At 67.9% G+C, this 51,331-nt stretch carries 44 protein-coding genes and 2 pseudogenes; 17 read left to right on the top strand and 29 right to left on the bottom strand.

The features are described 5' to 3' along the window. The 4 genes from J7E88_RS31760 to pabB all read right to left on the bottom strand — a co-directional run. On the bottom strand, positions 1–4,193 hold a 4,193-nt coding region (locus J7E88_RS31760), incomplete at its 3' end, for a beta-ketoacyl synthase N-terminal-like domain-containing protein (RefSeq protein WP_215186909.1). Positions 4,194–4,260: 67 nt separating this feature from the next. Next, entirely contained in the window at positions 4,261–5,439 is a 1,179-nt protein-coding gene (locus J7E88_RS31755; RefSeq protein ID WP_215186908.1) for an FAD-dependent monooxygenase, read from the bottom strand. Then, positions 5,440–6,669: a 4-hydroxybenzoate 3-monooxygenase gene (locus J7E88_RS31750; protein ID WP_215186907.1), complete on the bottom strand. Its 1,230-nt coding sequence runs from the start codon at positions 6,667–6,669 to the stop codon at positions 5,440–5,442. Beyond that, entirely contained in the window at positions 6,669–8,768 is a 2,100-nt protein-coding gene (gene pabB / locus J7E88_RS31745; RefSeq protein ID WP_215186906.1) for an aminodeoxychorismate synthase component I, read from the bottom strand. Before pabB ends, J7E88_RS31750 begins: the two co-directional genes overlap by 1 nt. Positions 8,769–8,990: 222 nt before the next feature. On the opposite strand from pabB, the gene J7E88_RS31740 reads away from it, so the two are divergent. Further along, entirely contained in the window at positions 8,991–10,382 is a 1,392-nt protein-coding gene (locus J7E88_RS31740) for a carboxylesterase family protein (RefSeq protein ID WP_215186905.1), read from the top strand. A gap of 536 nt (positions 10,383–10,918) precedes the next feature. Here J7E88_RS31740 and J7E88_RS31735 read toward each other — a convergent pair. The 8 genes and pseudogenes from J7E88_RS31735 to J7E88_RS31700 form a co-directional block, all read right to left on the bottom strand. Continuing rightward, complete coding sequence (locus J7E88_RS31735) at positions 10,919–12,355, bottom strand: FAD-binding oxidoreductase (protein WP_251023505.1); 1,437 nt, start codon at positions 12,353–12,355, stop codon at positions 10,919–10,921. A gap of 180 nt (positions 12,356–12,535) precedes the next feature. After that, positions 12,536–13,642 (bottom strand): phenazine antibiotic biosynthesis protein, encoded by a 1,107-nt coding sequence (locus J7E88_RS31730; RefSeq protein WP_215186904.1) that lies wholly within the window; start codon positions 13,640–13,642, stop codon positions 12,536–12,538. Beyond that, positions 13,639–15,096, bottom strand: a complete 1,458-nt coding sequence (locus J7E88_RS31725; protein ID WP_215186903.1) for an MmgE/PrpD family protein — start codon at positions 15,094–15,096, stop codon at positions 13,639–13,641. Before J7E88_RS31725 ends, J7E88_RS31730 begins: the two co-directional genes overlap by 4 nt. Beyond that, complete coding sequence (locus J7E88_RS31720) at positions 15,089–15,931, bottom strand: cyclase family protein (RefSeq protein WP_215186902.1); 843 nt, start codon at positions 15,929–15,931, stop codon at positions 15,089–15,091. Before J7E88_RS31720 ends, J7E88_RS31725 begins: the two co-directional genes overlap by 8 nt. Then, positions 15,928–16,806, bottom strand: a complete 879-nt coding sequence (locus tag J7E88_RS31715; RefSeq protein WP_215186901.1) for a CoA ester lyase — start codon at positions 16,804–16,806, stop codon at positions 15,928–15,930. Before J7E88_RS31715 ends, J7E88_RS31720 begins: the two co-directional genes overlap by 4 nt. Then, positions 16,803–17,990: a CaiB/BaiF CoA-transferase family protein gene (locus J7E88_RS31710; protein ID WP_215186900.1), complete on the bottom strand. Its 1,188-nt coding sequence runs from the start codon at positions 17,988–17,990 to the stop codon at positions 16,803–16,805. Before J7E88_RS31710 ends, J7E88_RS31715 begins: the two co-directional genes overlap by 4 nt. A 215-nt stretch (positions 17,991–18,205) precedes the next feature. Further along, entirely contained in the window at positions 18,206–20,926 is a 2,721-nt protein-coding gene (locus tag J7E88_RS31705) for a LuxR family transcriptional regulator (RefSeq protein ID WP_215186899.1), read from the bottom strand. Between the two features lie 168 nt (positions 20,927–21,094). Next, positions 21,095–21,768 (bottom strand): annotated as a pseudogene (locus J7E88_RS31700) (transposase); the annotation flags it as partial. Between the two features lie 120 nt (positions 21,769–21,888). Between J7E88_RS31700 and J7E88_RS31695 the strand changes: the two are divergent. Next, positions 21,889–22,674, top strand: a complete 786-nt coding sequence (locus J7E88_RS31695) for a thioesterase II family protein (RefSeq protein ID WP_215186911.1) — start codon at positions 21,889–21,891, stop codon at positions 22,672–22,674. 177 nt (positions 22,675–22,851) lie between these two features. Here the strand turns inward: J7E88_RS31695 and J7E88_RS31690 are convergent. The 3 genes and pseudogenes from J7E88_RS31690 to J7E88_RS31680 form a co-directional block, all read right to left on the bottom strand. Then, positions 22,852–23,301, bottom strand: a pseudogene (locus J7E88_RS31690) (transposase); the annotation flags it as partial. A 53-nt stretch (positions 23,302–23,354) separates the two neighbouring features. Then, positions 23,355–24,038, bottom strand: coding sequence for a 4'-phosphopantetheinyl transferase superfamily protein (locus J7E88_RS31685; RefSeq protein ID WP_215186898.1), 684 nt, complete (start codon positions 24,036–24,038; stop codon positions 23,355–23,357). Beyond that, entirely contained in the window at positions 24,035–24,928 is an 894-nt protein-coding gene (locus J7E88_RS31680) for a metallophosphoesterase (protein WP_215186897.1), read from the bottom strand. The genes J7E88_RS31685 and J7E88_RS31680 overlap by 4 nt, the downstream gene beginning before the upstream one ends. Before the next feature lie 74 nt (positions 24,929–25,002). Between J7E88_RS31680 and J7E88_RS31675 the strand changes: the two genes are divergently transcribed. After that, complete coding sequence (locus tag J7E88_RS31675; protein ID WP_215186896.1) at positions 25,003–25,170, top strand: hypothetical protein; 168 nt, start codon at positions 25,003–25,005, stop codon at positions 25,168–25,170. On the opposite strand, the gene J7E88_RS31670 is transcribed toward J7E88_RS31675, so the two are convergent. Further along, complete coding sequence (locus tag J7E88_RS31670; RefSeq protein WP_215186895.1) at positions 25,171–25,380, bottom strand: hypothetical protein; 210 nt, start codon at positions 25,378–25,380, stop codon at positions 25,171–25,173. 5 nt (positions 25,381–25,385) lie between these two features. Then, the gene (locus J7E88_RS31665; RefSeq protein ID WP_215186894.1) at positions 25,386–26,210 is read right to left on the bottom strand and encodes an IS5 family transposase; all 825 of its coding nucleotides are present in this window, start codon (positions 26,208–26,210) and stop codon (positions 25,386–25,388) included. A 309-nt stretch (positions 26,211–26,519) separates the two neighbouring features. On the opposite strand from J7E88_RS31665, the gene J7E88_RS31660 reads away from it, so the two are divergent. Then, entirely contained in the window at positions 26,520–27,269 is a 750-nt protein-coding gene (locus J7E88_RS31660; protein ID WP_215186893.1) for a transposase family protein, read from the top strand. A 119-nt stretch (positions 27,270–27,388) separates the two neighbouring features. Next, a protein-coding gene (locus J7E88_RS31655; RefSeq protein WP_215186892.1) for an IS5 family transposase occupies positions 27,389–28,200 on the top strand; the annotation gives its coding sequence in 2 pieces (ribosomal slippage) (positions 27,389–27,736 and positions 27,739–28,200; 810 coding nt in all). A 729-nt stretch (positions 28,201–28,929) separates the two neighbouring features. Here the strand turns inward: J7E88_RS31655 and J7E88_RS31650 are convergent. After that, on the bottom strand, positions 28,930–29,205 hold the full coding sequence (locus tag J7E88_RS31650; RefSeq protein WP_215186891.1) for a hypothetical protein: 276 nt from the start codon (positions 29,203–29,205) through the stop codon (positions 28,930–28,932). Positions 29,206–29,501: 296 nt separating this feature from the next. On the opposite strand from J7E88_RS31650, the gene J7E88_RS31645 reads away from it, so the two are divergent. The 3 genes from J7E88_RS31645 (at position 29,502) to J7E88_RS31635 (ending at position 32,186) form a co-directional block, all read left to right on the top strand. Next, positions 29,502–29,900 (top strand): hypothetical protein, encoded by a 399-nt coding sequence (locus J7E88_RS31645; RefSeq protein ID WP_215186890.1) that lies wholly within the window; start codon positions 29,502–29,504, stop codon positions 29,898–29,900. 1,171 nt (positions 29,901–31,071) lie between these two features. Continuing rightward, positions 31,072–31,533: a hypothetical protein gene (locus J7E88_RS37555; RefSeq protein WP_374196348.1), complete on the top strand. Its 462-nt coding sequence runs from the start codon at positions 31,072–31,074 to the stop codon at positions 31,531–31,533. Positions 31,534–31,790: 257 nt separating this feature from the next. Next, complete coding sequence (locus J7E88_RS31635) at positions 31,791–32,186, top strand: hypothetical protein (RefSeq protein ID WP_215186889.1); 396 nt, start codon at positions 31,791–31,793, stop codon at positions 32,184–32,186. A gap of 101 nt (positions 32,187–32,287) precedes the next feature. Here J7E88_RS31635 and J7E88_RS31630 read toward each other — a convergent pair whose 3' ends face one another. Continuing rightward, complete coding sequence (locus tag J7E88_RS31630; protein WP_215186888.1) at positions 32,288–32,773, bottom strand: TrmO family methyltransferase; 486 nt, start codon at positions 32,771–32,773, stop codon at positions 32,288–32,290. Positions 32,774–32,848: 75 nt separating this feature from the next. Next, entirely contained in the window at positions 32,849–33,904 is a 1,056-nt protein-coding gene (locus J7E88_RS31625; RefSeq protein WP_308307684.1) for a Tat pathway signal protein, read from the bottom strand. Positions 33,905–34,375: 471 nt separating this feature from the next. On the opposite strand from J7E88_RS31625, the gene J7E88_RS31620 reads away from it, so the two are divergent. Both J7E88_RS31620 and J7E88_RS31615 read left to right on the top strand, forming a co-directional pair. Beyond that, entirely contained in the window at positions 34,376–34,567 is a 192-nt protein-coding gene (locus J7E88_RS31620) for a hypothetical protein (protein ID WP_215186886.1), read from the top strand. A gap of 10 nt (positions 34,568–34,577) precedes the next feature. Continuing rightward, positions 34,578–35,066, top strand: a complete 489-nt coding sequence (locus tag J7E88_RS31615) for an ATP-binding protein (RefSeq protein ID WP_215186885.1) — start codon at positions 34,578–34,580, stop codon at positions 35,064–35,066. 36 nt (positions 35,067–35,102) lie between these two features. Here the strand turns inward: J7E88_RS31615 and J7E88_RS31610 are convergent, their stop codons facing one another. The 8 genes from J7E88_RS31610 to J7E88_RS36870 form a co-directional block, all read right to left on the bottom strand. After that, positions 35,103–36,341 carry an IS110 family transposase gene (locus J7E88_RS31610; protein WP_215186884.1) on the bottom strand — a complete coding sequence of 413 codons (1,239 nt, stop codon included), beginning with the start codon at positions 36,339–36,341 and terminating at the stop codon, positions 35,103–35,105. 296 nt (positions 36,342–36,637) lie between these two features. Continuing rightward, positions 36,638–37,267: a hypothetical protein gene (locus J7E88_RS31605; RefSeq protein ID WP_215186883.1), complete on the bottom strand. Its 630-nt coding sequence runs from the start codon at positions 37,265–37,267 to the stop codon at positions 36,638–36,640. Then, positions 37,264–37,620, bottom strand: coding sequence for a PadR family transcriptional regulator (locus J7E88_RS31600; protein ID WP_215186882.1), 357 nt, complete (start codon positions 37,618–37,620; stop codon positions 37,264–37,266). Before J7E88_RS31600 ends, J7E88_RS31605 begins: the two co-directional genes overlap by 4 nt. A 104-nt stretch (positions 37,621–37,724) precedes the next feature. Then, a complete protein-coding gene (locus J7E88_RS31595) occupies positions 37,725–40,199 on the bottom strand; it encodes a site-specific integrase (RefSeq protein WP_308307683.1) in 2,475 nt (824 codons plus the stop codon). Further along, entirely contained in the window at positions 40,196–41,425 is a 1,230-nt protein-coding gene (locus tag J7E88_RS31590; RefSeq protein WP_308307682.1) for a tyrosine-type recombinase/integrase, read from the bottom strand. Before J7E88_RS31590 ends, J7E88_RS31595 begins: the two co-directional genes overlap by 4 nt. Positions 41,426–41,519: 94 nt before the next feature. Continuing rightward, positions 41,520–41,678, bottom strand: coding sequence for a Ku protein (locus J7E88_RS31585; protein ID WP_215186880.1), 159 nt, complete (start codon positions 41,676–41,678; stop codon positions 41,520–41,522). Positions 41,679–41,686: 8 nt separating this feature from the next. Then, on the bottom strand, positions 41,687–41,962 hold the full coding sequence (locus J7E88_RS31580; RefSeq protein WP_215186879.1) for a Ku protein: 276 nt from the start codon (positions 41,960–41,962) through the stop codon (positions 41,687–41,689). Further along, positions 41,959–42,093 carry a hypothetical protein gene (locus J7E88_RS36870; RefSeq protein WP_285427631.1) on the bottom strand — a complete coding sequence of 45 codons (135 nt, stop codon included), beginning with the start codon at positions 42,091–42,093 and terminating at the stop codon, positions 41,959–41,961. Before J7E88_RS36870 ends, J7E88_RS31580 begins: the two co-directional genes overlap by 4 nt. A 345-nt stretch (positions 42,094–42,438) precedes the next feature. Here J7E88_RS36870 and J7E88_RS31575 point away from each other — a divergent pair, with 345 nt between their 5' ends. The 3 genes from J7E88_RS31575 to J7E88_RS31565 all read left to right on the top strand — a co-directional run bounded on the left by J7E88_RS31575 (position 42,439) and on the right by J7E88_RS31565 (position 45,242). Further along, positions 42,439–42,960, top strand: a complete 522-nt coding sequence (locus J7E88_RS31575; protein WP_308307681.1) for a hypothetical protein — start codon at positions 42,439–42,441, stop codon at positions 42,958–42,960. Between the two features lie 146 nt (positions 42,961–43,106). Further along, positions 43,107–44,348, top strand: coding sequence for an MAB_1171c family putative transporter (locus J7E88_RS31570; protein WP_215186877.1), 1,242 nt, complete (start codon positions 43,107–43,109; stop codon positions 44,346–44,348). A gap of 264 nt (positions 44,349–44,612) precedes the next feature. After that, positions 44,613–45,242 carry an HAD-IA family hydrolase gene (locus J7E88_RS31565; protein WP_215186876.1) on the top strand — a complete coding sequence of 210 codons (630 nt, stop codon included), beginning with the start codon at positions 44,613–44,615 and terminating at the stop codon, positions 45,240–45,242. Positions 45,243–45,497: 255 nt separating this feature from the next. Here the strand turns inward: J7E88_RS31565 and J7E88_RS31560 are convergent, their stop codons facing one another. Continuing rightward, positions 45,498–46,376, bottom strand: coding sequence for a helix-turn-helix transcriptional regulator (locus J7E88_RS31560; protein WP_215186875.1), 879 nt, complete (start codon positions 46,374–46,376; stop codon positions 45,498–45,500). A gap of 1,032 nt (positions 46,377–47,408) precedes the next feature. On the opposite strand from J7E88_RS31560, the gene J7E88_RS31555 reads away from it, so the two are divergent. The 4 genes from J7E88_RS31555 to J7E88_RS31540 form a co-directional block, all read left to right on the top strand. Beyond that, positions 47,409–48,299, top strand: coding sequence for a helix-turn-helix domain-containing protein (locus J7E88_RS31555; protein ID WP_215186874.1), 891 nt, complete (start codon positions 47,409–47,411; stop codon positions 48,297–48,299). Between the two features lie 2 nt (positions 48,300–48,301). Continuing rightward, positions 48,302–49,018 (top strand): hypothetical protein, encoded by a 717-nt coding sequence (locus tag J7E88_RS31550; RefSeq protein WP_215186873.1) that lies wholly within the window; start codon positions 48,302–48,304, stop codon positions 49,016–49,018. A 147-nt stretch (positions 49,019–49,165) separates the two neighbouring features. Next, positions 49,166–49,789, top strand: coding sequence for a WhiB family transcriptional regulator (locus tag J7E88_RS31545; protein ID WP_215186872.1), 624 nt, complete (start codon positions 49,166–49,168; stop codon positions 49,787–49,789). Beyond that, positions 49,786–51,331, top strand: a 1,546-nt coding sequence (locus tag J7E88_RS31540) for a hypothetical protein (protein ID WP_215186871.1), incomplete at its 3' end; no start/stop codon positions are given. The genes J7E88_RS31545 and J7E88_RS31540, both read left to right, overlap by 4 nt.

Raw genomic sequence — 51,331 nt, 5'->3', positions numbered from 1 at the left:
GCACCCAGCTCCGCATCCAGCGCCGCGCACACCTCATCAAACGCGGCGGCGAACACCGGGAACGCCTCGCACAGATCCCGGCCCATCCCCGCCCGCTGAGCCCCCTGCCCAGCGAACGTCAACACCACCGGGCCCATGCCGACCGCCCCCGAGGACCCCGCGTCCCCGGCCGCCACGGCACGCAGCCCCGCCACCGCTTCATCACGATCCGCGGCCACCACCGCAGCCCGGAACTCCCACACCGAACGAGACGTCAACAACGCCCGACCGACCTGCTCCAGGTCAGGTTCGAGGGCCAGGACATCAGCCAACCGTCCCGCAGCAGCCCGCAGGCCCTCCGGCGACCGCGCCGACACCACCAACGGCACCACACCCGGCACATCCGAGGGGGACTCGACAGCCACGTCCGTGCTGCCAGGGGTATCGGGGGCCTGTTCGAGGATGACGTGGGCGTTGGTACCGCTGATGCCGAAGGAGGACACGCCGGCGCGGCGCGGACGGCCGGTCTGCGGCCATTCGCGTTCTTCGGCCAGCACTTGGACGTTCCCCACGCTCCAGTCGACCTTCGACGAAGGCGTCTCGGCATGCAAGGTCCGGGGCAGAACACCGTGACGCAGGGCCAGGATCATCTTGGCGATCCCGGTGACACCCGCCGCGGCCTGGGTGTGACCGATGTTCGACTTCACCGACCCCAACCACAACGGCTCACCGCCCTCACCGCGGTCGCCATACACCGCAAGCAGCGCCTGCGCCTCAATCGGGTCACCCAAAGCCGTGCCCGTACCGTGCGCCTCGACCGCGTCCACCTCAGCCGCAGCGAGTCCGGCGCTCGCCAACGCCTGACGGATCACCCGCTGCTGCGACGGACCGTTCGGGGCCGTCAACCCATTGGAGGCTCCGTCCTGGTTGATCGCACTGCCCCGGACCACCGCCAGCACCTCATGCCCGAGGCGCTGGGCGTCCGACAGCCGTTCCAGGACCAGCATCCCGGCGCCCTCGGCCCAGCCCATGCCATCCGCAGAGTCCGAGAACGCCTTGCACCGGCCGTCAAGGGCCATGCCCTGCAACCTGGAGAACTCCACGAAGGTCTCGGGAGTGGCCATCACGGTCGCGCCACCGGCCAGCGCCATCGAGCACTCACCCGCACGCAACGCCTGAACGGCCAGATGCAACGCCACCAATGACGACGAACACGCCGTGTCGACGCTCACCGCCGGACCCTCAAGACCCAGCACGTAGGAGATACGCCCCGACGCCACACTGTGCGCGTCACCAGTCGACCGGTACCCGTCCAGCTCCGGAATCGGCACCACCGCGTCGACGGCGGACTGGTAGTCGTTGGCGATCAGCCCAGTGTAGACGCCGACGTCCCGGCCGTGCAGCGAGGACGGGTCGATCCCGGCACGCTCCAGCGCCTCCCACGACGTCTCCAACAGCAACCGCTGCTGCGGATCCATTGCCAACGCCTCACGCGGACTGATCCCGAAGAACCCCGCGTCAAAACCCGCCGCGTCGGTGAGGAAGCCGCCCTCGCGCGCGTGCGAGACGCCCACCGCGTCCGGGGCCGAGTCGAACAGGCCCTCCAGATCCCAGCCCCGATCGGTAGGAAAAGCTCCCACCACGTCCGCACCCGCCGACAGCAGGTCCCACAAGGCGGCCGGGCTGTCTACGCCTCCGGGCAGCCGCACCCCCATACCTACGATCGCCACCGGCTCGTCCGTCGCCGCGGTCATGGGGGTGGCCGCGAATGCGGGCGTTTCCCCTGCGACCTGGGCGGACAGGAAATCGGCCAGAGCCGACGGGGTCGGGTGGTCGAACAGGGCCGAGACCGAAAGGTTCAGCCCGGTCAGCGAGGCGAGCCGATTGCGGAGGGCGACGGCCCGGGCCGAGTCCAGGCCGAGGTCCTTGAACGGCCGCTGCCGGTCGAACACCTCGTCCCCGACGGTCGAAGCCACCTCACGGTAGATCAGGTCGCGCAAGAACTCGGTCACACCGGCCACGGCGAGCCGGTCGTCCTGCGGCACGACCTCGGTGATCGCCATCGTGGTGCCCGAGGAACGGACGGCGGAGTCGAACGCCCCGGCGAGCTCGGCCGCCGACCACGGATCCGACAGGCCCGTGCGCAAGAAGCCGCCGGTGACCGCCCAGCCGTCGCACGTCAGGGACAGGACGCGCCGGTCCGCTGAGTCGTGACTGCGGGCGAGCACGTCGAAGGGCTGCGAGACGGCACCGGCGCAGAGGACGACCGTTCGCGCCGACGACGCGGTCACCAGGTCCTCGACGTTAGGCGCCGCGCCGCGGGCGGGGTCCTCGATGTGGACGAGGCCCGTGATCTCAGCGTCCGGCGTGTCGGCGGTTCCCAGGATGACCTCGATGCCGGTCCGCCGGCCGATGCCGTCGGCGAGCATGCCGAGGAGGTCCCGGTGCTCAGCGGTGTCCACGAGCACGAGCCGGCGCACGGAGTACCGGTCGGCGAGCAGGTCCGCCACCGCCGCCCCGAGCGTCGTGGCGGCGCCCGAGATCATCACGGTGTCGGACGGCCCGAACCACGGGTTCGGGGCGCCGGCGCGGGTCCCGCTCCGGCCGAGGGGCAGCGTCGTCTCTTCCCCGTCCGCGCCCGGAATGCGCGTGGCCGCTGTCGCCCGGCCGGTGTGGTTGACGGCCAGGAGCCGGGCGGGGGTGTCTGCGAGGAGATGGCGGGCGATCTTGCCCGAGCCCGTCCGCGGGATGTGCCGCGTCTCGTACAGCTCCTCGGGGATCTTGTGGGCCGACAGCAGTTCGCGGCATCGGGACAGGACCCGGCCGGGTTCGAGACCGCCGTCGCCGGCGACCAGGAAAGCGACCGGCACCTCACCGAGGACGTCGTCGCTCTTGCCGGCGGCCGCGACGTCCGCCACCCCCGGCACCGGCCGGATGGCCTCGTCGATCTCGCCGGGGTGGATGTTGACCGCGCCCCGGATGATGAGTTCCTTGATCCGGCCGGTGATCCGGAAGAAGCCCTCCTGGTCGCTGCGGGCCAGGTCGCCGGTGCGGTACCAGCCGTCGCTGAACCTGCCCTCGGTCTCGGCCGGGGCGTCGTGGTAGCCGAGCATCAGGCCCGGCCCTCGGACCCAGACTTCGCCCTCCTCGCCGGTGCCGACGTCGCGGAGGGCGACGGGATCCACCAGACGTACGTCGAGACCGGGGACCGGCCGGCCGCAGGACCCGACCGGCGCGGGCTCGTCGAGGCTGCTCATGGTGATCGGCCCGCACGTCTCGGTGCTGCCGTAGGTGTTGAGCACGACGACGCCGAGCGTCTCCTCGATCTCCCTGCGCAGGGTGTCGGAGGTGACCGCGCCGGCGACAAGGGCGAGCCGCAGGCCCGGGGCCTCACGGGGCTGTACCTGGGCCTCGGCGATCAGCCGGTGATACATGGCCGGGACGCCGGACAGGATGCTGAACGGCTCCCGGCGCAGAGTGTCGAGCACTTCGTCGGCGGCGAATCCGCTCACGATGTGCGCGGAGGCGCCAACGACGGTCACGCCTAGCAGGCACAGGCAGTGGGCCAGGCTATGGTGCAGGGGCAGGGGCCACAGGATGCGGTCCTGCTCCTCGAGCCGGGCCATCGGCAGGTAGCTGGAGACGACCGACCACAGGCAGCTGCGCTGGGTGGACAGGACCCCCTTGGGCCGGCCGGTGGTGCCCGACGTGTAGAGCATCCAGGCCGGGTCGTCGAGTCCGAGGCTGTCCTGGGCGGGGGTGTCAGGTTCCGATCCGATCAAGTCGGCGAAGGACGTGGTCCCCGGCGCGCTCCCTACCGCGACGATCTCACGGACGTCGCTGCCATGCGCTGCCCGGCGCACCTGATCGGCGTAGGCAGCTCGGGTGATGACGACCTTCGCTCCGCTGTCGACGAGGTAGTGGCGCAGCTCCTCCTGCGTGCAGTCCGGTGAGAGCGGCACGCCGATCCCCGCCGCGCGGACAACGCCCAGGTAGCTCTCGATCATCTCGACGCAGCTGCCGAGGAACAGCGCGACCCGGTCCCCGGGCTCCACTCCGAGCGCGGCGAGGTGCCCGGCGAGGCGGGAGGTGTCCCGGTCCAGATCAGCGTAGGAGACGCTGCCATGCGCGTCAGAGAAGGCGATCTTGTCACCCAGACGGGTGGCGTTTGCCCGGACGATCTCGCTCAGGGGCCGAACCAGCTCGATAAGCAACTGCGTGACACTTTCTGTGATCAGGTTTCGGTGCGGGCGCTCGTCTGGGAGGCGAGCGGGCGGGTCCCTACTTCGGGGACCGGACGCCCATGAACAGGCGGAGCAGCCGTGTGGTGACGGAGTTACCAGCGATCCACAGGAAGATCGTTCGGAGCTTGATAGCGAACTCGGTGGGTGGCAGGAAGAAGCTCTCGCGTCCCCGACGAGCCTGCGCCTGAACCTTCAGCGCGATTGGGCGGTACTCGGCCTCCCACTCGCGCAGAGCTGTGGGGATGTCCCCGGGGTGGCGTTCCAGCACGTCACCGAGGAGATCGGCGCCGCCGACGGCCAGCGAAGCGCCGAAACCCGCGTAGAACCCGGTGCACCAAGCCGCGTCGCCGACGAGAACCACCCGGCCCTGGCTCCAGGTGTCCATCTTGATCTGGCTCACCGGCCCGTAGTAGGCCGACGGGACGGCTTCGGCCTCCTTCAGCAGGGCCGGGACGGCCCAGCCGAGGTCCTCGAACCGGCGCCGAACCGCCTTGGACAGATCGGTGGACAGGTCGCCGGCCAGGTCGGTGCTCGTCCACAAGAAGATCACCGAGAAGGTGTCGCCGAGGCGGCTGACCGCGATCATCCGCCCGACTCCGCTCAGGAGATGCTCGACCCCGGTGTCGACCGGACTGCGCTCCAGGTTGTAGATGGCCAAGAGGTCACCGAAGTCGGTTCGGAACTCCGCCTCCGGACCGAAGGCCAGCTCGCGAACGACGGAGTTGACGCCGTCAGCGCCGATCACCAGGTCGAAGCGATCACTGACACCGTTCGACAGAACGACCTCGGCACCGGACTCGTCCTGGGTGATGCTCGACACGGTCGTGCCGTACTCGATCTTCACCTCGCCGTCCAGCGCGTCGAGCAGGATGTCCGCGATCTTGTCGCGCGGGATGTGCAAGGTCGGCTCGTTCATCAGCGCCAGCTGTGTGGCCGCCCGCCAGACGACACGCAGCCGTCCGTCGGTGTCCAGCATGTGGATGTCCTCCCACGGCAGCTGCGCCTCGATGAGCTGCGGGAGGATGCCGAGCCGCTCGGCCGCCTGGTAGCCCACGCCCCGGAAGCTGATCCACGTCCCGCCGTTGCGATTGCCAGAGGCCTTCTCCACGACCAGGACCTCCCAGCCGCCCCGGTGCAACCTCAGCGCCGCGGTCAAACCGGCGACACCGGCGCCGACGATCAATGCCCGCCCTGCTTCCGACCGTTGAGTGGACACTCAAGCCTCCATGCCGTCGAGCTCGTGAATGTAAGAAAGTGAGGACAGCCGGCGCCGAGAGCGTCCGACGTACTCGTCGGCGAAGGCGACAGCGCTGCTGCCGCCCTCAGCCAGTCGTGTCAGGCTCGCGGTCCGGCGGCGGTGGTCGAACGCGGTCGCGTCCGCCGCAGGATGGAACAGCCAGGTCAGCCAGGCCGAGAAGTCCTGGGCACGCCAGACCGCAGGCAGACGCGCGGATGAGTAGCCCTCAAGGGGACCGGCCTCACCGCGGCGGAACCACCCGATGAGGGCGTGGGCGAGCACGCTCGAGTCCTCGAGCGCCACGTTCAACCCCTTCGCAGCGGTGGGCGGGAAGATGTGGGCGGCGTCGCCTACGAGGAAGAGTCGGCCGAACTGCATGGGCTCCGCGACGGTGGCCCGAAGTGGAACCCTGACCTGCTCGAGAATCGCTCCCCGCGCCCGCATCCGGCCCTCGTCCACGTACAGCCGTTGCCCGAGTTCGTCCCAGATCCGTTCATGCGGCCAGTTGCTCTGCTCGTCCCGGGCGTCGGCCTGTAGGTAGAGGCGGCTGACCTCGGGCGTGCGCATGCTCGCCAGGGCGAAGCCGCGCGGGTGCACGGAGTAGACCAGTTCGGACGCGAAGGGCGCCGCGTTGACCAGCAGCCCGATCCAGTCGAACGGGTAGCGCCGAGTGTGGAAGGCGAGGGACGCCGTAGGGATGCTCGCGCGGGACACTCCGTGGTATCCATCGCAGCCGGCGATGAAGTCGGCCTCGACGACGACGTGCTCCCCGCCGACCGTGAACGCTACCGAGGGTTTGTCGCCGGTGATCCCCGCGATCTGAACGTCCAGCGCGTCGAAGTACAGCGATCCGTCATCCGACGGACGAGCGGCCAACAGGTCCTTGACGACTTCCTGCTGACCATAGATGTAGGTCGGCTCACCGATCAGCGACACGGTCGAGATCCGCTGAACTGTGTCCTCGAAGCGCAGCTGGAAACCGTCGTGTACCAGACCCTGCCGGTCAAGCCGGTCGGCCAGCCCGGAACCGCGCAGCAGCTGCACCGTGCCCTCCTCGAGCAGCCCCGCCCTCACCCGTCGTTCCAGATGCTCGCGACTGCAGCGCTCGACGATCACGGAGTCGACGCCGTGGGCGCGCAGCTCGTGGGACAGGTACAGCCCGGCTGGGCCGGCGCCGACGACGACGACCTGCGTCCGAAGAGTCCTCATCACTTCTGCCGGGCTGGATTCAGCAGGACGGTGCGGGCCTTGAGCAGCATTTCCTCGTACTCGTCGACCGGGTCCGAGTCGAGCACGATGGCGCCGCCGGCTCCGATGAGGACCACATCGCGCCAGAAGACCGCCGTCCGGATCACGATGCTGAGGTCGGCCGACCCGCTGTACCCAAAGTAGCCGAGTGTCCCGGAGTAGACGCCGCGGGCCTCGGACTCCAGCAGGTCGGTGATCTCGACCGTGCGCAGCTTGGGCGCTCCGGTCATCGAGCCGCCCGGGAAGCACGCCTTCACGCAGTCGACGGCGTTCACCGCCGACCGCAGCCGCCCGCGGATCGTGGAGACCAGCTGGTGCACGGTGGCGTACGACTCGGTCGCCATGAACTTCGGGACGTGCACGCTCCCGACCTCGCAAACCTGGCCGAGGTCGTTGCGCACAAGGTCGACGATCATGAGGTTCTCAGCCTGGGTCTTGGCGCTGCGGGTCAGCTCAAGCCGCCAGGACTCATCAGTCGCGGGATCCTCGCTACGGGCCACAGTGCCCTTGATGGGCTTGCTCTCGACCATGCCGTGGCGGTCGATCCGCAGGAATCGCTCGGGTGAGGAGCTCAGGATCCGCAGCTCGCCGAACCGTAGGAACGCGCTGTAGGGGGCCGAGTTGGTGCGTCGCATCCGCAGGTAGAAGGCGAGGTCGTCGTCCGGGGCCGCGGTCCGGAGCATGTTGGTCAGGCAGATCTCGTAGCTCTCGCCCGCTCGCAGCTGCCGCTGGCACTCGGCGATGTCGGCAAGGTAGGTTTCCCGGTCCCGCACGAAGGACGCCGGGACGTCCACGTCCGGGCTCGGGCCCACCTCGGGCAGCGTCGGCCCCGCCTTGTCGAGCGCGTCGACGGCCGCGGCCGTGTCGGCCAGCCAGGCGTCGGCTTCGGCGACGGACTCCGCGCCCGGCCAGCACAGCGCCACCAGGTAGGTCCGGTGCTCGACGTGGTCGACGACGACGAACCGGTCGGCGCGCATCCATTGCGCGTCGGGGGTCTCGGCCTTGTGGCGGTTGGTGAAGCCGCAGTGCGCCTTCATCTCGTACCCGAAGTAGCCGACGTACCCACCGTTGAAGTCGAACGGCGCGTCCAGCTCGACCCGCGACTCGGCCAAGCGCCGGCTCAGGACGTCGAAGATGTTCCCCTCGACCAGGCTCTGGACGCCATCCGCAGAGTCCACGACGACCACGTCGTCGGTCACCGAGTAGCTGAGCACCTCGCTGAGCGGGCCTGAGGCGTCGCCCAGGTACGAGAACCGCGCCAGGCCGCGCTCGCAGCGGTTGCTGTCGAGCCAGAACGAGTGGGCACTGTCGCCGTAGAGACCAATGAAGACCGACTCCGCGTCGACCTCGCGTTCCACGGTCGACATGCGGACGACGAACGGACCCTCACCGTCCGGGCTGGTCACCGAAAGGTCGCGGTGCGTGGCAGTCCGGCCCCGGGTCAGGTCGCGGAAGTTCTCCAGGATCCGGGCGCCGTGCTCGGTCGCCACCGACTCAGGGTGGAACTGCACGCCCCAGTGCGGCCGGTTGATGTGGCGGATGCCCATGATCTCGCCGTCCTCGGCCCAGGCGATCGCCTCCAGAGACGTCGAGGCCAGGGAGTCCACCGCGAAGGAGTGGTAGCGCACGGCGGTGAAGTCCTGCGGCAGTCCTTCGAAGACGCCCTCGCCTGTGTGGGTGATCTGCGAGAGGTGGCCGTGCCTCGGTACGCCGGCCGAGCGCACCTCGGCACCGTGGAACAGAGCGATGCCTTGGTGTCCGAGACAGACCCCGAGCACCGGCAGGTCCGGCAGCGACAGCAGCCGGGCGGCGTCGCCGAAGTCGCGGCCGTCCTGGGGGTGGCCGGGGCCCGGGGATATCACGACGTTGTCGAACTGCAAGATGAAGGCGTCGTCCCTCAGCACCGGGTCGTCATTGCGGACGACCAGGGGTTCCGCGCCGTTGATCTGCGCGATCATCTGGAAGAGGTTGTAGGTGTAGGAGTCGTAGTTGTCCACCAGCAACGTGCGTACATGACCGATGGGCGACTTCACATTGCCCGCCGGATTCGCAGGCTGCATCGGGGCCTCCAGACGACGATCGATTACACGGGAGAAGGACAGGAACGGTTAATACTGGCCTGACCGCAACTGGCCGGGCAACCGCCCAAACATATTTAGGGGTTGGTCGGCTCAGTCCTAGGGGTCCCTGCTCATCGGGAGCGAATATCCCCTATTGACATTCTCCGGACCCCCCCAGAAGCATGATCAGTGATTGGTTTCTAAGGATTCGGAGATGAGACCGTGCGTGAGTTCACCGAAAAGGACCTCGTGGTCGGCACCACATCCGGGCCGGTGCACGGTTTCCTCGACCGGGGGGTGCCCAACTGGAGGGGCGTGCCCTACGCGCGCGTCGAGCGGCGCTTCCGGCCGGCGGTACCGGTGGAGCCGGGCGGCCCGATCGAGGCCACCGCATGGGGACCAGTCAGCTGGCAGTTGCCGATCCAGGTGAGCCGGGGCCTCTACCACCTCCCGTTGGACGACCTCGTAGAGAACGAGGACTGCCTGAACCTGAACGTGTGGTCCCCTGGTCCGCGGCCAGACGGACCCCTGCCGGTCCTGGTCTGGTTTCACGGAGGCAGCCGGGTGAACGGCAGTGCGAGCAGCTGGATCGACCCGTGGCACTTCGCGGCCCGGCACGGCGCCGTCGTGATCACCGCGAACTACCGCCTCGGCCCGTGGGGATGCCTTTACCTAGGCGGCCACGACCCGGACTTCGCGGAAAGCGCCAACCTCGAGGCCCTCGACCAGGTCATGCTGCTGCGCTGGATCAGGGACAACATCGCCGGCTTCGGCGGCGACCCGAGCAACGTCACGCTGTTCGGTATGTCCTCCGGCGGTAGCGACGTGGCGACTCTGCTCGGCACGCCCGCGGCCCACGGGCTTTTCCATCGGGCGGCGATCTACAGCGGGAACGCCGAGGTGCCCATGTCCGAGGAGGCCGCGGTGCGCTTCACCGACGAGTTTCTCGCGGCGGCCGGGCCACTGGCGAAGTCGCCCGAGGAGCTGACCCGGCTCCCGAACGTGGGGTTGCGGTACATCCACGGGAAGCTGCTCGAACGGGGGATCCCGGTCCGGTACCGCCCTTTCATCGATGGCACCATCATTCCTAGGCCGCCGCTCGAGAGCATCCTCGCTGGAGGTATCGCCGACGTGTCCGTAATGGTGTCAGTGACGTCGGACGAGGCCGGCATCTACGTCGCCATGGGCGACGCGGTCTTCGACCGCGTCTACAACGCGATCGCCACAGGTGATTCCTCGGCCGACCTGGACGAGAAGACCAGGCTGCTCACGGAGAAACGTTACTGGGCACCCGCCAACCGATTGGTGCGGACCGCCCACCAAGCCGGCGGAAAGGTATGGCTGCAGAAGTTCTGCTACGCGCCGACCAACTCGAACTTCGCGTCCGACTTTCCTTCGATGGCGGATCGCCCGGTGCACGGCACCGACATGGCGTCTTTGTTCGTCGACACCGAGGGAAGCGACGGGACGGAGACCGACCGGCTGATCGGGCAGCAGGTGCAGAACGCTCTGATCTCCCTGGCCCGGGAAGGGTGCCCGCCATGGCCGAGATGGACCCCGCAGACGCCGGTGACACACGAGATCACGGCACCCTCGGCTGTCGTCGTCCGGTAAGGCGCCGGCCGAGGCGAACTCCCGTCTCCCAGCCGCGCTCTGATCCGTCGGGTGCCGGTTCCAACAGAGTTCCGCCAGTTTCAAGCGCCCGCCGCATCGATCCGGTTCCACTCGCTCGCGGACATAGTCGATCGCAGGGACGTTCTGTGGCGCGGGTGGATCGCGGTGCGCGAACAATGGACCACCGAGCATCGATAAGCCCGCCCTTCGGCCAAGGTCGAGGAGTTCGGCGTCGTACGGCTCGTTAACGAGTTACTCGTATAGGCTCCGCCTGCGGCGGTCAATGCCCTGTAGGTGTTCATCGACGAGTGCAATCGTTGACGCCGGGGTGATTGAGGCAGACATCGCCGACTGTTTCTCGGCGATGTCCACCTTTCAGAGTGGCGGTACGCGCCATGCTGCGGACCGCATCGTCGCTCCCCCTCGCAGGGCTTGTGAAGCTGGGCGCACGAAAGCGTGAGGGTCGAGGGAGCCCGCCGGCAGCGGCACAACCGCCACCAGAACGAGCTCCCAAGTGGGCACTTTCAACGAACAGGTCAGCTGCCGATGCTTCGAGGGTGGGAGAAGAAGTTGCCCGGGTCGTAGGCCTGCTTCACGCGCAGCAGGCGTGGGTAGTTGCCGCCGTGGTATGCCTCTCGCCAGTTCGGCAGGTTCGAGCTGGGGAAGTTGACGTAGGCACCGCTCGAAGCCGGGTCGAGCACGGCGGAGCCCTTGTCGACGAAGGCCGTGGCCGCGGCCTCGTCGGCCGGCGTCGCCTTCTCACCTAGGGCGACATAGCCGGCGAGGAACTGCGCGTCGCGGTTCCAGAACGCGGTTGACCTCGGGTCGATGTCGCTGGCCGCCCCGCCCATCGCGATGCATTGCAGAAACCGGCCCTGGCCCGCGTGCCGGTCGGCTTCGAACGCGGTGAGGACCGCGTCGTTGGTGGAGGCGTCGAGCGACCGGTTGAACAGGCGGAAGCCGTTCTTTTGGTAACCGGTGCGTGGAAGGACCGCATCCGGAGTCTGACCGACCCGATGGCACTGGGAGGTACTGATGGTGTCGCAGAGGTAAGCGGCCTTCATACCGTCGACGTAGGACAGGTCCCTCACCGTGGTGTTGACGGGCTGAGCTCCCGACAGCGCCGACAAGCGGGCGAGCTCCGCGTCGAGTTGGCTCTTCGGACCATGGAAGCCGCCCGTGATCCCGATCCCGGGCGCGTTGCCTGGGGCGGCGTCGAACAGGAAGCCGACGAACGTAGAGCCGAGCCCGCGCGGTGCGCTGGCCATCCACTCCTGCCAGGCAGGGAGCATCCGCTGGGCATCGTTCCAGGACCAGTAGGTGACGAAGTGCACCATGGTCGGCGCGTTGATCGGCTTCACCTCGAAGTCGACAACGATGCCGAAGCTGCCGCCGCCGCTGCCGCGTAGCGCCCAGAACAGGCTCGAGTCGCGGGTGGGCGAGCAGTGCACGACGCTTCCGTCGGCCAGGACGACCTTCGCCGAGACCAAGCGGTCAGAGCCGAGACCGAACATGCGGGTTTGGTTGCCGATACCGCCGCCGGAGATGAACCCGCCGGGGCAGACGGTGGGGCAGGTGCCCGCGATGATCTGCTTGTTGTACGGGGCCAGCGCGGCGAGCGCGTCAATCGAGGCGGCGCCGGGCCCCATGTGGACGGTGGAGGCGCCGACCGACACGTGGTTGAGCCGAGACACGTCAATCACCAGGCCGGGGCCGGTGGACCAGCCCTCGAAGTTGTGGCCGCCGCTACGCACGCGGACGTCCACCCCGTTCCGCCGAGCGACCCGCACGCACGCCTGGACATCGGCGATGGTCTCGCAGTAGGCGATGGCCTGCGGGTTGACCCAGTCGAACGTCGCGAACTGCAGTTGCTTGGCATAGGGGTAGTTCGCGTCCCCCGGCAGGACCAGATCGCCCTGCAGCCTGCCCGCGAGGCGGGTCCAATCGCTGTCGGCTCCGAAGGCCGGCGACAAGAGCCCCTCTCCCGAGGCCACTGCTGCCAGGGCCGCGCCACTTCCGAGCCTCAATAGGTTTCTTCGGTTGAGCATGACTGCACCTATTTTCGTATTTATCTCATTGGAATTTGGCATTTTGCATTCAGTGCTATTTAGGGGGCATGGCGATGCAAGGCCCCCTAGGATCGGGTACGGCGTTCAGTAGATGCCCTCGATGACTTCCTCGCCGCCGAAGGTCTCCACCGGTTGGGGAGCCGAGACCGAGTCGCCGATCTGCCCTGGCGGTCCGGGAACGCGGATCGCGGTGTCGCGTTCGAGGTTGTTCGGCAGGAACATGCCCTTGCTGACATGGTTCATGACCACCTGGCCTCGCTGGCCGTACGGCACCGGCTCGCCGGTCGTCGGATCCACGACCAGGAACGTGACGACCGGGCTGCCCGGGTCGTAGACGATCTCTTCGTCCAGGCTGGTGCCGGACCGCTGCCGGGAACCCTCGAGGATCAGAGCACTGCTGTACCGGCTGAGGAACCGGGCTTTGGGGAAGGACACCCGCTCGAGCTCGAACCGCTGGTCGAGGGTCATATGAGCGCCACCCCAGGTGATGAGGTCGATCTTGGCGTTGATCAGCTCGACGAGCGACGGGCGCCGCGCGCAGGCGAGCAGGAGCGGCGGCGTAGTGACCAGCATCCCCACGTTCTGGCTGATCAGCACATGCTCGATCTGGTCCAGGACGTGCTCGACGTATGCCCTGACCTGCTCGGTCTCGCCCCGGCTGATCAGTTTCTTCACCCAGCGCGGGTCGATGTCGATGCTGAACTTGGTGAAGTTCTGCCGCTCGGCGATGTAGTCGTAGAGGCTCCCGGCCTTGTGGGGGCCGGTCGGCATGGCGACCAGGATGTTCGACGGTGGCCGTCCGGAGAACTGCGGGCCCTGCTCCATCCGGTCCAGCGCGCTTTCCAGCCAGTCCGTCATCAGGATGATGCGCTTGGGCGCCCCGGTGGTGCCGCCGCTCTCGAAGACCCGCGGGGCCGGCGGGTTGGGGCCGTAGCCGCGCGGAATGAGGTCCTCGACCGGAACGTCCCGCAGGTCGTCGACGATGTTCGGGAACCGCCGCAGGTCGTCGTAACAGTGGATGCTGGTCAGCGGGTCGAAGTCCAGTTCCTTGGCCCGCTCCAACCAGAATTTCGACCCGGTTTCCTCCCCGAAGTGCCACTGCACGGCGGCACGGAGGTACTGGGTCGGATCCTTCGGACGGACGGCCGGATCGAGGACGTCCCACCGCGGGTCAGTGGCGGTTTCCGTCATGGGTTTCCTCCGGGTTTCCTGGGGTCGGCGGTTCCAGGTCGTGACAGCAGGCGCATGATCGACCGCGGTGACGACCGGTCGGTGAGCTGGAAGATCTCCTCGTGTAGTTCCTGGGCTGACACCTCGTCCAGGACGGGGGAGAGGTTCAGGCCGACCTTGAGGGCGAGGTCCTCATCGCTCAGCGGCAGCCGCTGGCCGCCCCGGCTGTCGAGGCAGTACGCCTCCTCGATACGGCCGTCGGCAAGGTGGGCGGTGAGCCTGGCCGGCATCTGCATCGGGAAGAGCGACGTGCACTCCGGATCGGCGTAGCACGTGACCTTCGCGGCCAGCGCCAGGACCTCCGGACGACGGACCGCCTGGTCGGTGAAGTCGTCGACGTACAGCGCTAGTCCGCCTCCTCCGTGCATGGCCGCAGCGACCGTGTACGGACCGGAGAACGCGCCCGCGTATCCGCTGGCCGGTGCGGCCTTCACGGAGGCAGGCTCCGCGATCGTCCTCAGCACCGGCCCCGGAACGCCGAGCCTGAGCGCAGTGATCTCCTCCGGCCGCACCCCGCGCTCCCGGAGCTCGACAGCCGCGTCGATCCCGGCATGGGTGAAGAGGTTGCACGGGTACGGCTTGATGCGCAGTGCGTCGGAATGCCAGTGATGGCCGAGGTCCGCGGTGACGGTCTTCGGATGCGCCCGGGCGCCGCAGAACGCCTCGAAGAAGCCGAACCGGCCCTCGAGAGCCGTTGGCGGCCCGGTGATGCCGGACGCGGCGAGTTGTGCGGCCGCGATCCCGGAATGGGCCGCCCACCCAGTGTGGATCTGCTTCACCGTGCCGCCGGTCCGGTTGCACTCGATGATCCCAGATCCCATGCTCGCAGCGATCGACGCAGCGGCGGCGATCGAGGACGAGTCGCCGGACAGCAGCATCGCCGCCGCGACGGCGGCACCCAGGGTGCCGCATATCGACGTGGCGTGCTGCCCCCTGTCGAAGAAGATCGAATTGGCGTTCTCCATGTCGTACCCGGCCATGCCCAGCCGGATGCAGAACTCGTTCCCCACGGCGATCGCGGCGAGAGTCTGCGGACCGGTGGCCCCGACCGCCTCGCCGACGGCGAGGGCCGCGGGAACGATCGACGCGCTCGGGTGCAGGACCGATGGCAGGTGGGTGTCATCGAAGTCCATGCAGTGCGCGAACGTCCCGTTCACGAACGCCGCGGTGCCCACCGGAGCGCGCCGTCCGGCGCCAATCACCGTGGCGGACTCGTCCGAGCCCCAATGCCGGGTGGCCTGTGCGACGGTCAGCGACAGGGGCTGGGCAGAGCCCAGGACCATGTTGCCGACCGTGTCGAAGACCGCTCGCATGGAGTGCCGGAGACGGGCCGCCGACACCCCCGCGCCAGCCACGTGAGCGGCGAAGTCGGCGACCTCGTCGAGCAGCCCGCCCCTGGCCTGTGCGCTAGTCATGGCAACGGCTCACGATCGCGAGCGGACGCACGGGAGACCCCGTGCCCCCAACGATCTTGAGCGGGGACAGGACGAAGGTGAACTCGGCCACGCCCCGTTCCGCCAACTCTGTGAGCCGCATGTGCTCGATGATGTGGATGCCGTGCTCGACAAGAAGGATGCGGTGGACCGGCAGGGTTGCGTGCCCCTGCCCCGGGTGGATCTGCTCGAAAGCGGTCGTGTCAGCACCGGCCGCGACGACCCGGTGCTGGGCCAGCCACCTGGCCGCGTCCGGGGTGAGCCCCGGCACCCCGGTCTGCACGCCGAGGTACGCGACGGGGTCGTCCCACCACCGGCTCCAGCCGGTATGGACCAGGCAGACGCTTCCTGGGGTGGGCCGCACACCGGCCCGGCCAGCGGCGTCGTCGAGGTCCTGCGCGGTGATCCCGTAGCCCGCGGGCAGGGCCGGGACACCATGCTGGGCGGCGATGTCGAGCAGCACCCCCCGGCAGACCATCGGCGGGATCGTCTCCACACCGTGGGACCTGAACCTGCCTCCTGCCTGTGCCTCGGCGCAGTCGACGTCCCCGAACAGCTTGCCTTCGTGGGACACGTGCGCGAGGGCGTCGATGTGCGTCCCCACATGTCCACCGGTGACGATGATCTCGCTGGCGGCCGAGCCACCGTCCGCGCGAACCATGTCACCATGGCGCCTGGTCAGGGACATCTTGAAGCCGGGATGGTTGGACGAGCAGGGCATTCCGTCGACCAGCGGCTGGGCCAGGTCGAAGACCTCGACACCGGCCAGTACCGCCCCGAGCAGGGGGTCCCGCGGGGTTACGACTGGTGTGCTCATACGGGGGCCTCGAGAAGGTTGAGAGCTTCGGCGAGCCGCAGGACGTTCCTCGCGTTCGCCAGGATGGGCGGGCCGATGACAGTTCCGCGTTCGTTCAGGACGATCGACCGGTTGGCTTCCCGCGCGATTTCCGCGGTGCGGGAGATCGCCTGGGCGTCGGCGATGTCCTGTGCCGTCGGTGTGTACACCTCGTGGATGGCGGGGATCTGCATGGGGTGCACGGCCATCCGACCCATGAAGCCGAGCGCCTTGGCGCTCCGACTGGTGTGGAGCAGGCCGTCCATGTCGTGGACCTGGGTGAACACGCTCTGGCAAGGGCTCGGCAGGCCGGCCGCCCGGGACGCGATCACCACGCGGCTGCGGCAGGCGTCCATGGTCGGGCCCTCGGGCGTGATCCGGAGATCGGCACACAGATCGGACTCCCCGAGGCTCATCATGGATACCGCGGGGGAGGATGTGGCCAGGTCGAAGGCGATCTCCAGCGCGTGCGCGGTCTCGATGAGCAGGTGGATGGGGGCCGGGCATTCGGCTTGGGCCAGCAGCATCGCGACCTGCCGCACGTCCTCCGGGCGGGCCACCTTCGCCATGCGGACCCCGCTCAGCCCAGGACCGGCCACCGCCCGCACGTCGTCCTCCGCACGTCCCGACGCCATGGAGTTCACCCGTACGAAGGTCGGCTTGGGGGGCGTCGTCGCGGTGATGCGCGCGGCGCTCTCGCGGGCCCACAGCTTCTCGGATGGCGGTACCGCGTCCTCAAGGTCGAGGATGACGGCGTCCGCCTGGGATTCGTAGGCACGCTCGACGAGACGCGTCTGATGGGCCGGTACGTAAAGACAGCTCCTGAAGACCAGATGCTCCGTCTGGTTGGGATTCACGCCTTCTGCTCCTCGCCGCGGTGTCCCTCGTGCTCCGCGACGGCCCGTAGGATCTCCTCGGTGTCCGCGCCCAGCCGCGGGCCGGCGTGCCGGATGCGTCCGGGGGTGGCCGAGAGCCGGAACGCGACGTTCGGCATGGTGATCGAGCCGAGTTCGGCGTCGGGGGCGTTCACCACCGTCTCGCGGGCCCGGAAGTGCGGGTCCTCCAGGATGTCCTCAATGTCGTAGACCGGCGCGACGGCTGCCTCGGCGCGCTCGATGGCCGCGATCACCTCGTCCCGGCTGCGCTCGGCGATCCACTCGCCCACCGCTTCATCGATCTCGGCCCTGTGGGCCCCTCTTCCGCTGCCCTCCTGGAACCAGGGCTGGTCGGCGAGGTCTCCCCGTCCGACGAGCCGCAGGAGGCGCTGGGCGACGGAGGTGACCGGGGCTGAGAGAGCGACCCAACGACCGTCCCGGCAGCGGTAGACGTTCCGCGGCGCAGTGGGCGCGGCATCGCCCGGCTTGATGCCCAGCTTCTCGTGGACGGCGAAGTGCCCTCCCAGGAGGCTGACCACACCCTCCGTGATTGCGACGTCCGCGATCTGCCCGTGCCCGATACGGCCGCGGGCGTGCAACGCGATGAGGGTCGCGCAGGCAGCGTAGAGGCCGGCCAGCGCGTCGCCGAGTTGGTACCCGGGGAGCACCGGTGGACCGTCGGGCCCGCCTGAGATGGAGGCGATGCCGCCCATGGCCTCGGCCAGCGTGCCGAACCCAGGGCGTGGGGAATACGGGCCGTCCTGGCCAAAGCCGGTGATCCGGGTCAGGACGAGGTCGGGATTGACCTCCTTCAGCTTCTCCGGCCCAATCCCCCATCGCTCCAGCGTCCCGGGACGGAAGTTCTCGATCACGGCGTCGGCCGTCGCCGCGATCCGAAGGAACTGGGCCGCACCATCGGGGGTGCTCAGGTCGATGGCGATCCCCTGCTTGTTCCGGTTCAAGACCTTCCACCAGAGCGGTGCCCCGTCCACCGACGGACCGAAACTCCGCATCGGGTCGCCCGCCGGGTGTTCGACCTTAATCACTCTCGCGCCGAAGTCAGCGAGCACCTGCGCGGCGAAAGGGCCGGCCAGAACAGTGGAGAGATCGATGATAGTGAGATCGGCAAGCGGCAGGGACTCGTCCGTCATATGCTCCCCCGTCATTTTTGGTTTCCCGGTACTGGACTTCTTCGCATCGTCACGCCCGATCACCGAGAGTCGCTCGCGAGGCATGGACGGGACTTCATCCTGGCCCGGCTCGGCCAGTTCGGGAACCCCTGTCTTTGCCGCCGGAATTCCCCTCGGGCTCGTCCGTAAAAGATTGGGCGGCCCGAAATAGGGGTCGGCTTCGGCTCTCTAGGGGTTGGCTTTTGAGCGTCTTACGCGCAAAAACCGTTGGCTGCTGTCAAACCGTGAGGCCGGATCGGCAGCTCACTCCGGCAGCGGACGTTAAGCTTGCTGTACACCTTGGTAAGATGCTGCTCGACCGTGCTGACTGTGACGAAGAGCTTGCTGGCGATCTCCCGGTTGCTGTGACCGTCTGCGGCCAGCGCCGCCACTCGTAGTTCTGCCTTGCTCAGGACCTGATAGCACTCCCCTGTGCCAGCATCGGCCAGCTCGTCACGGTCAGCGGCGGAGTAGGCGATCTGCCGTACCCGGGAGCCGATCCCTCCCTGCCGGGCCCGGTCCAGGTCAGTCAGTGTGAGCGAGAGCTCGAAGTGGTCGCCGGCCCGTTGGAGTTCCCCCACCGACTGCTCGAGGCGTGTGAGCCTGTCGGCTGGCTCACCGGCCGCGGCAAGCACGCGCAGGGTGATCCCCCGTTCCCGAGCCTGCGCCGGCCCGAGCATCTCCCACTGCTCGGCCGCCCGGCGACGGGCCTCCTCCCGGCGCCCGAGCTTCAGGTGGACGAGCGCGGCGTCGGTTCGCCAAGGCACTAGTGCAGGCCAGTCGAGGTTCCATCGGGTCACCAGCTCGGAGACGATCCCGATCTCGCCCAGCGCGCGGTCGAGGCCGCCCCTCGCGGCGTAGAAGCGGGCGCGCGCTCGCAAGTAGGGGATCGCCAGGGGCGTCTTGAGCAGCACGTCGGGCACAGGGGTGCGCAGATGGGCGAGCGCCTCCTGGTATCGGCCCGTCATCGTCGTGGCTTCGATGAGCACACCGAGCGGAAGTAGGACCCCTACGCCCCAGCCCTCGACCGGGATCAACTGTAGGGCCCGGCCGGCGTGCATCTCCGCCGAGCCCGGATCGCCTTGCCGGAGTGCGATCGTCGACCGGAGCGCGGCCAGCACCGCCAGCCAGGTCGGCGTCTCCAGCGCGGCGGCATCCTCCTCCAGCGACGCACACCACCGGTCGGCGGTGCCGAGCTGCCCGCCGTGGACGAGGGCGCCGAGGGCGCAGGCGAGCGCCGCGAAGGTGCGTTCGCCGAGCGGGCACTGCTCGACGAGATGTTCAGCGGCGACCGACGACTCACCGGGACCGTCCCTCAGGCTCCTCATCAGTAGGCCGAGGGCATGGCCCAGGGGGTCGACCGTAGCCGCTCCCTCCCGGCCCCCGACGGTCCGCCCCGGCCCGTCGTCTGCGGGGAACAGGCAGGAGAGCCCCAGCCGCAAGGACTCAAGCTGATCGCCCAGGACCTCGTCGAGGGCCTGCTTCCGGTCGCCGAGCCGCTCGAGTGCCGTGCGTGCGTCGTTCTCGCGGCCGAACCAGATCAGGCGGCCCGCCCAGGCCGGCAGGTCCGGACCGCCGGGATCGTCTCCGCACCGCAGGGCCGCGATCACCTCCGCTCCGTGCCGCATCGTCAGGGCGGGATTGGTACGCCATTCCGCTCGCGCCAGGAGCGCCCGCGAGACCGCGTGGTGTGAGTCCGGGGCCGGGATCCGGCAGGCGAGCCGAAGGTAGGTGAGTGCCTGGTTCACCCGTCCCTGGGACAGGGCTTGTTCGGCTGCTTCGTTGAGGGCCGGGACCATCCAGGGGTCCTGGGGTTCCCCGGCCGCGATGAGATGATCGACGACGACGAGGGCGGAGACGCCCTCGGTCCGAAGGCGGGCCGCCGCCTCGACATGCATAGCCGCCTGTTCAGCGGGAGCCAAGGCATCCAGGACGGCTTGACGGAGCGAGGGATGCCGGAACCGGCCGTCAGCGAAGCAGCCGGTCCGGTCGAGCGCCCTCAGGGTCCGCGATGTCGCCTCATCCGTAAGGCCGGCGAGGCATCCCCCCATCGACGTAGTCCCCGATTCCCCGAGAATCGCCGTCCAGCGGGCCAGCCGGAGCATCGTGGGATCGCACCGATGGAGGATCCGCGTCCAGGCGCGCATCGTCTCCGGTCCAAGCAGCCCGGCGTCCTCCTCGTTGGTTCGGCAGTGGTCGTCTGCGAAGCCGCGCACCATGACCGGATTTCCGCCGGTCAGTGCGTGGCACTCCGCCGCGACCCGCCTGGCCTCGGCTTCGGGGAGGTGCTCTGCAAGCATCCTCTCCACACCACGCTCGGTCAGTAGGTCGAGCCGGAGATGACGGCTGTACGGCGCCGCCGGCAGCCCGCCCAGGAACGCCGGGCTGAACGACTGGGGCCCGTCGGCCGCGCTGACGACGGACATGAGCGGGGAATGCCGCAGCCGTCCGGTGATCGACAGCAGACAGTGCAGGGACGCCGGGTCGGCGTGGTGGGCGTCGTCGACTGTCAGAAGGAGCGGACGGCCGGTCTTTTCGATCATGTCCATCAGGAGACCGCTGAGGACGTGGGAGATATAGGCTAGGTTCTGGTCGAAAATCCCGTCCGCGGAACCATCGGCGGCGAGTCTGGTGTGGATGACCTCTGAGTCCAGGAGTTGGGCCACCTGCTTGCGTGTCCTCGTCGGCAGTCCCTGGTTCACAAACAGCTGCCAGATGGTGCCGAAGGGGAGCGTGCGGTCTACGTCGCAGCTCGTGGCCGCGCAGTGGAGCGCACCTGCGCCCACCGCGTCCTGAGTGAAGGTCCGGACCACCTCGGTCCGGCCGGTCCCCACCGCGCCGGTCAGTACCGCCGTTCGTTGTTGGCCGAGCCGGCACTCCGCGAAGAGCGCCCGCAGGTCGGACAACGGCTCGTCCCGCTCGTACAGCCTCATGCGATGCCCCCTACTTATACGGAAGTTGCGCCCCTACCTATGCGCAAGATCCGCCTCCTGTTTCGCGGAAGAAAATAGGCACGGCCAGGTCTCGATGGTCAAGATCGTCTCGATGGTCAAGATTGCTGGCGTAGTGTGTGAGGGTTTGACACGTGATCTTCTGGTGGTTCAGGCGCTGAGCGTCGGGACCGTGTCGGTGGGGGTGACCTCCTCGGTGTTGGTGTTGGTGGTGGTGTCGGGGACGGCGGTGATGCGGGCCTGGGCGAGGACTTCGAGGCCGAGGTAGCAGCGTCCTTCGGCCCATTCGTCGTGTTGTTCGGCGAGCACGGCGACGAGGCGGATCAGCGAGTCGCGGTCGGGGAAGATCCCGACGACGTCGATGCGGCGGCGGATCTCTCTGTTGAGCCGCTCGGATGGGTTGTTCGACCAGATCTGGCGGCAGAGTTCCTTCGGGAAGCTCGTGAACGCCAGGACGTCGGCGCGGGCGGTGTCGAAGTGGGCGGCCACTCTCGGCAGCTTGTCGGCCACTGCGTCGAGGACCCGGTCGAACTGGGCGTCAACGCCGGCGGTGTCGGGTTGGTCGTAGACCGAGTGCAACAGCGTCCGTACCCACGGCCAGGACGCTTTCGAGGTCGCGGCCATCAGGTTGGCCGCGTAGTGGGTGCGGAAAACGCTGCCAGGCTGCCCCGGGCAGGGTCGCGCCGATCGCGGCGACCAGCCTGGGCGTCAGAGGTGACCCGCTCGACCCCGAACAGGCCGCGAGCGGTCAGGTCACGGAAGAAACCCAGCCAGCCCGCGCCGTCCTCGGCGAAGCTGACCTGCAGGCCGAGGGTCTCCCGATGCCTGTGGCAGCTGACAAGAAGGTCGGGCCGAGGGTGTTCAGCTGAACGATTCCCCGGATTGAAGGAACGGCGGGAAAATATGTAGCCTGCGCATTCAGCCGGAACTAGACCGGGAGTTGCATGTCCGATCTGCTCGTCGACGAAAAGCTGTGGTTCCGGCGTTACCGCCCGTCCCCCACGGCCTCGGCCCGCTTGGTGTGCCTGCCCCACGCGGGCGGCTCGGCACCGTTCTTCCTCCCCGTCGCCTCCGCGCTCGGTCCCGGTGTCGACGTCGTCGCCGTCCAGTACCCCGGCCGGCAAGACCGCCGGGCCGAGCAGGCCCTCACGGACGTGGCGGTACTGGCCGAGCGGATCGGTGACCTGCTCCTGCGGCAGCCGCCGCTCCCGGTCACGTTCTTCGGCCACAGTCTGGGCGCCACGGTCGGCTTCGAGACCATCCGCTGGCTCGAGGCTGCCGGCCACCCAGTCACGCATCTGTTCGCCTCCGGCCGCCGCGCGCCGTCAGCCCACCGTGACGAGGCCGTGCACCTGCGGGACGACGATGGCATCGTCGCCGAGTTGCGCCGTCTCGACGGCACTGCCGCGAGCATCCTCGACGACGAGGAGCTCGTGCGGGCCGCCCTGCCGGCCTTGCGTGCGGACTACACGGCGGCGGAAACCTACCGATGCGCTCCCGAGGTGACCATCAGCTGCCCGGTCACCGTCCTGACCGGCGACGCCGACCCCCAGACGACGTCGTCGGAGGCCCGGGCCTGGGAACGCCACACCAGCGGTGCGTGTGAAGTGCGCACCTACTCCGGCGGGCACTTCTTCGTCACCACCCGGGCGAACGAGATCATGGCCCTTCTCCGCCATCACTTCGCGGCGAGCGAGTCCGGGCCGCCCGTCCTTGACCGTTATCCGTGATCGTTCATCCGGAACAGCCCCCAACTCCGGCTCAGAGCTGACCCGTTGTGTACGGACGCCCGCGATGGCCTGGAGGCCCGGCTGGTATCCGTCCGAACTGTCGCCGCCGCTCTGGTAGCCGGGATGGGACATGACCGTACCGGGACCACCGCTCACGACGACCAGGGTCGGCGTGCTCATCGCATTGAGTGTGGTGTCTGCCGGACAGTAGGCGATGTAGTAGGAGATCTCCCCCGGCCGGCTCACGCTGCGACGGGCGAGGACCCAGTGGCGGCGGTCTGGCCGGTGCCAGGGCCGCACCTCAACCCGTGCCCAGTCGTAGATGCGCTGGCCGTGTCAGCCTTTGCCGCGGCGCTTCCATTTCTGGCTGGGGAGGCCGGTGAACAGGTCGTGGACGGGGTGGTCGATCGCCCAGCGGGTGACGACCGTGTCGTGCCGGGTGGCGGCCATGACTTGGAAGACATCGGCCTGCTCCAGCTCGAAGCGCCAGCCCTTGCTGAAGCCGTAGGCAGCATCCGCGGTCACCCACCGGAACGGGATCTGGTCGGCGATCGCTCGGCGGACCATCACCTTGGCCATGGCCACCTTCGTCTCAAAGCCGACCTTGTCACTGACGCCAGCCATACGAGTTGAATTGAGGTGCGGCCGCCGTCGAGTGTGCCGGCCGCGTGATTCAGGGCTCAGGTGGCTTGGGTTTGCGCGATCGCCGTCACGACCAGCCCTTCTCTCACCGTCCAGCGTCCGACTAGGCCCTCGGGCGGCTTCTTCGCCGTGGCTCCGGTCGTGCGGGCGGAGTCGTGGCCGGAGGGGAGGATGAGGGCGGAGAAGGTCCGTTCCCGGGGGTGGAAGGTGAGCTCTGCGTCCTGGAAGCCGAGCCGGGACCGGGTCAGGGGGAACCAGGCCTTGTAGACGGACTCCTTGGCGGAGAACAGCAGCCTGTCCCAGCACACATCCGGATGAGAGTCGAGGAGCCGGGCCAGGTGCGTGCGCTCTACCGGGAGGGAGACGGCGTCCAACACACCGTCCGGGAGCGGGGCATGGGGCTCGGCGTCGATGCCGAGGGAGCCTATGACGCGTGCGTCGGCGACAGCGGCCGCCCGGTAGCCGTCGCAGTGCGTCATGCTGCCGACGACACCCTCGGGCCACAGCGGAGCACCGTGCTCACCGCACAGCAGCGGCACCGGCCCGTACCCGAGGCGTGCCAACGCGGAGCGCGCCAGGTGCCGGACGGTCGTGAACTCCAGACGCCGCTTGGGCACCGCCCACTCGACCAAGGACTCCTCCTCGGTGAGCAACACGGCGTCCGGTGGGTCTCCGAAGGCGACGTCGCAGTGCACCTCGGGGGGCAGTAGCTCATCAATCACCGGGCGTCCCCTCCACCGTGGGCTGCCAGAGCGGGCTGCCGGAGCGGTGAGATCCGGCGCAGCAGGCCGTACGGGTGGCCGTGGCGATGCCACTCGCGCGGATAGCCGAGGGAGACCTCGTGGTGGGGGACGCCGTCGTGATGCGTGATGCGCGGGATGTGCAGATGTCCGTAGACGACGTGGGCGACATGGAAACGACGGTGCCAGTCGGCGGTCCGCGTCGTGCCGCACCACAAGGAGAGGTGCGGGAGGCGCAGCACCCTGGTCGGTTCCTGCACGAGGGGGTAGTGGTTGACGAGGACCAGCGGGACGTCGGGGGCATCGGCCTCGGCCAGCCGTTGCTCGGTCGCGGTGACGCGGGCCTCGCACCAGGCTTCGCGACTGGGATACGGGTCCGAGTGCAGGAGGTGCTCGTCGTTGAAGTAGATGCCGGTCTCGACCGCTGCCTGGCGGGCGCGCACCGGATCGGTCGCCCCCTCCGGGAGAAAGGAATAGTCGTAGAGGAGGAAGAGCGGGGCGATGCGCAGCGGAGTGCCCTCACCGGTCCACAGGGGATACGGATCCTCCGGCGTGGTAACTCCGAGGTCGCGGCACATCTCCACGAGCCGCTCGTAGCGGGCGACGCCGCGCAGTTGGACCGGGTCGCCGGGATGAGTCCACAGCTCGTGGTTGCCCGGCACCCAGATGACACGGGCGAAGCGGTCGGCCAGCTGCTCCAGCGTCCGGCCGATCTCGGCAGTCTGCTCGGCCACATCGCCGGCGACGATGAGCCAGTCGTCCGGTGTCTCCGGCCGAAGGCGGTCGAGGAGCGGACGGTTGTCCCGCACGGAGGCATGCAGGTCGCTGACCGCGAAGAGTTGGCCTGCGCCGGGCCGTCTGGATATCCCCATACGATCAGCCTAATGGCTCCGGACAAGGAACAGGCCGAGGAAACCGACATCAGGGCAAACACCAGGCCCACGGCGTGCTGGCCAAAATGGACCTGGTCGTCCAGTACATCGACAGGGCCGTCCAGACCGGCATCGACAAGTCCACCGGCATGGACCACTTCGGCTTCGGCCGGTACTGCCGTCGCCGGGCGCGGTCAGCGGGCACGGCGCGCCTGCGCTTCCACCATGCCAGGGCTTTCTGACTAGAGCAGGCGGGGGATCGAAGTGCCTCCGAGCAGCCTCTCGCCCTTCTTCGCGGCGACACGCTGGGCGAAGCCAGCGTCAGCGACCTCTTCGAGGAGTTTCCTCAAGGGCTCGGCCATCTTGTCGGGCAGAGACGGGAGGAGTAACCATCTCTCGTTCATGTCGCGCCACATCTTAGTGAGCGTTTGATTCTCGGTTGTCTGTTTCATTTGGTTTAGCTGTCGCGCCAGTTGGTGGTGGCTTCGTGGGTGAGGCGGCGGGTCATGAGGTTGATGGCGGCGAGTTGGATCATGGCTGCTGATCGGTGGGGGTGGGTTTCGTAGTCGCGGGCCAGGCGGCGGTGGTGCATGAGCCAGCCGAGGGTGCGTTCGATGACCCAGCGGCGGGGTTGGACGTGGAAGCCGCGGGTGGTGGGGTCGCGTTGGACGATCTCGAGGTCGATGCCGAGGTGGGCGGCGTGTTCGACGGCTTTGGTCTTGTAGCCGTTGTCGGCCCAGGCTTTGGTGATGGTGGGGTGGCGGGCGGCGACGTGGGCGAGGAGTTGGGTGCCGGCGGCGGAGTCGTGGACGCTGGCGGCGGTGACGGTGACGGCCAGGAGGAGGCCGAGGGTGTCGGTGACGAGGTGCCGCTTGCGTCCGATGATCTTCTTGGCCGGGTCGGTGCCTTGGTTGGTCAGGGGGACGGTGGCGGAGGTTTTGATGCTCTGGCTGTCGATCAGGCAGGCGCTGGGCTCGCTGGTGCGGCCTTCGGCCTGGCGGACTTTGCCGCGTAGCAGGCCGGTGAGTTGGTCGAAGATGCCGTCGGCTTCCCAGCGGGCGAAGTAGCCGTAGACGGTTTGGTGGGGTGGGAAGTCGTGGGGCAGGTAGCGCCAGGGGATGCCGGTGCGATCGACGTAGAGGATGGCATTCATCAGGGCGCGCAGGTCGTGGGTGGGTTTGCGGATGCCGTTGCGGGCCTGGCGCCAGGCTTCGAGGGTGGGGCGGATGAGTTCCCAGCGGGCGTCGGACAGGTCGCTGGGATAGGGCCGTGAGGGCTGCATGGTGTCTGCGTACGCGGCGGCAGCCGGCCTGAGCAGGGCGTGTGTGGGGGTGCCGGGTGCACCGGGGCGTGCGTTCTCAACTCGCTGCGAACCGATAGGTTTATAAATGAGACAGGAGCTCTTGTAAGGAAACCGGCGCATTGCAGCTTTGTTGATTGCCGCATAAGCCGCGTTTCCGGCGAATGGATTCACTGAGCGTTTTCAGAGTGGCCACCGGTCGGGTGACGGGGTGGCCTCCCGCAACGCACGAGGCTCCTGTGCCGTTGAGAGAGGTGTTCGACGTCTCAACTCATCAGCGCAGGAGCCTCGTTGGTTCCCTATCCTGCCGCACTCGACCTTCCGCACGCCCTGGTCGAGTGGGTAACCATGCTCATCGTCACCCGTGAGGGTGACCGCCGCTGCAAGCTCCCGCCTCACCAGCGTGCTCTCGTCGGCCTGGTCTACCTTCGCCGGCACGATACGCTCGCGCAGATCGCCGCCGGTTTCGGCATATCCGTCGGCACTGCTCACGCCTACGTCACCGCCGTCGTCGGCCATCTGTCCCGCCGGGCGCCCGGGCTGCTGCGGGTCCTGCGGGAGACGGATCCCGATCACGTCCTGCTCGACGGAACGCTCGCCGAGTGCGACCGGGTCGGTGACAGCCGGGCCGACTTCTCCCAGAAGCACCGCCGCCACGGCGTGAACGTGCAGGTCGTTGCCGACCCTGCGGGCAAGCTGCTGTGGATCTCGCCCGCACTGCCCGGCCGCACCCACGACCTGACCGCGGCCCGCACCCACCGCATCATCCGGATCTGCGAACGCCAGGGCGTGCCCGTCCTCGCCGACCGCGCCTACACCGGGGCCGGCTCCTGGGTGACCACGCCGATCAGACGTCTTCCGCACCAGGACCTCACCGCGACCCAGCGGACGATCAACCGGGCCCTGTCAGCGGCACGAGCACCGGTCGAACGAAGCGTCGCGACACTGAAGTCCTGGCGCGTCTTCCGCAGAGCCCGCTGCAGCCCCAACCGCATGACGGTCATCGCCGCTGCCGTCCTCACCCTGGAGCGTCAACGCTGAAAACGCTCACTGGGTGCTCGACCTGGCTCCTGAGATTCGCCATGAACCACCCGATACCAGAATCAAACGCTCACTTAGACGTCATTTCAGTTGGCGTGATCTTGCGGCAGTCTGGGGTGATGGCTGATGTGCTTGTCGAGCGGATGGTGCCGGAAGACCTGTGGAAGTTGTTCCAGCGGGTGGTGCCGCCGGCGCCGATCCGCCCGCAGGGCGGAGGGCATCGCCGGCGAGGGGATCGCGAGGTGCTGGCCGCGATCATCTTCGTGGCTACCTCGGGCTGCACCTGGAACCAGTTGCCACCGGGTTTCGGCCTGTCGGGAGTGACCGCCTTCCGCCGGTTCACCGAGTGGACCGAGGCCAGGGTGTGGGCCAAGCTCCACCGCCTGGTCCTGGACGAACTCGGTTCCCGGGGCGGGCTGGACTGGTCGCGGTGCGCGATCGATTCCGTCAGCGTCCGGGCCCTCAAAGGGGGCAGCTGACGGGACCGAATCCGACCGACCGCGGCAAGAAGGGATCGAAAATCCACCTCATCGTCGACCGCCGCGGACTGCCGCTGTCGATCGGCATCTCCGCCGCGAACCTCCACGACAGCCAGGCCCTCATCCCGCTCGTCCGGGGCATCCCGCCCATTCGCTCACGCCGCGGTCCCCGACGTCGACGGCCCGGCAAGCTGCACGGGGACAAGGGGTACGACTACCAGCACCTGCGGCGCTGGCTGTCTTCCCGTGGCATCCGGCACCGCCTCGCCCGCAAGGGCGTCGAGTCGTCTCAACGATTGGGCCGGCACCGCTGGTTTGTGGAACGGACCGTGTCCTGGCTCTGCGGCTGCCGACGCCTCCACCGCCGCTACGAGCGGAAGCCGGAACACTTCCTCGCTTTCACCGCCATCGCCGCGACCCTCATATGCCACCGCAGGCTCCAACTGAAATGACGTCTTAGAGCGGCGGGATACGAGTCGTCTGTTCGGGCGAAGGGAGGCTATAGCCCCATGTCCTCAAAGCAGGCCTTGGATTTGAACGAAGCGACCCTTGAGCTAGCCATGTCGACGGTGGTGAATGCGAGTTCCTGCGTCTCGCAAACCTTTTCTACAATCAGGTCGCTCGGCAGCAGGTCGGCTCCCCCGCATTGGTTCAGAGCGCCTGCGGCAGGGAGCCCAACGAGGTTGCTGTTCACGGACCCGCTACCGCGGGTGGCCGTTCCGTCAGCACGCACTCCGTGATGGCTGGCACACTTGGTACCGAAAGCGGGCGCCAGAAAGCCGCCAAGGCCTCCGGCCCACGCCGGGCTGGTCAACTGGAAGATTCCCATTACGGTCAGTGTCAAAGAGGCGCCTCGGGCAAGAACACGCATCATCATGACCAGAGCAACGACCAGCCATACTGGGAGGTAGCGGGGCAGTATCTAAACCCTCGGATAATCCGGGCCCGGCCCGAACTTGGTGGCCACCGCGTTCGGATCGATCAAGCTGGCGAACTTCGTGAAGAACCGCCTGGAATACGTGGCGGCCACGGTGTCCCGCTGACTTCGACCGGCTCCTCCAATCTGATGAGGGCTTCGAGCGAGCAGCGACCGCCCCGGCATGCATTCCTCGTCCTCTCAAACCGAGGTCCTGGGTTCCTCGCCAGCGGGTAATTTCGGCCAGCTATGTTGCTCGCCGAGATCAGCCCGCCATGCTCATGAGCTTGGCCGCCATTTCGTCGGTGATCTCATAAGTACTACCGCTGTATACGAAGTTGGCGGTCAGGTCCGCACCACCGCAATGGTTGAGGGGGCTGCCGATGGGCAGCGCAGCGAGGTTAGCGTTGGCTGTTCCTGACTCATGTGTCGTTACTCCACCGGCGTGAGCCAGCTGCCGGTTGTTACAGCCATTACTGAAGGCGGGCGATAGGACGTCGCCAATCCCTCCGGCCCAGACCGGGCCGGCCAGCTGACTCACTCCCAGCACGGTCACTCCGACAGTGATCCCATGGGCCACTCGACGCATCGCCATAGCTGGCACAACGACCAGCCGGAAGAGCAGTTACGCCGAGCTGAGCGGCGTTCAGCCGATCAGCTGTTAGGATGCCGGATCCCTTGGACAGGCGGAAGCCGTCGGGATCGGCGTCAAGGGAGCGCGAACGTAGCGCGTCTCGGCGCCCGCCGGCCCTGAGCACACAGGCGCAGTAGGGGCGCCGATACCGCGGTGACCAAGGCAGCCCGTTGCTGAGGAAGCTTACTTTCGTTTGGCCTGCTATGACCGTGTGCAAGGTAACAACAGCGGCGATGGTCACCCTGGTTGGAATGGGCACTGGCCTGGGAGCGGCTGCTCCTGCGTCTGCGGGCGGGGTGGGCGACTTCCTGTCACCCGCGTTCGGCATCAGCTGCGCCAACCACGACACCGCGCCGCGTCTTGACGGAGCGACCCGTCACGAAACAGGTACGGCGAGCGGCAACCTTGCCGGCCTACCGATCGGCTCACCGCTCAATCAGTGCGGCGGTGCAGACCTCGCCCCCTTGTGGACCACGGTCAAATCCTCATCGGTCGCAGGTCTGTCTCAGTCGGCAGAAGACTTCGTCTCTCTCAAATATGCGCAGGCTGTCGAAGATGTCGCCCCCGTCACCCTCGACCAAGCACTGCAAAGCGTGCGCTGAGCTGCTTTCCGGCACCATCCCGCTGACCTGTCCTGCGTGCGGTGCGGGCGGCACGACCTGCTCCCTGCGGGCGGCGCAGGCACCTGTGGCCGGGCTGGTCGTTCGCCGCCGTCGGGCAGCCGGGGGCAGCTGACCGTCGCGCTGGTGAAGACCACGGGCTGGCTTCGGAAGTCGGCGTCGGTGTCACCCGGGGCGGCACGCGCTGTGCCTCAGCTCATGGCGAAGGGCGAGTTCGAGGATGCCAAGGCGCCGTGCCCTCCAGCAACCGAGGGGAATCGCGTCATCCATCTGCGCCTTGCGATGTAGCTGGTGAGCTGTCCGTGGTGGTCAGGGACGCTCGGCTGGGGATCGATCGCCGGCGCCCCTGACTCGGTGATGTGGTTACTCGCCGCTCCCGCCGCTGGAGTACTCCTCGGCCCAGACGCCGGTGATCTCTACACCACACACGCCGGTGGTGTTGGAATCGAACGAGATCGTGGTCCGGCGGTCCTGGGCCGTGAACTCCAGGGAACTCCTCGGACCAGATGGGCGGGTAGTGGGCCGGGGCCTGCAGGGAGTGGGTCTTGGCGGTGATGGAGTCACCGCTGGGCCGTACGACGGCAGCCGTGTACGACTGCCGCTTGGGCGGCTGGCAGGCGGGGTCCGCTGCCTGGTACCACCCGACCTTGACCTTGCGGCCCAGGTTGGTCGGATGTACTGGCTGATGCCGCCCTGCGTACTGCCGTTCAGGGTGACGGCCTGGCTGTTGAGGGGGGTGGAGGCCAGGTGGACGCCGAGGATGTCGACATCTCCCTTGGTGACGGTCCAGCCCTTCACGACCGTGGTGGGGATGTAGCCGTCGGGTGTGGCCTGCGGGGGGTGAAGTCGGGGTTGTCCACGATGATCGGCGTCGGTGCCGGCAGCCGTCAGCCACCCGCTCTGCGCCGTCGGCATTGACCTCGCCCTGGGCGGCCCAGGCCGACGGCGCCGCCCCGCCCGAGGGCAGCCGCCCGCCTCGACTGGTCCCCCGCCGACGTTCCCGGCCCCCGAACCGGCGAACGCGCCCATCCCACCAGACGCGGGAACGGCTCCCGAAGAGGCATGCGTCATCGGGCACCTGCGGATGATCACTGCCATGAGTGACGGGCCAGGGCGTTCCTCGCCTGGTCTGCGGGTCGTTGACCCGGTGCCAGTGATCAACAAGGAGGGGCTGATGACCTCGAAGACGACGAAGGTACTGGCGGCCGTTCTGGCCGCCGTGGGCGCCCTGGCGGCGAGCGGAGGGACCGCCATGGCCTTCCCGGACGGCCAGCGTGTGCTCATCCGCAACGCCGCCACCGAACAGTGCGTGAAAGCCGCGCCGGTCCCCCGCAGTACGGACGCGCCGCCGTACCAGCTGGTCCTCACCGAATGCGAGCCCACCGACCCCGCCCAGCGCTGGTACTTCAGCTGGGACACCCTGCGCTCCGACGCACTCCAGGGGAATGGTGACGCGCCCGGTCGTTTCCGGAGGGGTGTCCCCCTCGGCCAATTTCGCGAGCTCTGTTTCGAAACGCACGTGTCTGCGCGTTCGCCTGGGCCAGCGCTGTATCCAAGATGGCCTGGCTCTCCGTATTGGGTCGCCGCTTGGCCAGAAACTTCTCCCAGTTACTGACGGTATTGACCGAGACGCCCAGTCTTTCGGCGAAGGCGCGCACGCTCAAGCGGAGAGCCTTCCGGAGGGCAAGCGCCTCCAGACCGGTCCATTCATGAACGGTCGCCACGTGCCACTCCCTTCCGTTGCCATCGAAGCACGCTGTGTCGCGCCAGGTGGACGGAAGTGGGACAGAAGTGGGACGGCCGTGGATTCCCCGACCACCCGGCCGCCATCAGGCTCGAAGGGCCCCTCCAAAGACGACCTGATGGACGGTCATGATCTTGGAACCCCTCACCGAACAGCGGCACGTCACCGGTCCGCTCGTGTTCGGCTACCTGCGCCTGGTGCGGGTCTCGCGTGCTCGTCAGCTGGCTCTGACGATGGCGATCAGCGACTACTGCCGTCGTCACGAGCTGACACTGGCCGGCGTCTACATGGAGCGTTGCTCTTCCACGCCGTCCGCGTTCGTGGGCATGCTCGATGCCCTCACGGCCACTCGGTCCTATGGGGTCGTACTTCCCACCCCGTCGCACCTCGGCCCCAAGGCCATAGCGGCTGAACGGCGCAGTCAGCTGACCGAAACCGGCGCCCATCTACTGCTGATCCGTGGTGAGCAGGCGGCTCCACCAGGCGAAGGCACCCCATCCCTCACCGCCGGAGGCACCGAGTGATGAGTGCCTGCCGGTCCAGCCGTGCGCGACCCTGGTTGGCGCCCGCTCGGGCGGCTACGTCCCTGCCGGTCGCCAGCCTCGGTTGCGGAGGATGCCTCGAGTCAGCGCTCGGTGGCGTTCCTCCAGTAGTCCTTCAGCATCTCGCTGGGCCACGCGGGCTGGGTGACGGTGCCGCGCGGCAGGAACTCCTTGAAGACCGCCACCAGGTCCACCACCAGCGTGCCGTCGTCCGCATCGAGGTCAGCGACGTGAAGGTCTCGTCCATCGACGCGGAGCAACCGCGGGAACGAGGTAGCGAGGCGAGCCGGACGCCGGTGGTTGTGGTGCACGAAGGTTCCCGTCGCCGGCCAGTCCGGGTTGTCCCGTGGGCTGCGCGCGTGGAGGGCAACGTCTTCAGGAGAGCCGAAGTTGAAGAACCAGGTGACCTGGAGGTGAGAGAACTCCTCGATCCCCTGCAGGGTCTCCTCCGGGTACTCCGGGCGCAGCCGAATGATCGACTCCACACCGCCCTTGAAGTCGTCGAGGCGCCCCTTGTGGCCCCCGACCACCTCAGCGATCACCGGCACCTCGATGGACTTTGTGGACACGGGTTCCCCCTTCTCCGCTCGCGGCACGGCAAGGCGGTCCACCACAGCATGCCCGCCTTCACCACCATGGCGCCGTCAGGCTACTCGTTCGAGTACGGCCTTGGCGCGCTCGTCGATCTCCGCCGCCACGCTGATTCCCCGATTGCGGAAGGGGGACAGCACCCGGCGCATGTTCACGGCTGCCTCGCGCGCTCTGCCCGACTGCACGCCTTCCATCGCGTCCAGGGCCTGTGCCCACGTGTGGCACGCGGCCTCCACGTTCCCCTTGCGGGCCTGCACAGTGCCCATGTAGCCCAACGTCACCGCGTGGGTCCGGCTGAAGGTGTCGGCTTTCCTGGTCAGCACGCTGTTGTTGAATTCTCGGAGCGCTCCGTCGAGATCGCCGAGCGTCCACAGGGTGCGGGCGGTCTCGTGGGCCAGGGAAGCCCGCTGGAAGAACCACACCCGGCTCGGATCGTCGTCGTCGGCGTCCGCCGCGGCGAGGTCGTCCTCGGCGCGGAGAAGCGCTGCGATCGCCGCCCGCTTCTGTCCGTCGGCGGCAAGGCTGCGTGCCTGCACCACGCCGAGCAGTGCCCGCTCGCGAGGGGTCGCGAGGGTGTACCGCTTGCGCTCCACGGAAGCCGTGGCGAGGTCGACGGCAGCCCGTGGGTGACCGAGGTCCGTTGCCTGGTGAGCCATCGCTCGCAGGATGTGGCCGGCGAGGGGAGCGTCGTCGGCTTCCGCCGCAAGCTTGAGGGCCATCGTGAAGTAACGACGCGCCCCCTCGTGGTGGGAGGCGTCGAAGCTCATCCAGCCGGCGACGTAGACCGCCTCGGAGGCAGCGGCGAGGAGGGCGCGACGGGTGTCGTCGCTGGTGAACACCCCTCCGACGTACCTGGCCACGTCGTCGACGAGGTACTGGTAGAGGGCCGTGCGGCCGTCCATGCCGCCGTGGCGCTGGTCTCTTCGGGAGAAGAACTCTGTCATCTCACGCACAGCGCTGACTTCGGCGGCCCCGACCCTGCGGCTCGTCGCGGCGGAGCGGGACTTCGCCCGCTGGGGAGCCTCATCCCACCACCGCTGTCCAGGCAGAACCAGGCCACCCACCGAGTAGGCAGCGCCGGCCAGCAGTCGGCGGCGTTCGAGGTCCACGTCGCTTCTCCCAAGGTCTACCAGCGCAGTAAGCGTATCGACGTTCCACTCCGATGCTGCGGCTGCACCCGTGTCCGGCGCGGAGAGCCCGATCTCCGCTGGTGTGATGGGGCGTTGGAGTCGTCGGGACAACGTCTCGCACAAGATAAGGGGCGCTCTGCCCGAGGGCTGTGTTCCCGCCACCCACATGGCGATGTGCGAGCGGCTGGTGCCCAGCAGTTCCCTCGCTTCCACCTCGGCCGCGACCCTCACAAAGGCAGCCGCCACTTTCTGCTGCGACCAGCCTGTTTCCGCGATCGCGTCGGCCAGCTTGACGTTCCGCTCGCGCGCCATCGTCTACCTCGGTTCACCAAAACGATCTTTGACGGGTTTGACGGCCCCGGCAGCCGCCGGGAGATACCGCCGCGATGTGATCCACGGTTCGCTCGTGGTCAACGAAACCACCAACTGCCTTTGTCCGGGAGGAAACCGGTGAAGAGCCACACGACTGGCACCGACACCCGGGCTGCGCTGGGCGACGGGCGCGCTCCCGCTCCGATGTCCGGAGTACGGCACCTCGACCACCCCCCGCCGGTGGCCGTGCTCGTGCAGAATCTCCGCCGCTTCGACCACTCCGACAAGACCGCCGATCGAGTCCTCCGCGGGCTCAAGCACCAGTTGTGAGAAGGCGAGCATGGACCGAATCGAAAGTCTGGGGAGTGTTATCAGCGCTCCCGAACAGCAAAGGAGCCTGACGCTCGCCGCCAACGACAGGGCTCCGGGCAAGGCACGGTCCTTCACCCGGGAAGCGCTGACGGCGTGGGGGGTGGAAGACCTTCTGGACCAGGCTGTACTGATCGTCAGCGAGCTCACCACCAACGCCGAGCGGCACGGCCGACCTCCGGCCGTCGGCCTGAGCCTTCCGTCCAGAGCGGAAGGCGAGCCCGTCGAAGAGATCACGCTGACGTTAGCCCTGCGGGCCGGTGTTGTGGGGATCGAGGTCGAAGACAACTCCCCTGAGCCCCCGGTGCCTCAGATCGTCTCGCTCTATGCCACGAGCGGACGGGGCCTACACCTCGTGTCGGCAGCGGCCGACGCCTGGGCTGCCTGCCCCAAGGAAGACGGACGCGGCAAGAGAGTGATCGCTCTCGTGAGGCGCACCGAGTCGCCCTTCACCTCCTAATACGAAAATCCCGTACCCACTGTCTGTTTCCGCAGGTCAAGCGGCTTCGACTGGCTGGAGGACCACTTGATAGCCGAGTTGGTTGAGCTGGCTCACCAGCCGTCGGGTCTGCCTGGCCCGGCCGACGCGGTGGAGGAAGTAGTCGCCGCCGAGGTCGGCGTAGGGGACGTCGTGGGTGAACATGTGCCAGATCGCGATCAGGATCGAGTGCTCCAGGGCGACCAGGGCGCGCTTCTTGCCCCGGCGGGCGGCCAGGCGTCGGTAGCGGGCGGCGAGGTAGGTGTCCTTGGTCCGGGCGGCGGACACGGCGGCCTGGCCGAGTGCGGCCTTGAGCCAGGGATCGCCGTGACGGGTCTTGCCGGTGGGGCGCTTGCCGGCGGACTCGTGGTTGCCGGGGCAGACCCCGGCCCACGAGGCCAGGTCGCCCGCGGAGGGGAAGCGGGCGATGTCCGCGCCGATCTCCGCGAGGATCACCTCGGCGGCCCGGGTGCTGACGCCCGGGATGGTCAGCAGCAGTTCGATCCGGCGGCGAAAGGGACCGAGTTGTTGGTCGATGTGCTGGCTGAGCCGGGTCTCCGTGGCCGTGCAGGCGTCGATGCGGTCGAGCATGGTGCGGGCGAGGAACGCATGGTGGTCACCGAAGTTGCCGGTCAGCGCCTCCACCAGGGTCTCGGTCTTGCGGCGCATGGAGCCCTTAGCCATCTCGGCCAGCACGCGGGGGTCTCGTTCACCGCTGATGAGGGCTTCCAGCATGGCCCGCCCGGAGACGCCCAGGATGTTGGAGACCACGCTGGAGAGCTTCACGCCGGCGTCCTCCAGCAGCTTCTCCAGCCGCTGGGTCTCTCGGGTCCGCTCACGGATGACCTCGGTGCGATACCGGGTCAGATCACGCAGCTGACGGATCGGTTCCGGCGGCACGAACGACGGGCGGACCAGGCCGTATTCGACGAGTTGGGCGATCCACTGGGCGTCCTTCACGTCGGTCTTGCGGCCCGGGACGGCCTTCATATGACGGGCGTTGAGCAGCCAGCACTCCATGTCGTGTTCGAGTACGTAGAAGATCGGCTTCCAGTAGATGCCAGTTGCTTCCATGCCGACCAGGGTGATGCCCTCGGTGAGCAGCCAGTCCCGCATCGCCAGCAGGTCGCGGGTCATGGTGGTGAAGGTGCGGGTCTCGGTGCGGCGCCGCTTGCCGGTGCCGGGCACGCGGATCGTCACCTTCACGTCCGCCTTGCTGATGTCGATCCCCGCACAGCGTTCGTGGATCACTTCCATTGCCCCGGCACCCCCTTCCGTCCCTGGCCGCGAGCACGTGACCGTCCGACAGGGGTCCAGCAGGCGAAAGAGTCTAATACGCGCGCTCGGAGCAGCACTTCCGGGTGCCTGTCAACAAACCCCCACCGTCCTACTAACCCGCGGGCTCGGAACGCGCCAAGGCAGCTCGACGTCCGCCGGACGGCCACACACCGATTTTCACCCGCTCGGGGTGGCGCCGTCAGGCGCTCGGATTACTAACCCGCAAACGGCCTGCTTGGACGGAGGCGGCGAAGTCTGGCGTCGGATCGTGATCGTCATGAAGCTGACGGTGTGGGATCGTCCAAGACCTCGGAGGGTGATGGTGGCATGGTTGGGGCGTAATGGCTCTCTGTGGGCATTCCGCTTGGCAACTTGCCGCTGTTCTCATGACTTTGGGACGGAGTGGTGGTCGGTCCCTTGAACACGGGCGAGGTCGACTGACCACCTGGATTGCTGTTGTGCGTGCTGATCCCGAAGGCCAGTGCGCCGACGACAAGTGTTGTCGCTGCTGCCCCAATCAGAAACTTCGTCCTTCTTCGCGAAGGCAGCGAAGAAACCTGCGGCACGGCAGCGTCGTCCTGCGGATGCCGCATCTGGCTTTCGCGGTGGATCTCGTGCTTGCGCGCCGCATCGGTGGCGGGAACAGTTCGTTTGACCGTCGGAGTGGAGCCTGTGGACCTCGGGCCGCTCAGCTCAGCAGCCACGATGTCCGCCGGAGGCCCCAGCCGCTCCAGGACGGCGCGGACTGCCTTGGCGTGTAGGGCGTCTGCTTCTTCCAGGCCGGCATCTATGTGCTCGACGAGCTCCTGCCTGAGTTCTTCACGTCGATCAGCTGCGAGGAACACAGAAGCATTGTCAAAGCGGCGCAAGTACTCCTCTATGAGCTGATTTCGCCTTGAGATCACTCGTGGCTCCCCTCACTGTCCAAGAGGTTGTCAATAGCGGCTCTGAAAGGTCCCCATTCACTGGCGAATTCAGCCAGCGCCCGTCGCCCTGTAGCGGTCAGCGTGTAATAGCGGCGTGGAGGCCCCGAGTCGGACTCCTTCCAGACCGTGCTGACCCACCCCTCCTTCCGGAGCCGTGAGAGCAGTGGATAAATGGTGCCCTCACTGGTCATGAGCCCGTGGGCATCGCACAGTTCCCGCACCAGTTCAAAGGCATACCGCTCGCCATTACGCAGCAGCGCCAAGACACAGAATTGCAGGACACCGCGCCGGAGTTGGCTCACTCCAGAACGCGCTCCACCCGGCAGTACCATGCGCAACAAGGTACCTGTTGGTGGATCATACCGCTAGCCTCGCCGCCCTCCTTTCGCAAGGCGTGACGCGTCAGACGCACTTCCCCTCAGCCCGCCCGGGACGGTTATGGCCCCTCCGCTGTGCTGGTGCCGGCAGCGATCTGACGGAAGGTCGGCATGCCTAGGTCGACGGTCTGCCGCCGGCGGGCGCCCTCGGCGTCGAGCTGGGAGAGTTTGTCGTGTGCGCCGGCGAGGCTGATGCGCAGGCCCTCGATTTCGCCAAGCCAGCCCTCCCGCTCGGCTTCGACGATGCGGGCGGTTAAGTTGTCCCGGATCTCCTCCAACCTTGATCGCTGAGCAGGGTCGGGACGCAACATGGAGCACCGCACGCACGCATGCTCGTGGACGCAGGAGGTGCCAAAGGCGCGTCCGCACGTGCCCACCGATAGCTTCCGTCTCTCGAAGTGGCCAAGGAACTCGTCCCACTCGTCGCTGGTTGGGGTGCGGTACTCCTCGCTGGGGCACAATGCCCTTCGCCGGGCGACGAAGGCCCGGTGCGCCTCGATGGCCTCAGCTGGGTAGATCGCCTTGTAGCCCATCGTTGTGGAGATGTCCTTGTGTCCGCAGATGATCTGGGCGATGTGTGGCGGGAGGCCGTTGGCCACCGCATCGGTGACGAAGATCCTGCGGAAGTCGTGTGGGGTCCACGCCAGCGGGGTCCTGTCGGATCCGGTCAAGCCCAGACCGTTCAGCGCACGCCGGAGCATCCTGCGCATGCCGCCGGGGGTCATCCTGCGGTTCTCGCCACCGCGGGCGTACTGGAAGAGCCACGGCATTGGTGGCAGCCATACCTTCTCGTGGGTGTCGTAGGCCGGCACCGATGGCACGGCTCCCGCGCTGTCGCGTACTCGACTGACGACTTGGCTGAGGGCGTCTGCCAGCTCGGGTGTGACGAGGAGCAGTCGTTCCTCGTCCGACTTGGATGGGGTGATCTGAAGGAGCGGGACGAGTTCCCCAGTGGTCGGTAGCCGGTACTGGATGATGCCGTGGTGGCTCAGCTCCAGCAGCTCTTCGATCCGGATGCCGGTGTGACGGAGGACTTCCACAGCCGCCCAGGTCCAGAATGCATTGCTTTCTTCGGTCTCCAGGTTCCGGCGGGCTCCCTGTGGATCATCGGCCCATACGGCGTGTGCATGGGGAAGACGGGGGCGGTGCCAAGTTTCCTCGCCGATCCTGAAGGACGCTCCAGGTGCTGTTGCCCGCGCGGCCTCCAGTCGGGCCGTTGCCAGTTTGTGTTCAGCGACGACAGCCTCGACGAGTCGGGGAAGGATCGGGAGTCGCTCCCGGGTTCGCTGGTCCATCCGGGCCTTGCGGCGCCGGACCTCCTTGGTGAAGTTCGCTTCGGCGTCGCTGATGGGGCAGGGTGCTGCCCACGGGGCCCAACGGGCAGGATCGTCGACCGCCCACTGGGCGATGTCGTAGTAGAAGGCCCGGACCCGCGCCATGTCTTCCGACGCCGATAGCCGCGGGCTTCGGACTTCACTTGTGGTGCCGTCGGCGAGGCGAATGCGGCGGACTTTCGTCCGCATCCGAGACTTCCAGGCCGCAGCGATGGCCGGCTCCAGGTGGAGGGAGTCGATGCCGGGGTGGTGGGCTTCCAGGTCGGCCCAGAACAACTTGCAGAGGATGAGCGAGAGTTGAGTGAGGCTGGTGTAGTCCAGCTGCGGTTGCCGTTCACGTAGGTAGTCGACAAGCAAGTCCCTGATCGGCCGACAGGCCAGGTTGTAGCGGTCGACAAGTTGCTCGACGCTGAGTTGCCCGCGGGCACGGCCGAAGACCCGGACGGTCGTTGGCGCGTCCTCGGGGAAGATCCCCATGGAGTGCAGCAGAAGATAGAACAAGCTCTTGTTGGTCCCGTTGCGGGGGCCGCGTGCCTGGTCTCTGGCCTCGGCGAGCTCCACGCAGTCGCCCACGGTGATGTCGATGATCCCGCCGCCCTTGCATGCGAGGATCATCGCGATCTTGCCGAGTGCCTCGGCAATCGCTGCTGGTCGGAGGTCTGTGCGGGTGGCAGCGCGAGCCTTAAGCTCGGTGATGCCTTCGAGGTCCCGCCATTCCAGTGCGTCGAGCAGACCCGGCCACTTCCGGGTCACGATCCAGCGAACGTCGGGACGCAGGACGTCAGCGCAGATCAGCGCGCGGATTCCGCACGAGAGATCATTCTTCTCGCGTTCCGTGAGCTGTGCTTTGAAGACCGGAGGCACGCGTCCAACGCGCCAGCCCTCGGCGGAGTAAGCCTGAGCCCCGCTGGCCCCCCAACGGCTCTGCCAGTTGTCCCCCGGAAAGCCCTCCAGCCATTCCAGGAGGCGGTCAGCCCCACGGGCGACCGCTCTGAGGGTTGATGCAGGGCCCGGCCTTTGCCTGATCCACCAGCCGATTTCTTCCCTGCTTCGTCGCGTGCCCGGCCAGTCGACCGGGACGGGGCGTGGGGGGAAACGACGACGCAAGCGCATCATCGCCTCACTCGGCCCCACCGCGCGGGGGTGCACGGGGGCGAACAAACCGTCAGTGGCAGCGGTAGTGATGAAGGTGTGGGTCACCGTTTCTCCCCGAAGAGCACCGCGAGGCTGGTCGCGTTGTATCCCTGCCGCGGCAGCGGTGCAGCTTCACGCTGCTGGCTTCGGCGAGCGTGGTAGGCCAGCACGTGTTCCGTGACCTCGGCGGTGTCCGGGTTCAGATAGAGCTGCGTCGTCGAGATCTGCCGGTGTCCGAGAACCCATTGGACGTCGGTCAGCGGCAGCTGCGGGTCGCGGGCCATGCGATAGGCCGCCGTATGCCTGAGATCGTGCAGCGACCAGTTCGCACCGAGCACCTCGTTGGCGCGGACGAACATCGCGCGTGCTGCGTGGTAGTTCAATCGGCGCCATGGCCGCCGCAGCGTCCACCACAGTGGTAGATGTCGACCACGGGGAACCCCTCCCCGCAGGCATTCCTCTTGGTAGAGCCGCAGCCACATGAACGCATCCGGGGAAGCCGGCAGGAGCTGGATCTCTCCGGTTCCCTTGCGCGTCACTTCGATGACCTGCTGTCCCGGATCGGCACCCGACTGTCGGCTGGTGAGGAGTTCTTCGGCCCGGGCCCCGGTGGACACCCAGAAGGCCAGCAACGCACGGTCGCGGTTGTGCCTCAGGCCGGCGAACAGCTCGTTGAACCGGTCGTCCGGGATTCGCCGCGGAATCCGCTTGGGCACGCTGGGCCGGTAACGCCCCTGCCTCTCGCTTTTGAAGGGCTCCATCGGGTTGTGATGAGCGTTCGCTCGTCCCGCCCGGCGGCTGCGGTCGAGGGGGAAGGGGTTGATGACAGGCCCTGTGCCCTGGTCGAGATGGAAGTCGTAGAACGACCGCAGCACGGTCTCGCAGTGCGCGCGGGTCGTTGCCGCGTACTTCGGTCCCGGTGCCGGCTTCCCAGTGACCGAGTTCGGAGAGCTCGGAGCCGGGCCCGCCATGCTCGCCGACGCTGGCCTGCCTTCACCCCTGCGGCGCCAGTGTGTCCGCACCGGCTTCTCCGCAAGCAGCATCCAGCGAGCGAAGTCCCGAGCATCGGAACGGTCCGCACGGTCCCACTCGACCCCCAAGGCCCAGATGAACCGGAACCACCGGAGCAAGTCCATGCCATATGAACGGATCGTTAGCCCGGAACTGTGCCCCGCCTGAAGCTCGGCGAAGTAGGCAGCCACGGGCTCCACCACGTCACCGGCGGAGTCCAGTAACTGGTACGGCTCCCAAGGATCACCGGTCTGAGCCAGCCAGCCGGTTTCGGGCAGCACAAGCGACGCAAGATCCCGCCTGGGACCTCGTGGATCAACCATGCCGGGAAGCTAGCAGAAAGGCCCACTGACCTGCGAAAACAGCCTTCTTAGTTCAGTCAACACGTCGGACAGCAATCTTGCACACGCCCACGTACCCGGTGCGGGCGAGCGCCTCCACCAGCAGCGCGTACGGACGGTCGGCTGCCGGGGCACCGGAGCCGACGTAGTACGGCTTGCTGTAGAGGATCGGGTCGACGTCCTGGCTGGGCACGAAGCCCATCACGTCGACCACGTGCTGGTCGCCAGTGGGAGGCGTTCCAGGTCGTCATCGGTCAGCGGCACCAGGCGGCCGTCGGGCATCTCCCAACCGCGGCCGATCTCCTCGTACGGGATCTCACGATCCTCAACCTCGCACACCCGTCGGTGGCGCACCCGGCTGGCGTCTGCGGTGTGGATTTCCCGCAGGCGCACGTGGTGCTCCTCCGTGGCGATGTACAGCCGTACGGGCAGCGTCACGAGCCCGAACGTGATCGTGCCTGACCAGATGGCCTTCATGCCTCCAGCGTCCATCGCCGCTGGTTGCGGTGCATCTCACCCACACCGCCGGGCGGAGCCGGACGCAGGGCCGCTTCGGGGCGGGCTCGTACGGGGGCGTCGGGCCAGCGCACCGGGTAGCGCGCGGCCACCAGCGCCTCCCGTTCGGTCGGCCGCCCCGGCGGTAAAGGCCGGCGATTGCATTCAAAGATCCATTAAGACGCCGCCACCTAATTTCGATCTTGGGATCCAGATTGTGAGACAAATTGCGCCCTGGTGACCTTCACAACACGCCCGTCCGCATGGATCATGCTTTCCGCCTTGTACGATCTGTAGCCAGGGCGGGTCGGCCGATCACCGCACGCCTCAAGCACAAGCTCCTGGCTACTGACGCCCCCGCGTATGAGTATCGGGATGCGGGCTGACAGCGAACACCTCAGTGGCATTTCAATGGAGCGACCATGCGTTGGCGTAGAGACCCTTCACGGCGCGCACTCGTGAAGGAATGCGAGAGACTGCTCGCCGATCTCCCTATCCCCGCTCCTTTCAGCGTCGAGGCGCTGGTGCGGAATATGGAGAGCGCGTTGGGTCGCCAGATTCGGCTAGTGCCACTGGACGATCCCGACGGCGGCCTGGGCACAGCATGCGGTCTGCGGGTCAAAGCGCCGGAGTTCACGATCATCCTCTATCGCCGCCGTTCAACTCGCAATCAGACCGAGCACATAATCCTCCATGAGCTCGCGCACGAATGGATGAACCACGGGACGTCCCTGACGGATGCCGAGATCGAGCAGTACGTCCCTGAGCGCATTCGCCAGGAAGTCCTTCGGCGTTTCCCGTCGACCCTCGTCCAAGGGCGCGTGAATTTTGGCAGCCCCGAGGAAAAGCAGGCCGAGCTTTCAGCCTCTTTGATAAAGCGGCTAGCACGCCGACAGTCGTTCACGGGAGATGACATGGTCAGCCTCCTGGAGCATTCACTTTCTCACCCAGTCGCCGCCCCACCGCGGCGCCGAATCTAATCGCGATCCGACTGGCGACCGCCGAGGCACGGTTCCCGGCCCTACGACTTCCGCCACATAGCGCAGCCCACCTGGCAATCAATACTGCGGTCAGCCGAATTTCCGGTTCGGCAAACGCGCAGCCGGCGTAGATACCCACTGGATCCGTGTTCGACTATATTAAATACCTCACTGCGGCCGTGATGACCGTCATCGCCGTATGGCGATTCCCTGCAGTTCGGTACGGTGATGCTCACCGCCGCGCGCTCTGGGGCGGCTATGCGGGATTCGCCGTGGCTCTGTGGCTCTACACGCCAGCAGCAATGGACGCGGTGGATCGCATCCCCATCGTGGACCTGAGCGCCCTACTCAGGCACTTCGCCAGTACTGCAGCGATCATCGCGTCCCTAACCTACGTCGCCACCAGCTACGGGAAGAGCTCGGAGACAGTCGTCCCCCGGCACGTGGCGGTCTCCCGCTGGATCGCCCGCGCGTCATATAAAACGGGGGCGATAGGCGGCATTCTGCTCACGGTCCTATTTTTCACCGTGGTGGACCGGGACACGCCGAGCCAAAACTTCCTCATCGACCACGCTGGGCAATGGGGGGTCGCGGTCTACATGACCGTGTTCTACTTCTTCCCGCTCGTCACGACCGCTGTTTGCGGCTACCAGTGGACGAGGGCGGCGCGACAGGCCGAGTGCAGAAGCATGCGTATTGGGCTGCGCTTGATGGGGATTTCGATGTGGATGGGCCTTACCCATACGGTGGCCCGTATCACCATCGTTTGGGCTACCGTCGCATTCCCTCTAAGCCCTTCCACAGTGCATCTCCTTGTAGACGCCACGTCGATATGGATGAACCTGCTCTTCCTGATCGTGGCCGTGGGCGCGAGCATTCCTACCACTCGCGCGGCGGCGGCCCGATGGAAGACCTTGCGCACGCTTTACAGGACTTACCCGCTCTGGTTTGACCTGGTGAAGGCTTTTCCCGGCACGAGCCTGTATCCACCAGGACGGCGCCTCGTGGAACTCATGCACATCCGCGTCCCCATCGATGTTCGCCTGGACCGATGGACTCAGGACATTGCTGACGCTTGCGAGAAGCTGCGCTATTACGCTCCACGAGACTTGATGTTCGCCGCCGAGGACATCACTGTCTCGCTCCCCGACCCTGAGCCGGCTGCGGAAGCTTACTGGATTAAGGCCGCGCTCCAGGCCGCTGACACCGTGCCAGCCAATCCGCACGCGGCTGGCAGTTTGAGAGCCAAACCGTTCGTTGACACCGATAGTGAAGCGGCGTGGCTCGCACGAGTCAGCACGGCCTACTCGCATATCACCGCGGATCAAGCTCGGGAGCTTCTCCTGCACTCCACAGAGGCGGAATCCGAACCAGGTCGAAAGCCCTGATTTCTCGATTCGGACGCATTGCCCGACGTGTGTAACCAGGCGACATAGCGATCTTGAATGCGTGCTGCTAAGTGAGATTTGGCACCATCTGCTGCATGAAGTGGGCTGATACCGTGGGTCATGCGGACTGATAGGTCTTGCTCCGCCCCCGTAAGTGCACCCTGGCCTGCGACGCACAGCTACTCCCGTCGCCACACGTAGCCGGGCCGTGACGCTATCCGGTCTGGATGGGCGTCCGAAATCTCAGCAATCTGGAGTTCTCGCATGTCCAACCGCCGCACCGGCCTCATCCTCGATTTCGGAGGCGTTCTCACTACTCCGCTGCTGCCCGCAGTGCTCGCCTTCGAGCAGCGCGAGGGTCTTCCGCAGGGCGCTTGCCTCACGGCCCTGTACAAGAACGAGGAGGGCGTCCGGATCACCAGTGACCTTGAGCGCGGAGCGGTCTCCCAGACCGAGTGGAACGAGTTCGCCGGCAAGATGCTGGGCGTGCCGGCTGACAACCTGATGGGCCGCATCTTCGGCGACCTCCGCCCCGAGCCGCTGATGATCAATGCGGCTGCCGCAGCGAGGCGAGCCGGGATCAAGGTGGGCATCCTGTCCAACTCCGTGGGCTTGACGCCTTGGGACCTGTACGACGGCTTCGAGCTTGAGCGGCTGTACGACGTCGTGGTGATCTCCGAGCAGCACCTGCTGCGCAAGCCTGATCCCGAGCTCTTCGAGATCACGCTCAAGCTCATGGATCTGCCAGCCGAGGAGTGCGTCTTCGTCGACGACACCGAGGGATATGTCCGGGCAGCGGAGCAGCTCGGCCTCGCCGGGGTTCACAACCAGGACCCCCGGAAGACGGTAGCCACTCTTTCCGAGCTGCTCGGCGTGGACCTCACTGCCTCTTAGTCGGCGCCGGCCGCTCGGCGGTCCGATCGGTCTCGATGTCGGAGCTGAGCATTTGGAGCGCCGGGGTCGGGAACAGCGAAGGGACTACGGCGATGCCCCCAGTAAGGGGCATCGTCGTAGTCCCTTCGCTGTTGTCGGCCATTGACGCGGCTGCGAGATAGCTCGTAATGGGCTGGTCCGCGCGCGGTCAACGGTCCGTATCCGACGCCAAGCTGGGAGAGAGCAGAAAACGCCTGAGACACCTCGCCGGGGGCGTCACTCCCCGTCCTGCACCTCTGGCAGCTTGTGCTTCAACTCTCCGACGAGCTCGTTGATGTGGGCCATCATTTCGGCAGACAGGCCCGCGCTGTTGCCGCGGGCAGCCAGGCCGAGGATCTGCCCTCGGTGGATCGAGCTGAGGAAGCGGAGTGCCTCCAGGAATTCGCGGGCCGCAGGGTTGACCTCGGCATCGTCCTGGAAGAGGGCCTCGTCGACCTGGAGGGCCTGGGCTAGGCCAGCACGCACCACAGCGGAAGCCTCGGTTGTGGCACCCGTGCGAAGGGCGGCGATGTCGTCGGCCGTGACGGCCGCCACGCCCACATGCTCATTGACGAGCCGTGCGATCTCCTCATCAGAGGGCGCTTCCTGACCAACGTACCCGTGTTGCAGGAGATAGTTGATCTTCTCCCCGACCGTGCGAGGTGCGGACGCCTGCTCGTCACGCGAGCCTTCGGGGCGAAGTCCGAACGAGCAGTCCTGGGCGGCCAGCAATTCCTCTTTGGACACCTTGTACGCCTGTGCGAGCGGCTGCACGTAAGCATCACTGAGCCGGCGCCGGCCGGATTCGGCGTTGTTCACCGGCACGCGGCTCGTGCCGATGATCGCGGCGGCCTGCGCGACGCTGAGGCCGGCGTCGCAGCGCAGGAGCTGCAGGTCCGGCGGACCACCGTCGTGGGGGAAAAGGACATCGAGCGGCTGGCCGAGCGCCGCTGCAATCGCGGGGAGCTTCTCGCCCTTGGGGAAGTCCTGGCCGCTCTCCCATCGCGCGACTGTGGGGGCGCTGACGCCCACCATCTCGGCCAATTCCTTCTGGTGGAGGTCCTTGCCCCGCCGGACAGCACGTACGCGGCTGCCGTCGAACTGACGTGGGGGCACATGAACTCCTGCAGGGTGGCGATCGGGCCGGTGGGGGCGTCCTCTAGAGCAACTGTAACCCAGGCTTGATACATTTCCGCAACTGGCGTACGTTTCCGTATCGCACCTGCTGGCCGGCTCCAGCTCCCTATGGTGCCAGCCCCAGGAAGGACCCTCCATGCATGCTGCGTCGCCGTCGCCGCCTGCGCAACGCGCCGCAGGATTCGGTACCCAGCCGTTGCCGGCGACTGGACCGCGGATTCGGTCCTGCCCTCATCGACGACCGCATCCTGTCGGGGCCGTGCGGGAACAACCCCGCGTAGCAACCCCAACCGCGCCGGTGCTGCCTGATGGCTCGCAGCCGTCCAGTTCAGTGCCGAACACCTGGCAGAGCGGACGAAAGCGGCCAATCTTACAAAGGTCCCATATGGCCTAAATAAGGGCGTGGGGCGATGCACGTACGCGAGCTGTAGGCGTACGACACGCAAGCGCACCCGCAATCACCCGGCGGACGGCGTGTCCGAGAACAAGAAGATGCCACCCCGCCGAGAGCGGCAACTCTCAGGCGGACACGGCATGAGTCGGCACTTCCGGGCAAGCGCAAGAGCGGGACTCCCCGTCACTCCCTGCAACCAGTACAGAGTTTAAGGACCAACTCTGGATCTTGACACGGGTCCGTGCGTATGTTCGTCGTCCCCCGGGAGCGCTGCCCGGCACCACGGACGTAAGGAGAGCAGCAGCATCGACCTGTAGGTCCGCATACAGCGACGGCGTCCGAGAGCGGAACTCCCGGACGCCGAACGCTAAATGGCATGTCCGCCCCGGCAAGGGCGGAGGTTGCCCACCATCACCACGCTGAGTCCTTCCGAGGGGCGCATCAGCGTGGCAACACTGCAACGAGGAGTATCGCATGCCTCCTGCCCTGCGCAAAAGGCCCTTCCGCCTGGCCTGCGCGGCAGCCACCTCCGCCTCGGCGCCTCGGTGCCCCGAGCCGGAGCCCACCATCTCGGCCTCGGCGAACCGCCGGCCCCGCCCCGCCGCTGGGCGCGGCCGATGAGCAGCGACGCCCGCGAGTGGGTATGGGAGCACAGCGCCAGCCGCGGAACCGCGCGCCTGGTCCTGCTGTCGATCGCCGACCGGGTGGCCGACGAGCAGTGCGTCTCCTGGGCCTCCCTGTCCAGCCTGGCCAAGCGCACGCGCGCCTCCGTCTCCACGGTGCGCGAAGCCATCGACCGGCTGGTCGACGCCGACGAGCTGGAGCAGCTCGACGACCTCACCGGCCCGCAGCGCAGCACGGTCTACCGCCTGCCCCTCGCCGCGAAGGCCGTGGCTCGAGCCAAGAGGGAGCTGGAGGAGGACGACGGCCAGGCGCCGACGGACGATCCGGAGGAGGGCCTGACACTGCGGCTCTCGGTCCTGCGGCGGTACGGCATCCGCCCGCGTGAGGTGCCGGAATCCCCCGCCAAGGTCCGGAAACCGGCAGTAGCGGAAACCGGTAGGTCCCGACGGAAACCGGCACCTCGGCGTACCGGAAACCGGCACAGCGATGTACCGGAAACCGGCATACAGAACCGTAGTGAACCGGATTTGAACCGGAGGTACAGCAGTGGTGCTGCCGTCCTCTCCGCTGCCGAGTGGCAGGTCGACCCAGCCACCCACACCTGGGCCCGACAGCAGGGACACCTCGACCGCCTCGGCGAACAGGGCGTGCAAGCGGCCGACGCGAAGTGGCGGGCCCACCGGGCCGACTTCAAGCCGCGGCCAGCTGCTGCCTGGGCTGCCGACTGGCGCTCCTGGATCGCCCGAGAGCACGCCCCCAGCCGCCCGAACCTCTACGCCGTGCCCGGCGGAGCTTCCGCAGCGCCGGGCGGCATGACGCGGGCCGAGGCCCACACGGCCGCCCTTCTCGCCGCCCTCGACGAGCCGACCGGAACGGAGGGCTGACCGTGGACCGTCGCGAAATCGCAGCCCTGCTGGCCTACATCGGCCGACTCGACCCCCGCACCATCCGCACCGACCAGGGCGAGGCCCGCGACCAGCTCGCCCAGTGGCACGAGCTGCTCGGCGACGTGCCGATGGCCACCCCGCACGGCTGGGACGCCCGCGTCGCCGCCCGCCAGCACATCCGCACCTCGCCGTACCAGATCCTGCCCGCGGACGTGGCCCGTCCCTGGGAGAGCTACCGGCGCGACCGCCTGGCCCGGCACTCCGACCCCACGCCGTCCGTCGACCCGGACGACCAGGCCGCCTGGACCGCCGAGCTGGTCGGCGCCCGCCGCGCCGTCGCCGCCGGCATCGCGCAGCCCGCACAGGCCAGGGCGATCACCAGCGGTCGCGACGGCGTCGATCCGAGGCTGAAGGCGCGGCTGCGGGAGATCGGCTCCTGCATACCGCCCGCTGCCCGAGCCGCCCTCGCGCCCTACCGGCCCGCCCGAGCCGCGCGCGAGGCTGCCGTCGCCCAGGGACAGCCGGACGCCCTGAGCGTCCGCTGCGAGTGGTGCCTGGCCCAGCCCGGTGAGCCGTGCCGCCGCCGAAGGGTCGGCCCCGACGGCGGAGCCCGCGGAACTGCCCCGCGCGCCACCCCGCACCCCGGCCGCCTCGACCTCGCCGCCGCACAGCAGCCCCAGCAGACCGAACAGGTCCGCCAGCCCGCGATGTCCTGACCGGCGCGCGAGGCCGGTGCACCGCCACCACACCACCGTCCCGCCTCGGCTGCGGCGCACCTCCCTGCGCCGCAGCCGGCACCCGACGCCGCGTCCGCCCCAGCGCTGGCCCCGCCCGGCCAACGCGGCAGCACATCGGAGACCCCCTTGCGCCACATCACCACCCACGACGCGCCACCCACCGGCCTGCGCGGCATCGGCGACACCAGCTGGCAAAGCCGCGGTGTGTGCCACGGCATGGACCCCGAGGACGCCGACGCCGTGTTCTTCCCGCTCCCCCGGGACCACGAGGCCATCGCCGAGGCGAAGGAGTTGTGCGGCCTGTGCCCGGTCCGCCGCGACTGCCTCAACTACGCCTTGGAGAACGTCCTGAAGGAGGGCGTCTGGGGCGGGCTCACCGAAGCCGAGCGGCGCCCCTGGCACGACGGGCTGCCTCAGCGCCTCGACTACAGCCGCGTAATCGCCTTCTTCAACGGACGCGACGTGCACCTGACCGAGGCCGAGCGCCAGGTCGTCATCGACCACGCCTACGTCCGCGGCTGGCGACCCGCCCGGCTCGCCGCCGCGCTGCAGATCAGCCACAAGCATGCCCGTGACCTGCTGCGGCAGGCCGCCAACAAGGTCTTCGACCGCGACCGCACCTACGGCGTGCCCCGGCCAAAGAAGAAGCGGAAGAAGGCCGCCCCGACCGCAGGCGGCCCCGCGCCCGCCCAGCCCGGTACACGGCAGCCGGTGACCTCTGTGCACGCCCCTCTTGGAAAGGCAGCATGACCCACCCCGTCCTGTCCCTCGGTGCCGCTACGGACCTGCCTCTCCTCCTCGCGATCGGCGTGCCCGCCGCCCTCGTCCTGATGCTGACCGCTTGGGCGATCCGGCGCCGGGACACCCGCCCGCAGAAACGTCTTGGCAGCCCGGCGGTCAAGGTCGCCGCGCTCGCCGCGCTCGGCTGCACTGCCTACAGCGCGGACACGAGCTGGCGCTTCGCCGCCGACTACCTCAACATGGCCGGCACCGCCGAACGCGTCGCCATGTTCGCCGCAGCCGAACTCGCTCTCTTCGCGACCGCGCTGATGGCCCGGCAGAACCTGGCCACCCAGGGGGCACCCGGCCTGCCCGGCACGCTGGTCTGGGTGATCACCGGAGTGCAGGTGATCCCCGCCTTCGCCGAGAGCGGCGCTGTCGGCGGCACCGTCCGCGCCTTCGTCGGCCCGATCATGGCGGCGATGCTGTGGCACCTCGCCATGGGCATCGAACTGCGCCTGCGTACCCCGGGCGCCGCGTCCCGAGGGTTGATCGCCACCCTGGGGCGGGAGGTGCGCGAACGCCTGCTATCCCGCCTCGGCATCGCCGCCCGAGACCGCGACGCCGCACAGATCACCCGTGACCGGGCCACCACCCGCGCGGTCGCCCTCGCCGCCCGCCTCGCGGAGCGCACGCCCGAGCAGCAGCAGAGCTGGCGCGGCCGACGCCTCACCCGGCGGCTGTCGAAGGCCCTCGGCAGGGCCTCGGTCGGCACCGACCCCCTCCAGCGCGCGCAGCTGCTCGACCAGCTCGCCGCCCGTCGGCACGCCCTCGCGCTCGCCACGGTCCCGCTTCCCTCTCCCTGGTCCCCGCCACATGGCAGTGCCACGGCGGCCACAGTCCCCTCGCCGCAGGCGCAGAGTGCGGCGGTCCCCTCAACCGGTCCCCGCCGTCCCGCCGAACTGATCGGGGACCGGGGACCGCGTGAGGAGGGGGGACTGGTCCCCGGGACCAGGGAACATGAGGCGGGGACCGAGGGCGGGGACGCGGGGACCGAGCCCGCTGGGGACCGGGGACCGGGGGGCGCCGACACGGGGACCGACCCCGCCGGGGACCGGGGACCGGGGGGCGCCGACACGGGGACCGACCCCGCCGGGGACCGGGGACCGGGGGGCGCCGACACGGGGACCGACCCCGCCGGGGACCGGGGACCGGGGGGCGCCGACACGGGGACCGAGCCCACCGGGGACCGGGGACACAAGGTTCCCCTCCGCCGGAAGCCGACTACGAAGGCCAAGGGCAAGGGGAAGCGAAGTGGCCGGTCTGGAGGCCCACAAACGCAGCGTCCGCCGCGCGAGCCGGAGCAGTCGGTGGACCAGCTCGTCCAGCAGGTCCGCCCTCACGTCCCCGAGCTGCTCGCACGGGACGGCAACGAGTCCGTCACCCGGGTTCAGCTGCGGGAGATCCTGCGGCGCGAGGGCCTCCGGGGCGGCCGGAACGACCGGCTGAGCCTCGTCCTCCAGCAGCTGCGGAGCGACGACACCACGAAGACAAGGAGAATCTCAATGATCG

It is taken from the genome of Streptomyces sp. ISL-10 (genome assembly GCF_018614575.1).
In the GTDB taxonomy this organism is placed as follows: Bacteria; Actinomycetota; Actinomycetes; order Streptomycetales; family Streptomycetaceae; genus Streptomyces.
This window is presented reverse-complemented; position numbering and strand designations above follow the sequence as displayed.

What these genes read in the sequence shown, in the direction of transcription:
- J7E88_RS31615 (WP_215186885.1), top strand. Translation starts at nt 34,578, where the DNA reads ATGGACCGAATCGAAAGTCTGGGGAGTGTTATCAGCGCTCCCGAACAG.
- J7E88_RS31725 (WP_215186903.1), bottom strand. Translation starts at nt 15,096, where the DNA reads ATGACTAGCGCACAGGCCAGGGGCGGGCTGCTCGACGAGGTCGCCGAC.
- J7E88_RS31705 (WP_215186899.1), bottom strand. Translation starts at nt 20,926, where the DNA reads ATGAGGCTGTACGAGCGGGACGAGCCGTTGTCCGACCTGCGGGCGCTC.
- J7E88_RS31710 (WP_215186900.1), bottom strand. Translation starts at nt 17,990, where the DNA reads ATGACGGGGGAGCATATGACGGACGAGTCCCTGCCGCTTGCCGATCTC.
- J7E88_RS31610 (WP_215186884.1), bottom strand. Translation starts at nt 36,341, where the DNA reads ATGGAAGTGATCCACGAACGCTGTGCGGGGATCGACATCAGCAAGGCG.
- J7E88_RS31670 (WP_215186895.1), bottom strand. Translation starts at nt 25,380, where the DNA reads ATGAAACAGACAACCGAGAATCAAACGCTCACTAAGATGTGGCGCGAC.
- J7E88_RS31695 (WP_215186911.1), top strand. Translation starts at nt 21,889, where the DNA reads ATGTCCGATCTGCTCGTCGACGAAAAGCTGTGGTTCCGGCGTTACCGC.
- J7E88_RS31635 (WP_215186889.1), top strand. Translation starts at nt 31,791, where the DNA reads ATGATCTTGGAACCCCTCACCGAACAGCGGCACGTCACCGGTCCGCTC.
- J7E88_RS31680 (WP_215186897.1), bottom strand. Translation starts at nt 24,928, where the DNA reads ATGGGGATATCCAGACGGCCCGGCGCAGGCCAACTCTTCGCGGTCAGC.
- J7E88_RS31750 (WP_215186907.1), bottom strand. Translation starts at nt 6,669, where the DNA reads ATGAGGACTCTTCGGACGCAGGTCGTCGTCGTCGGCGCCGGCCCAGCC.
- J7E88_RS31555 (WP_215186874.1), top strand. Translation starts at nt 47,409, where the DNA reads ATGAGCAGCGACGCCCGCGAGTGGGTATGGGAGCACAGCGCCAGCCGC.
- J7E88_RS31730 (WP_215186904.1), bottom strand. Translation starts at nt 13,642, where the DNA reads ATGACGGAAACCGCCACTGACCCGCGGTGGGACGTCCTCGATCCGGCC.
- pabB (WP_215186906.1), bottom strand. Translation starts at nt 8,768, where the DNA reads ATGCAGCCTGCGAATCCGGCGGGCAATGTGAAGTCGCCCATCGGTCAT.
- J7E88_RS31665 (WP_215186894.1), bottom strand. Translation starts at nt 26,210, where the DNA reads ATGCAGCCCTCACGGCCCTATCCCAGCGACCTGTCCGACGCCCGCTGG.
- J7E88_RS31580 (WP_215186879.1), bottom strand. Translation starts at nt 41,962, where the DNA reads ATGAAGGCCATCTGGTCAGGCACGATCACGTTCGGGCTCGTGACGCTG.
- J7E88_RS31565 (WP_215186876.1), top strand. Translation starts at nt 44,613, where the DNA reads ATGTCCAACCGCCGCACCGGCCTCATCCTCGATTTCGGAGGCGTTCTC.
- J7E88_RS31645 (WP_215186890.1), top strand. Translation starts at nt 29,502, where the DNA reads ATGACCGTGTGCAAGGTAACAACAGCGGCGATGGTCACCCTGGTTGGA.
- J7E88_RS31600 (WP_215186882.1), bottom strand. Translation starts at nt 37,620, where the DNA reads ATGGTACTGCCGGGTGGAGCGCGTTCTGGAGTGAGCCAACTCCGGCGC.
- J7E88_RS31720 (WP_215186902.1), bottom strand. Translation starts at nt 15,931, where the DNA reads ATGAGCACACCAGTCGTAACCCCGCGGGACCCCCTGCTCGGGGCGGTA.